43 protein-coding genes are annotated in these 48,836 nt (G+C 71.7%); 26 read left to right on the top strand and 17 right to left on the bottom strand.

Annotated features, from left to right (window positions below; translation table 11 throughout):
- Positions 1–180: 180 nt before the first annotated feature.
- Both FKN01_RS32690 and FKN01_RS27960 read right to left on the bottom strand, forming a co-directional pair.
- Entirely contained in the window at positions 181–357 is a 177-nt protein-coding gene (locus tag FKN01_RS32690) for a hypothetical protein (RefSeq protein ID WP_185993018.1), read from the bottom strand.
- A 345-nt stretch (positions 358–702) separates the two neighbouring features.
- On the bottom strand, positions 703–2,187 hold the full coding sequence (locus FKN01_RS27960; protein ID WP_143625371.1) for an SDR family NAD(P)-dependent oxidoreductase: 1,485 nt from the start codon (positions 2,185–2,187) through the stop codon (positions 703–705).
- Positions 2,188–2,391: 204 nt separating this feature from the next.
- Between FKN01_RS27960 and FKN01_RS27955 the strand changes: the two genes are divergently transcribed.
- From FKN01_RS27955 to FKN01_RS27935, 5 genes are all read left to right on the top strand, one after another.
- A complete protein-coding gene (locus FKN01_RS27955; RefSeq protein ID WP_143625369.1) occupies positions 2,392–3,294 on the top strand; it encodes an RNA polymerase sigma factor SigF in 903 nt (300 codons plus the stop codon).
- 197 nt (positions 3,295–3,491) lie between these two features.
- Positions 3,492–4,751: a PP2C family protein-serine/threonine phosphatase gene (locus tag FKN01_RS27950; protein WP_143625379.1), complete on the top strand. Its 1,260-nt coding sequence runs from the start codon at positions 3,492–3,494 to the stop codon at positions 4,749–4,751.
- Positions 4,741–6,366 (top strand): CHASE3 domain-containing protein, encoded by a 1,626-nt coding sequence (locus FKN01_RS27945; protein ID WP_143625367.1) that lies wholly within the window; start codon positions 4,741–4,743, stop codon positions 6,364–6,366. The genes FKN01_RS27950 and FKN01_RS27945 overlap by 11 nt, the downstream gene beginning before the upstream one ends.
- Positions 6,363–6,806 (top strand): response regulator, encoded by a 444-nt coding sequence (locus FKN01_RS27940; protein WP_018099957.1) that lies wholly within the window; start codon positions 6,363–6,365, stop codon positions 6,804–6,806. The genes FKN01_RS27945 and FKN01_RS27940 overlap by 4 nt, the downstream gene beginning before the upstream one ends.
- A 98-nt stretch (positions 6,807–6,904) precedes the next feature.
- Positions 6,905–7,360, top strand: coding sequence for an ATP-binding protein (locus tag FKN01_RS27935; protein ID WP_143625365.1), 456 nt, complete (start codon positions 6,905–6,907; stop codon positions 7,358–7,360).
- A 44-nt stretch (positions 7,361–7,404) separates the two neighbouring features.
- Here the strand turns inward: FKN01_RS27935 and FKN01_RS27930 are convergent, their stop codons facing one another.
- Positions 7,405–8,580: a PP2C family protein-serine/threonine phosphatase gene (locus FKN01_RS27930; protein ID WP_185993017.1), complete on the bottom strand. Its 1,176-nt coding sequence runs from the start codon at positions 8,578–8,580 to the stop codon at positions 7,405–7,407.
- Between the two features lie 80 nt (positions 8,581–8,660).
- On the opposite strand from FKN01_RS27930, the gene FKN01_RS27925 reads away from it, so the two are divergent.
- Together FKN01_RS27925 and FKN01_RS27920 are read left to right on the top strand one after the other, a co-directional pair.
- Complete coding sequence (locus FKN01_RS27925) at positions 8,661–9,173, top strand: MarR family winged helix-turn-helix transcriptional regulator (protein ID WP_143625363.1); 513 nt, start codon at positions 8,661–8,663, stop codon at positions 9,171–9,173.
- 251 nt (positions 9,174–9,424) lie between these two features.
- The gene (locus FKN01_RS27920) at positions 9,425–9,757 is read left to right on the top strand and encodes an STAS domain-containing protein (protein ID WP_143625361.1); all 333 of its coding nucleotides are present in this window, start codon (positions 9,425–9,427) and stop codon (positions 9,755–9,757) included.
- A gap of 72 nt (positions 9,758–9,829) precedes the next feature.
- Here FKN01_RS27920 and FKN01_RS27915 read toward each other — a convergent pair whose 3' ends face one another.
- The gene (locus tag FKN01_RS27915) at positions 9,830–12,178 is read right to left on the bottom strand and encodes a GH92 family glycosyl hydrolase (protein ID WP_143625359.1); all 2,349 of its coding nucleotides are present in this window, start codon (positions 12,176–12,178) and stop codon (positions 9,830–9,832) included.
- A 251-nt stretch (positions 12,179–12,429) separates the two neighbouring features.
- Here FKN01_RS27915 and FKN01_RS27910 point away from each other — a divergent pair, with 251 nt between their 5' ends.
- Positions 12,430–13,563 carry a DMT family transporter gene (locus FKN01_RS27910; protein ID WP_143625357.1) on the top strand — a complete coding sequence of 378 codons (1,134 nt, stop codon included), beginning with the start codon at positions 12,430–12,432 and terminating at the stop codon, positions 13,561–13,563.
- Here FKN01_RS27910 and FKN01_RS27905 read toward each other — a convergent pair.
- On the bottom strand, positions 13,533–14,843 hold the full coding sequence (locus tag FKN01_RS27905) for a transglycosylase family protein (RefSeq protein WP_143625356.1): 1,311 nt from the start codon (positions 14,841–14,843) through the stop codon (positions 13,533–13,535). The two genes, FKN01_RS27910 and FKN01_RS27905, sit on opposite strands and share 31 nt — an antisense overlap.
- 947 nt (positions 14,844–15,790) lie before the next feature.
- On the opposite strand from FKN01_RS27905, the gene FKN01_RS27900 reads away from it, so the two are divergent.
- A complete protein-coding gene (locus FKN01_RS27900; protein WP_143625354.1) occupies positions 15,791–18,301 on the top strand; it encodes a glycoside hydrolase family 3 C-terminal domain-containing protein in 2,511 nt (836 codons plus the stop codon).
- Between the two features lie 8 nt (positions 18,302–18,309).
- Complete coding sequence (locus FKN01_RS27895) at positions 18,310–19,401, top strand: LacI family DNA-binding transcriptional regulator (protein WP_143625352.1); 1,092 nt, start codon at positions 18,310–18,312, stop codon at positions 19,399–19,401.
- A gap of 33 nt (positions 19,402–19,434) precedes the next feature.
- On the opposite strand, the gene FKN01_RS27890 is transcribed toward FKN01_RS27895, so the two are convergent.
- Entirely contained in the window at positions 19,435–20,793 is a 1,359-nt protein-coding gene (locus tag FKN01_RS27890) for an ROK family transcriptional regulator (RefSeq protein ID WP_185993015.1), read from the bottom strand.
- A gap of 146 nt (positions 20,794–20,939) precedes the next feature.
- On the opposite strand from FKN01_RS27890, the gene FKN01_RS27885 reads away from it, so the two are divergent.
- Genes FKN01_RS27885 through FKN01_RS27870 form a run of 4 tightly spaced genes read left to right on the top strand, consistent with a single transcriptional unit; the run spans position 20,940 to position 25,551 of the window.
- Positions 20,940–22,250 (top strand): sugar ABC transporter substrate-binding protein, encoded by a 1,311-nt coding sequence (locus FKN01_RS27885; protein WP_143625350.1) that lies wholly within the window; start codon positions 20,940–20,942, stop codon positions 22,248–22,250.
- Between the two features lie 10 nt (positions 22,251–22,260).
- On the top strand, positions 22,261–23,271 hold the full coding sequence (locus tag FKN01_RS27880; protein WP_143625348.1) for a carbohydrate ABC transporter permease: 1,011 nt from the start codon (positions 22,261–22,263) through the stop codon (positions 23,269–23,271).
- Positions 23,264–24,172 carry a carbohydrate ABC transporter permease gene (locus tag FKN01_RS27875; RefSeq protein WP_185993014.1) on the top strand — a complete coding sequence of 303 codons (909 nt, stop codon included), beginning with the start codon at positions 23,264–23,266 and terminating at the stop codon, positions 24,170–24,172. Before FKN01_RS27880 ends, FKN01_RS27875 begins: the two co-directional genes overlap by 8 nt.
- 20 nt (positions 24,173–24,192) lie before the next feature.
- Positions 24,193–25,551 carry a GH1 family beta-glucosidase gene (locus FKN01_RS27870; RefSeq protein ID WP_143625346.1) on the top strand — a complete coding sequence of 453 codons (1,359 nt, stop codon included), beginning with the start codon at positions 24,193–24,195 and terminating at the stop codon, positions 25,549–25,551.
- A 112-nt stretch (positions 25,552–25,663) separates the two neighbouring features.
- Here the strand turns inward: FKN01_RS27870 and FKN01_RS27865 are convergent, their stop codons facing one another.
- Together FKN01_RS27865 and FKN01_RS27860 are read right to left on the bottom strand one after the other, a co-directional pair.
- On the bottom strand, positions 25,664–26,245 hold the full coding sequence (locus tag FKN01_RS27865) for a TetR/AcrR family transcriptional regulator (protein WP_143625344.1): 582 nt from the start codon (positions 26,243–26,245) through the stop codon (positions 25,664–25,666).
- A gap of 238 nt (positions 26,246–26,483) precedes the next feature.
- Positions 26,484–27,872 (bottom strand): cellulase family glycosylhydrolase, encoded by a 1,389-nt coding sequence (locus FKN01_RS27860; RefSeq protein ID WP_185993013.1) that lies wholly within the window; start codon positions 27,870–27,872, stop codon positions 26,484–26,486.
- A 240-nt stretch (positions 27,873–28,112) separates the two neighbouring features.
- On the opposite strand from FKN01_RS27860, the gene FKN01_RS27855 reads away from it, so the two are divergent.
- The 7 genes from FKN01_RS27855 to FKN01_RS27825 all read left to right on the top strand — a co-directional run bounded on the left by FKN01_RS27855 (position 28,113) and on the right by FKN01_RS27825 (position 35,504).
- Positions 28,113–29,135: a LacI family DNA-binding transcriptional regulator gene (locus tag FKN01_RS27855; protein ID WP_143625341.1), complete on the top strand. Its 1,023-nt coding sequence runs from the start codon at positions 28,113–28,115 to the stop codon at positions 29,133–29,135.
- Between the two features lie 191 nt (positions 29,136–29,326).
- Positions 29,327–30,442: a lytic polysaccharide monooxygenase gene (locus tag FKN01_RS27850; protein ID WP_143625339.1), complete on the top strand. Its 1,116-nt coding sequence runs from the start codon at positions 29,327–29,329 to the stop codon at positions 30,440–30,442.
- Positions 30,443–30,613: 171 nt separating this feature from the next.
- Entirely contained in the window at positions 30,614–31,351 is a 738-nt protein-coding gene (locus FKN01_RS27845) for an MgtC/SapB family protein (protein WP_143625337.1), read from the top strand.
- A 42-nt stretch (positions 31,352–31,393) separates the two neighbouring features.
- The gene (locus tag FKN01_RS27840; protein WP_143625335.1) at positions 31,394–33,010 is read left to right on the top strand and encodes a CdaR family transcriptional regulator; all 1,617 of its coding nucleotides are present in this window, start codon (positions 31,394–31,396) and stop codon (positions 33,008–33,010) included.
- Positions 33,011–33,130: 120 nt separating this feature from the next.
- Positions 33,131–34,507 (top strand): diaminopimelate decarboxylase, encoded by a 1,377-nt coding sequence (locus tag FKN01_RS27835; RefSeq protein WP_143625333.1) that lies wholly within the window; start codon positions 33,131–33,133, stop codon positions 34,505–34,507.
- Positions 34,508–34,584: 77 nt separating this feature from the next.
- Positions 34,585–35,061, top strand: a complete 477-nt coding sequence (locus tag FKN01_RS27830) for a MarR family winged helix-turn-helix transcriptional regulator (protein WP_143625331.1) — start codon at positions 34,585–34,587, stop codon at positions 35,059–35,061.
- Between the two features lie 2 nt (positions 35,062–35,063).
- Positions 35,064–35,504, top strand: a complete 441-nt coding sequence (locus FKN01_RS27825; protein WP_143625329.1) for a winged helix DNA-binding protein — start codon at positions 35,064–35,066, stop codon at positions 35,502–35,504.
- 394 nt (positions 35,505–35,898) lie between these two features.
- On the opposite strand, the gene FKN01_RS27815 is transcribed toward FKN01_RS27825, so the two are convergent.
- Genes FKN01_RS27815 through panD form a run of 3 tightly spaced genes read right to left on the bottom strand, consistent with a single transcriptional unit; the run spans position 35,899 to position 37,368 of the window.
- Positions 35,899–36,537, bottom strand: coding sequence for an aspartate/glutamate racemase family protein (locus FKN01_RS27815; RefSeq protein WP_143625325.1), 639 nt, complete (start codon positions 36,535–36,537; stop codon positions 35,899–35,901).
- A gap of 21 nt (positions 36,538–36,558) precedes the next feature.
- Positions 36,559–36,912, bottom strand: coding sequence for a GNAT family N-acetyltransferase (locus tag FKN01_RS27810; RefSeq protein WP_143625323.1), 354 nt, complete (start codon positions 36,910–36,912; stop codon positions 36,559–36,561).
- 30 nt (positions 36,913–36,942) lie between these two features.
- Positions 36,943–37,368, bottom strand: coding sequence for an aspartate 1-decarboxylase (panD, locus tag FKN01_RS27805; protein ID WP_143625321.1), 426 nt, complete (start codon positions 37,366–37,368; stop codon positions 36,943–36,945).
- Between the two features lie 499 nt (positions 37,369–37,867).
- Between panD and FKN01_RS27800 the strand changes: the two genes are divergently transcribed.
- A complete protein-coding gene (locus FKN01_RS27800) occupies positions 37,868–38,053 on the top strand; it encodes a hypothetical protein (protein WP_143625319.1) in 186 nt (61 codons plus the stop codon).
- Between the two features lie 226 nt (positions 38,054–38,279).
- Here FKN01_RS27800 and FKN01_RS27795 read toward each other — a convergent pair whose 3' ends face one another.
- From FKN01_RS27795 to FKN01_RS27775, 4 genes are all read right to left on the bottom strand, one after another.
- Positions 38,280–38,939 (bottom strand): nucleotidyl transferase AbiEii/AbiGii toxin family protein, encoded by a 660-nt coding sequence (locus FKN01_RS27795; RefSeq protein ID WP_143625317.1) that lies wholly within the window; start codon positions 38,937–38,939, stop codon positions 38,280–38,282.
- Positions 38,936–39,298, bottom strand: coding sequence for a hypothetical protein (locus tag FKN01_RS27790; protein WP_143625315.1), 363 nt, complete (start codon positions 39,296–39,298; stop codon positions 38,936–38,938). Before FKN01_RS27790 ends, FKN01_RS27795 begins: the two co-directional genes overlap by 4 nt.
- A gap of 460 nt (positions 39,299–39,758) precedes the next feature.
- Entirely contained in the window at positions 39,759–40,934 is a 1,176-nt protein-coding gene (locus FKN01_RS27785; protein ID WP_143625313.1) for a hypothetical protein, read from the bottom strand.
- 590 nt (positions 40,935–41,524) lie between these two features.
- Positions 41,525–42,985: an endo-1,4-beta-xylanase gene (locus FKN01_RS27775; protein WP_143625311.1), complete on the bottom strand. Its 1,461-nt coding sequence runs from the start codon at positions 42,983–42,985 to the stop codon at positions 41,525–41,527.
- 301 nt (positions 42,986–43,286) lie between these two features.
- Here FKN01_RS27775 and FKN01_RS27770 point away from each other — a divergent pair, with 301 nt between their 5' ends.
- On the top strand, positions 43,287–44,759 hold the full coding sequence (locus FKN01_RS27770) for a non-reducing end alpha-L-arabinofuranosidase family hydrolase (protein WP_143625309.1): 1,473 nt from the start codon (positions 43,287–43,289) through the stop codon (positions 44,757–44,759).
- Positions 44,760–44,809: 50 nt separating this feature from the next.
- Here the strand turns inward: FKN01_RS27770 and FKN01_RS27765 are convergent, their stop codons facing one another.
- Both FKN01_RS27765 and FKN01_RS27760 read right to left on the bottom strand, forming a co-directional pair.
- Positions 44,810–46,468, bottom strand: a complete 1,659-nt coding sequence (locus FKN01_RS27765; RefSeq protein ID WP_143625307.1) for a catalase — start codon at positions 46,466–46,468, stop codon at positions 44,810–44,812.
- A 150-nt stretch (positions 46,469–46,618) separates the two neighbouring features.
- Positions 46,619–46,864, bottom strand: coding sequence for a DUF6480 family protein (locus FKN01_RS27760; protein ID WP_143625305.1), 246 nt, complete (start codon positions 46,862–46,864; stop codon positions 46,619–46,621).
- Positions 46,865–47,063: 199 nt separating this feature from the next.
- On the opposite strand from FKN01_RS27760, the gene FKN01_RS27755 reads away from it, so the two are divergent.
- The 3 genes from FKN01_RS27755 to FKN01_RS27745 are packed head-to-tail and all read left to right on the top strand — an operon-like array spanning position 47,064 to position 48,732.
- Entirely contained in the window at positions 47,064–47,726 is a 663-nt protein-coding gene (locus FKN01_RS27755; RefSeq protein ID WP_260697040.1) for a nucleotidyltransferase family protein, read from the top strand.
- Positions 47,723–47,977 (top strand): hypothetical protein, encoded by a 255-nt coding sequence (locus FKN01_RS27750; RefSeq protein WP_143625303.1) that lies wholly within the window; start codon positions 47,723–47,725, stop codon positions 47,975–47,977. The genes FKN01_RS27755 and FKN01_RS27750 overlap by 4 nt, the downstream gene beginning before the upstream one ends.
- On the top strand, positions 47,974–48,732 hold the full coding sequence (locus tag FKN01_RS27745) for a metallophosphoesterase (protein ID WP_143625301.1): 759 nt from the start codon (positions 47,974–47,976) through the stop codon (positions 48,730–48,732). Before FKN01_RS27750 ends, FKN01_RS27745 begins: the two co-directional genes overlap by 4 nt.
- Positions 48,733–48,836 lie beyond the last annotated feature (104 nt).

The following is a 48,836-nucleotide window of genomic DNA, read 5'->3' as shown; positions in this document are numbered from 1 at the left end:
CCGGGGCTCGGGGGGGGGGGGGGGGGGGGGGGGGGGGGGGGGGGGGGGGGGGGGGGGGGGGGGGGGGGGGCGCCGCGGGGGGGGGGGGGGGGGGGGGGGGGGGGGGGGGGGGGGGGCGGGGGGCCCCCCCGCGCGGCGCCCCCCCCCGGGGGGGGGGGCCCGCGGCGGGTGTCCGAGGGGTCAGTCGATGCCGGGCAGGATGTGCGGCTCGGCGAGGTCGTCCTCGTAGCCGGCCAGACGGATCGGCGCGGACCTGGCCCAGACCTCGATGTTCTGGAGCTTGTCGCCGCCGCGCCCCGGCTTTCCGTGCCGTTCGGCGGGCCGCTCCTCTTGCTTCGTCAATTCCGGTGTCGTCACCGCGCACTCCTTCGTGTCGCGTAGCCCCGGGCGTCGCCGACGCTCCGGTTCTCATTGCCGGTAATCAGCCGCCCATGCGGGGCAGGGGCAGGAACAGTTCGGTCGCGGTGGCGCCGGGTACGGGGGCGGGACGGCGACTTGGTTGACAAGCCTGTCCCAGGACGGTCGAGGAAGGTTCGTGGACTCCTCGATGACGTCCGTTCACATCAGAGTAACCAAATGAGCGCTTCCGCGCTCGATGGATCGTGTGCCATAGGTCACTTTCAGCCACCGTCTACGGAAAAGACCCGGCCAGGGAATCATCCCTGCCGGGTCTCCGCATCCGGGGCGACGACCTTCGCTCCCCTACCAGTTGGCGGGGGCGTAGTCCTTCAGGAAGCAGCCGTACAGCACCTCGCCGGCCTCGCCGCGCACGATGGGGTCGTAGACCCGGGCGGCGCCGTCGACCAGGTCGAGCGGGGCGTGGAAGCCCTCCTCCGCCAGCCTCATCTTGTCCGGGTGCGGTCGCTCGTCGGTGATCCAGCCGGTGTCGACGGCGGTCATCAGGATGCCGTCCTTCTCGAACATCTCCTGGGCGCTGGTGCGGGTCAGCATGTTCAGCGCGGCCTTGGCCATGTTGGTGTGCGGGTGCCCCGCGCCCTTGTAGCCGCGCCCGAACACGCCCTCCATGGCGGAGACGTTGACCACGTAGGAGTGCTTGGCCGCGGTCGCCGCCATGGCCGGGCGGAGCCGGCTGATCAGGATGAACGGCGCGGTGGAGTTGCAGAGCTGGACTTCCAGCAGCTCGATCGGCTCGACCTCGTCGACTGTCTGGATCCAGCTGTTGGTGTCGTGCAGGTCCGGAACGAGACCGCCGGCGTCGATCGCGGTGCCGGCGGCGATCCGGGCCGGCGACGCCGAACCGCTGACCAGGGCCAGGTCCGTGACCTCCTGCGCGCTCAGCAGCTCCTTGCGCGCCGCGGGCAGCGCGGCCACCCGGTCGACGCTGCCGCTGCCGAAGGTGCCGATGACCTCGGCGGCGGGCAGTTCACCGGCGGGCAGCGGGGCGGACTCGGCGGCCAGCAGTTCGCTGTACGCCTGCTGGGAGCGGCGGACCGTCTGCGCCGCGTTGTTGATCAGGATGTCGAGCGGGCCCTCGGCGGCCACCGAGTCGGCGAGGGCGACCACCTGGGCCGGGTCGCGCAGGTCGATGCCGACGATCTTCAGGCGGTGGATCCACTCGTCGCTGTCCTCCATCGCCTTGAAGCGGCGGATCGCGTCGTTGGGGAAGCGCGTGGTGATCGTGGTGTGCGCGCCGTCGCGGAGCAGCCGCAGCGCGATGTACATGCCGATCTTGGCGCGGCCGCCCGTGAGCAGCGCCCGGCGGCCCGTCAGGTCGGTGCGCGCGTCGCGGCGGGCGCGGTTCTCCCGGGCGCAGTCCTGGCAGAGCTGGTGGTAGAACGCGTCGACCTCGACGTACCGCGTCTTGCACACGTAGCAGGACCGGGGGCGCTGCAGGATGCCGGCGATCTCGCTCTTGGCGGACGAGGACGGCAGGACCCCTTGGGTCTCGTCGTCGATGCGCTCGGCCGAGCCGGTGGCGGTGGCCTCGGTCACCGCCTTGTCGTGTGCGGTCTTGGCGGCCCGGCGCTCCTGGCGGCGCCGCTGCTTCACGGTCCGGTAGATCCCGGCGGTGGCCCGGCGTACCACGATGGCGTCCGGGTGGTCGATCTCGATGGTGTCGAGTTCGTTCAGCACGCTCAGGCAGACGGCGAGCCGCTCGGGGTCGATACCGGGACCGAATGCCTCGGTCCCGGCCACGATCTCGGGGCCGTCCTCTGTCACCGTCATCGCCGTTCCTCTGTGCTCGTGCCACCGGCCTCACCGGGGGCGTGGGGCTCGGTCAAGTTTGCCATGATCCGCGAGCTGCTCCGATCGGGTGAGGAGAGGGCGGGCGGAAGACCGGCGAAAAAGTTCGCACCGGTCGCGCATGGCCTCGCAGATCCGGGGCAGGCGGTGTGCGAAGCACTTGGCGACAAGGAGGGGCCACACATCATGGCGACCACGACGGAGCAGACCCGCCACATCCTCGGCGACGCGTGCACACTCCCGGGACAGGACGGCGCGCCGCTCGGCGCGGGGACTGCGGAGCTGCCGTGGATCGAGGACACCGGGAAGGTCGCTCCCAAGGACGCCCGGGCCCTGTCGAAGATGTTCCTGGACCAGCTGCAGACGCTGGAGGAGGGCACGCACGAGTACCAGTACGCGCGCAACACCCTCATCGAGATGAATCTCTCGCTGGTGCGGTACGCCGCTTCGCGGTTCCGCAACCGCGGCGGTGACGACACCGAGGACATCATCCAGGTCGGCACCATCGGCCTGATCAAGGCCATCGACCGCTTCGACCTCTCGCGCGAGGTGGAGTTCGCCACATTCGCCGTCCCCTACATCGTCGGCGAGATCAAGCGCTTCTTCCGGGACACCACCTGGGCGGTGCACGTGCCGCGCCGGCTCCAGGAGCTGCGGGTCGATCTCGCGAAGGCGAAGGAGACGCTGTCGGCGCGGCTGGACCGCGATCCGACGGTCGCCGAGCTGGCCGCCCACCTCGATCTGTCCGAGGAGGAGATCATCGAGGGCCTGGTCGCGGCCAACGGGTACTCGGCGGGCTCGCTCGACACCCCCTCCGCAGAGACGGACTCCGGCAACGAGCAGCGGTCGCTCGCCGATGTGCTCGGTGAGGCGGACCCGGGCATGGAGACCGTCGAGAACCTGCACACCCTGGCGCCCCTGCTGGAGCAGCTGGACGAGCGCGAACGCCGGATCGTGCAGATGCGGTTCGGCGAGGAGATGACCCAGGCCCAGATCGGCGCCGAGCTCGGGGTCTCCCAGATGCACGTGTCCCGGCTGCTCGCCCGTATCGTGAAGCGCCTGCGGGCGGGGATGTCCGTGGAAGCCTGAATTCCCTCCGTGCCGGGGCGGCCTCAGCCGCCCCGGCATCCCGCACCCTCTCGAATCGGCCAGGCACCGGCGGAGTGTGGCCGAAGGCGTGGTGGACGACGCCCGGCGGTCAAGCGGCGGGCGTCGTTCACATATGCTGCGGGACACACCGGCGGGCGGCCCGCTCGGTGGCAAGGAGAGGGTGAAACGTGGCTGAGATGCGCATGAGCGCCCCGGCTCGCCCCCCCGTACCGGCGTCCTTCCCGGTCCAGACGGCACACGAGGCGGACGGCAGAGCCTCGGTCTGGGATGTCGGCGGTCCCATCCTGCTGGTCGAGGACGACGCGGGCGACGCGCTGCTCGTGGAGGAGATGCTCGCCGACAGCGAGCTGGACTCGGGTCTCACCTGGTGCAAGACCCTGGCCGAGGCACTGACTTTCCTGCGGGCGCACCGGGAACCCGTCTGCGTCCTGCTCGATCTGCACCTTCCCGACGTCCACGGCCTGCGGGCCGTCACCCAGATCGTCGAGTCGTCCCCGGACGCCGCGATCGTGGTGCTGACCGGCCTCGCGGAGGCCGACGCCGGGCTCGACGCCGTGGCGACGGGTGCCCAGGACTACCTCGTCAAGGGCCGGCTCGATCCGCAGGCCCTCGCCCGCGCGATCCGCTACGCCCTCCAGCGCAAACAGGTCGAGCGGGCCGCCTCCGCGCTGCGCGCCAACCAGCTGATGGCGCAGGAGAACGCACGCCTGGAACGCGGCCTGCTGCCCGTCCCCCTGCTGCACGACGACAGCTTCCAGGCCGTCGCCCGCTACGAGCCCGGCCGGGCCCACGGGCTGCTCAGCGGTGACTTCTACGACGTGGTCCAGACCGCGGACGGCACCGTGTGGGCGGTCATCGGTGACGTGTCGGGGCACGGCGCGGCGGAGGCGGCGCTCGGGGTGTGCCTGCGGGTCGCCTGGCGCACCGCCGTCCTGTGCGGCACCGACCCGCTGGAACAGCTCGGGCTCCTGGAGTCGATCCTGGTCGCCGAGCGCTCCGACCCCCATGTCTTCGCGACCGTCACCACGCTGGCCTTTTCGCCCGGTGGCGACCGCGTCCGCGTCATGCGGGCCGGTCATCCCGGGTTGCTGCTCCGGCACGGTCTGGAGGTCGACTGGGTGGAGCCCGAGGGCGGTATGGCGCTCGGGCTGCTGCCGGGGCACGGCCAGTGGTCGGTCACCGACGTGGAACTCGTGCCCGGCGCCGCCCTCGTCCTGTTCACCGACGGCCTCTTCGAAGGGCGCACCGGGCCCCACAGCCGGCTGGGCGAGGAGGGTCTGCTGAAAATGGCCCGGGACAGGGCCCCGCTCGCCGCCCGCCCGTTCGTGGACGCGCTCGTCGCGGGCGCCTCGGAGGCGGCGGCCCCGCACGGGGGCCTCGCCGACGACGTCGCCGTCCTGCACCTCGGCTGGAGAAACACTTCGCATGAGCAGTGAGATAACGGACCCCGCCGCACAGTCGGCCGGCAGGTGGGCGCGGCTGTCCGTGCAGAACTGGGTCCATCTGATCCTGGCCGCCTTCGTCCTCGTCGCCTGCGGCTGCATGGTGGCGGGCGGCCTGGTCCTGGCCGGGATCTCGGACCGGACCACCGAGCTGGTCGACCGCATCCAGCCGGCCCGCTCCGCCTCCTTCCAGCTCCAGAACGCGCTGCTGAACCAGGAGACCGGGGTGCGGGGCTACGCGCTCACCGGTGACGCCTCGTTCCTGGAGCCGTTCGCCGACGGGAAGAAGGAGGAGGCGGACCGGCTGGCCCGGGTGCGCTCCGCGATGGGCGACGGCCAGCCGTACAACCGCGACCTGGACCGGATCGCCGCCGCCGCCGCGGAGTGGCGCCGGGTGCACGCCGACCCGCTGATCGCCGGTGTCCGGCGTGACGGCCCCGGGGCGCGCTCGTCCGCCAGGACCGCCGAGAGCAAGGCCGCCTTCGACGAGCTGCGGCAGCTGTACGGCACCCAGCAGGCGCATCTCGACGCCGCCCGGGACCGGGTGCGCGGTGAGCTGGACGACGCCCGGCACACCCGCGACCGGGTCCTCGCCGCCCTGCTGATCGTCTTCGCGCTCTGCGTGGTCGCCCTCAGCGTGCTGCTCCAGCGCACCGTGGGGCGGCCGCTGAGCGCGCTCGCCGAGGCGTCCCGGCGGGTCCGCTCCGGCAGCTTCCGCCGGCAGCGGATCGAGGTGCGCGGGCCCGCCGACGTACGGGCGGTGGCAGCCGCGGTCGAGGACATGCGGGGCAGGCTGGTGGCCGAGCTCGACGCCGCGCAGGAGCGCGAGGACGTGCTGGCGCAGCAGACCGTGGAGCTGCGCCGGTCCAACTCGGAGCTGGAACAGTTCGCGTACGTCGCCTCGCACGACCTCCAGGAGCCGCTGCGGAAGGTGGCCTCGTTCTGCCAGCTGCTGGACAAGCGGTACGGCAACGAGCTGGACGGCCGAGGCAAGCAGTACATCGACTTCGCGGTCGACGGCGCCAAGCGCATGCAGGTGCTCATCAACGATCTGCTGACGTTCTCCCGGGTCGGGCGGGTGCACGACAGCTGGACGCCCGTGGAGCTCGACCGGTCCCTGGACCGGGCGCTGGCCAACCTGGCGATGGTGATCGAGGAGTCGGGGACCACGGTCGTCCGCGAGAAACCGCTCCCCTCGGTCACCGGCGACCCCACGACGCTCGCGATGATCTGGCAGAACCTGATCGGGAACGCCGTGAAGTTCCGCCGCGCCGACGAGCCGTGCGTGATCACGGTCGGGTGCGAGCGGGAGGGTGACGACTGGCACTTCACGGTCGCCGACAACGGGATCGGTATCGCGCCGGAGTTCGCGGAGAAGGTCTTCGTCATCTTCCAGCGCCTGCACGCCCGTGACGAATACGACGGGACCGGCATCGGCCTCGCCCTGTGCCGCAAGATCATCGAGTTCCACGGGGGCAGGATCTGGCTCGATCCCGATTCCCGTCAGGGGGCGCGGGTCCACTTCTCGCTGCCCGCCGACCCAGGGCCGGAACCCACCGAAGCCCACGACACCGCATCCCCTGCGGAGATCTCCGGAGAGACCGAGTGAACACCCCCGTAGAACCGATCGAGGTCCTGCTGGTCGAGGACGACCCGGGCGACGAGCTGATGACCCGTGAGGCGTTCGAGGACAACAAGATCCGCAACACGCTCCATGTGGCCCGCGACGGCGAGGAGGCGCTCGACTTCCTGTACCGCCGGGGCGCCCACGCCGACGCTCCCCGGCCCGATCTGATCCTGCTCGACCTGAACCTGCCGAAGTACGACGGCCGCCAGGTGCTGGAGCAGATCAAGCAGGACCCGGAGCTCGCGCTGATCCCCGTCGTCGTGCTCACGACCTCCTCCGCCGAGGAGGACATCCTGCGGAGCTACAAGCTGCACGCCAACGCCTATGTCACCAAGCCCGTCGACCTGGACCAGTTCATCGCGGCCGTCCGGCAGATCGACGACTTCTTCGTCACCGTGGTGCGGCTTCCCGGCCGCGCGTAATATTCGCTGACGACGCATGGGAGTGGGATCTCCCGACGCGGGTACACGATCACAAGAAAGAGGTCTGCGACCTCCCCGCTGCGCCCTGGCTGGAGCACATGAACGAACAGGCGATCTCCCCGCCGGACGACTCCCCCGGGAGCTGTCCGCCCACGGAGGCATTGCACAGCGCCGAAGTGTTCGACGGCGAGCCCGGGTGCATTTCCCAGGCGCGGGCTCTGGCGGACCACTTTCTCGGCAGGCTGGTCTCCGAGTGGATGGCCGTGCTCGGCCCGCACACCCGCAACGACCTGATGCTCGCCGTGAGCGAGCTGGTCACCAACGCGGAGCGCTACAGCCACGGTCCGTATCTGCTGGAGCTCGAAGGCACGGCGGAGCGGATCAGCATCACCGTGTACGACAGCAGCAGCGCGCTGCCCGTCTTCTACGCCCCCGACCCGAGCCGCCTGGGCGGCCACGGCATGGAGATCGTGGTGGCCCTGTGCGACCGCGTCACGGCCGAGCGGGTGCCGGTCGGCAAGCGCATCCGGGCCGAGTTCACACTGAGCAGCTGAGGCGGCCGGGGAGCACCCGGCGGGCGCCGTCCCGGCCGGGCCGCTCAGCCCTCGGCGCCGGGCCGGCCGAACCAGTCGATGCACATGACCAGGGCGTCGTCCAGCGTGTCCGACGCCCGGTGTTCCGCCAGTTCCCGCAGGACCGCGCCGGGCACGGCGGCCGCCGGCAGCAGCCGGGTGGCGAGGACGGCCCTGGGCAGGCCCCGTTCCGCGAACATCTCGCCGTGCGGTGAGACCGCGTCGTAGACCCCGTCGCTGACCAGCAGCAGCCGGTCGCCGGGGCGGGCCTGGAGGTGCTGGACGGCGTACTGCGACTCCTCGAACATCCCCAGCGGGAGCTGGGCGTCCAGCGCGACCCGGGTGACCGTGCGGCCGCGCAGGCGCCACAGCTGCGGGGAGCCCGCGTCCACCGCCTCGACCGCCCCCGTGAGCAGGTCGAAGTGGAGCAGCAGGGTGGAGACGTGGGCGGCACCGCGATGCTGCTCGTAGATGGCCTGGTCGGCCAGGGCCGCCTGGTCCGCGATGCCGATGCCGGCCCTTCTGGCGTTGCGGAGCGCGTTGACGGCGAGGTTGGTCAGGAGGGAGGCGCGGATGCCCTCTCCCATTCCGTTGGTCACGGCGACGCTCAGCTGGTCGCCCTCCGCCGCCCAGTCGAAGTTGTCGCCGTGGATGGCGTAGGCGGGTTCGAGCTGGGCTCCTATGGCGTATTCGGCGGCCGTGAAGGACCTGGCCGGGAGCAGCTGCCACTGCATCTCCGCGGCGAGGGTGAGGCGGGTGCTGCGCCGGGCCCGCTGGTAGTGGTCGGTGTCCCGTTCGGCGACGACGATCTCGTGGCCGAGGAGGTCGGCCACATGGGCGAGGTCGTCCGTGTTCTGCGGGGTGGCGCGCACGGAGGGCAGCCGTACGGTGAGGATGCCGAGGCGTTCGCCCCGGACGGTGACCGGGAAGTGGTGGTCGGCCGCTTCGTCGGGGCCGGTGCGGCCCTGGTGCGGGCGCTGGCTGCCGAAGGCACGGCCCTGGGGGCTGTTGTTGAGCGAGAGCGGCTGGCCGGGGCCGTCGCCGGCGTCGACCGGGTTGAGCACGGTCATTCCGTAATCCGCCAGGAAAAGCTGCACGGAGAGGGCGCCGTACGACTTCGCGAGAATCCCGCGCACCGTCTCCACCAGGGCGTACGGCGGCGCCGCGCGGAGCGCTCGTTCGAGATCCGTGGGGGCATTCACGCTGCTTCGCCCATTCTTCGCTGGGTGGCGGGAGCGACGCCAGGCTGACAGGAGCACGCTACGGGTGACAGAGTGGGAGAATGCGCCACCGCACCGGACTCCCTCACCGCCCTGAACAGGTGTCCGAGGACGTCTGTGCCGCGTCCGAACTTCTGGAGGTCCTGTGGGGACGTGGCCAGGAGGCCGCCGCCCGGAGCCTGGTCTCTCCCTCCCAGCTTCGCGCGCTCCTCGTCATCGAGCAGCAGGAGGGGAGCAATCTGCGCTCGCTCGGGGAGGTGCTCGGCTCGCGGGCGCCCTCGGTGAGCCGGCTGTGCGACCGGATGGAGGCGATGGGACTGGTACAGCGGGATCCGAGCCCGACGAGCCGCCGGGAGGTCGAGCTCCGGCTGACCCTTCAGGGCCGGGAGCTCCTGGAGGAGTACCGGGCGATCCGCACACGGGAGCTGACCGCCGTGCTGGAGCGGATGCAGCCCTCCGAGGTGGCCGCTCTGGCCGTGGGGCTGACCGCCTTCCGCTCGGCGGCATCGCAGCGGCTCACCGGCGAGCGGAGAACCGCCGCCCGGCTTCGCGACGATGTCGCGGACAGCGCCTAGCTTCATGCACGCCCCTGCTTCCGCGTTCCGGAGGCGCCGTTCGGAGAGGCGCTCACGTTGATCGTTCGATACAGAGTGTTGCCCCACGAAGAATGTTGTCAAATGGCAACTGTTACTTTTATCGTTGAGCATTCCCGCCGCGAGCAGGGACGGAGCAGAATCGAACGGTCCGTCCGATCGCGGCGTTACCCCCCCGCCGTCCAGTGCAACACGAGGTGAACGTGCTTCCACCGCCCAGCGCCGGCCGAGCCATGCAGATAGTCCCACGCCACGAGCGTGGGGCGTTGGTGCTCGTGGTAACCGGTGACCTCGACATCGACAACGTGGCGCCACTGGGCACCGCGCTGGAGAACGCTTCGCGGGAGGGTGCCGGGCCGGTCGTCGTGGACCTCGCGGACGTGAGTTTCGCCGACTCCACGACGGTGAACGTGCTGCTGCAGGGTCAGACGGCTCTCGGTCCCCGGCTGCGGCTCGCCGCGCCCTCGGTCTTCATGGAACGGCTGATCTCCGTTCTGGGACTCGACAGCGCGGTCCCGGTCTTCCCGAGTGTCGCCGAGGCGATCGACCCACCGCTTCCCGCCTAGCGAAGAGGCGAACACAGAGCGCCCTTCTCCCCGCCGTCGGGGAGAAGGGCGCTCGGCCGTGCGGCCGCCCGGTCAGCCGAGGGCGGGCGGGGCGTCCTGCGGCGAGGTGCCCCACGCCGACGGCTCGTCGCCCACCGTGAAGGAGAGCGAGCGGGCCGAGCGGATGTCGTCCGTGGTCAGGTAGGTACGCGACCGCGTCGTGCCGTCGAGCCGGGCGGACTGGATGTAGCGGTGGGTGTCCGAGGTGCCGGGGGCCGTGACGGTCAGCGCGCCGCGCGGGTAGTAGCGCCGGTCGAGCCGGATGTCGACGCGTTCGAACGCCGGTGTGGACAGGCCCCAGGTGTCGGTGCCCGGCTGGACCGGGAAGACGCCGATGGACGAGAGCACCATCCAGGCGGACATCGTGCCGAGGTCGTCGTTGCCGGTCATGCCGGTCGGGCCGTTGGTGAAGAGGGTCAGGGCCGCGTGCACCACGTCCGTCGTCTTCCACGGCTGGCCGGTGGAGAGGTACGTGTAGGGGGCGATGAGGTCGGGCTCGTTCTGCGGGTTGTACTTGTCGGCGTTGTAGTACGCGTACGGGCCGTTCACCCACACCTCGCGGGCGGTCTTCGCCGGGTCGGCGAGGAGCCTGTCGTACGCGAAGAACGAGTCGAGCCGCTGGTTGGCGGCGTCCTTCCCGCCGATCAGGTCGACCATGCCGGGGATGTCCTGCGGAACCATCCACTGGTACTGCCAGGACGTGCCCTCGTGGAAGCCCTCGCTCTCGGCCGGGTCGGCGGGGCCGGTGAAGGCGCCGGCGGTGTCGCGGGCGCGGAAGAAGCCGGTCGAGGGGTCGAAGATCTTCCGGTAGTTCTGGGCGCGGGCCTCGTAGCGTGCCGCGTCGGCCTCGTGGCCGAGGTCGCGGGCCATCTCGGCGAGCATGCCGTCGGCGAGGGCGTACTCCAGGGTCGCGGAGGCGCCGTGGTCGAAGTCGGAGTCACCGGGCTTGGCGTGCGGCCTGCCCTTGATGTACGGGGCGAAGCCGTCCTTCAGGTACTGGGCGTTGGCCTCGCGGCCCACGGGGGCGGAGCCGGCGGGCGGCACCCCGTCCGCGTTCTTCTTCAGGGCGCGGTACGCCTCCTCCTCGTATCCCTTCAGCAGTCCCTGCTGGTAGGCGTTGGTGAGGAAGGGGGTGACCGGGTCACCGGTCATGATGTTGGTCTCGACCGTGCCGTAGCCCCACTTGGGCAGCCAGCCGCTCTCCGCGTCGATGCGCAGCACGGATATCGCCATGTCGCGGGACTCGCGCGGGGCGAGCAGCGCGAGCAACTGCGCCTGGGTGCGGTAGGTGTCCCAGAGCGACCAGTTCTGGTAGTACGTGAAGCCTTCGGCCTTGTGCTTCTTCCGGTCCCAGCCGGTGTAGCGGCCGTCCACGTCACTGCCCACGTTGGGCGCGAGGAAGGACCGGTAGAGGGAGGAGTAGAAGGTCCGGCGCAGTTCGTCGCCGCCGCCCTGGGCCTTCACGCCTTCCAGGCGGTCCTCCCAGGTGCGTTCGGCGGCGCGCAGGACGTGGTCGAAGTCGTGGCCGCCCTCGGCGCGGAGGTTGAGCGCGGCGCCCCTGGCGTCGACGTAGCTGAGGGCCGTGGTGGCCTCGACGGTGCGGTCCTCGGTGGTGTCGAACCGCAGCCAGGCGCCGTTGCGGCCGTCGGTGGCCTCGGACTTCTTCGCCCCGGTCACGGTGTCGCCGTTCCAGGTGCCGGAGGTGGTGAAGGGGCGGTCGAAGCGGGTGATCGTGTAGACCGTGTACGGCTTGGTGTCCTGGCAGAAGCCGCTGCCGGTGATCGCGGTCCGCACGGTGCGGTTGTCCAGGATCTCCACGTCGGAGGAGAGCGTCCGGTGCAGCGACTGGCCCGCGTTGAGCAGGATGTTGGCCTTGTCGGTGGCCGGGAAGGTGTAGCGCTGCACTCCGGTGCGCCGCGTGGCGGTCAGCTCGGCCTCGATGCCGGTCTCGAGCCCGACCCGGTAGTAGCCGGGGCTCGCCTTCTCGTCGTCGTGGCTGAACTCCGCCGCGTACTTCGCGTAGTCGGTCTCGGTGACGTCGCCGGTGGTGGGCAGCGTCGGCAGGTCGCCGCCGAGGCCGCAGCCCACTCCGGAGAGGTGGACGGAGGAGAACCCCCGGATGTGGTTCTCGCCGTAGTCGTAACCGGTGTTGTGGCCGGTGTCCGGCGACAGCTGCACCATGCCGAAGGGCACGGAGGCGCCGGGGTAGGTGTTGCCCTCGTTCTGGGTGCCGATGAACGGATTGACCAGATCGGTCAGCCGGCCGTCGCTCCGGGGGGCGGCCTCGGCCGTGGCCCCGGGGAGGAGGACACCGCCCAGGAGCGCGGCGGCGGCGAGTACGGCCGCCGGGCCGCGCAGTTTCGGCCGTGGGGTCCGATGCATGGGGAGACTCCTTAGGACAACGTTGTCAGAGCGCGATCATTCTTGGATTCCGTCGTGACCGCGTCAAGGGGTCGGACGGGCGCCGCGCGTGTCGGTCCGGTGAAGGCCTCCGCCCGGCAAGATCCTTCTGACGTCCGCCGCGGGGAGGACTACCGTCAGGAGGAGGACACCCGGACCACTGCCGTACTACCAGAGCAGTACGCCGGATCGCCGCCTCAGGGACGACGACGCGGCGGCTGGAAAAGGGGATCGTGGTGTACATGAGTTCCCTTGCGCTGTCCGTGCTCCTGTCACTGGTCTCCGCGGTCGCCTACGCGGCCGGGGCGATCGTGCAGGAGCGTGTGGCCACGGCCTCGGACGGTCGCTCCCTCGCACCGCTGCGCAACCGGGTCTGGTGGGCGGCCGTCGTGCTCAACGGGCTGGGCGCCGTCCTGCACGTCGTGGCGCTGGCGTACGGCCCGCTGAGCCTCGTACAGCCGCTGGGGGCGCTCACGATCGTGTTCGCGCTGCCGATGGCCGCGCTGTTCGTACGCCGCCGGGCCGGGGCCACGGCGTGGCGCGGCGCGGTCATGGCGACGGTGGGTCTGGCCGGGCTGCTCGCGCTGACCGGCGGCGCCGACGCGCACGGGCTGGGAGCTCCGCAGCAGCTGACGCTGGCCGTGGTGACCTTCGGCGCGGTGGCCGTGCTGGTCCTGGTCTCGCGGGGGATGCGCCGGCCGGTGATGCGGAGCGTGGTGCTGGCCGGGGCGGCGGGCGTGGCCTTCGGTATCGCGTCGGTGTACACGAAGACCGTGGCCATGGAGTGGACGGCGGGCGCCGTGAAGTCCGGGCTGCTGCCGCTGCTGGTGATCGCCGCGCTGGCGGGCGCCGGGCTGCTGTTGTCCCAGGCGGCGTACCGGGGCGCGGGTCTGACGGCCCCGCTGGCCACGGTGACCGTGGTGAATCCGGTGGTGGCCGCGGCGGTGGGCATCACGCTGTTCGGCGAGCAGTTCCGGCACGGGGTCACGGGCACGGTACTGGCCCTGGTGTGCGGGGCGGTCGCGGCCGGCGGGCTGATCATGCTGACGACGGAACGGATGGGCGCGGAGCGCCGGGCGCCGGAGACCGCGGACGCGGAGGACGCGGCGGAGCCCGCGGATTTCGCCGTGCCCGCCGGGCCGCCGGCCTCGACGGGCACCCTGCCTCGCGCGGCGGAGCCGGTCCCGGCCGACGGGGCCGCGCCGACGGGGCCGCGGACGCCCCGCCCGGCGCTGCCGGTGCGGATGCCGCTGGAGGGCCTGGCCGGCCGGGTGGAGTTCGGCCCTCCGCCGGGCGCCGGGCGCCGGGCCGCCGGGAAGGCCGCTGACGGGGGCGTTCAGACCTTGACGCCGCCCGCCCTGAGGTAGGCGAGCGGGTCGATGTCGGAGCCGTAGTCGGGGCCGGTGCGGACCTCGAAGTGCAGGTGCGGTCCCGTGACGTTGCCGGTGGCGCCGGAGCGGGCGATCCGCTGGCCGCCACCGACGTGCTGGCCACCGCGCACGAGCAGCGAGGAGAGGTGCGCGTACTGGCTGTACTTGCCGTCGCCGTGCCGGATGACGACCTGGTAGCCGTACGGCCCCGCCCAGCCCGCGGACACGACGGTCCCGGCCGCCATCGCCTTGACCGAGGTGCCGGTGGGGACGGGGAAGTCGACGCCCGTGTGGTAGCCGCTGGACCAGGACCCCGCCTGGTGGTACGGGGTGCCGGTGCCGGCCGCCACGGGGGCGGTGAGGCCGCTGTGCCGCTGCGCGTGCTCGGTCTTCTTCGGCTCGGTCTTCTTCGGCTGGGTCTTACGGGTCTCGGTCTGACGGGTCTCGGTCTTCTTCGGCTGGGTTTTCTTGGGCTGGGTCTTCTTCGGCTGCGGCTCGGTCTGCCGCTCGGGCTGGGGGGCCGTTTTCGTCGCCGCCCTGGGAGCGGGCTTCGAAGCCGTCTTCGGCTGGGCCTTCGTGGCCGCCCCGGGCGTTCCGTTCAGGGTCAGGCGCTGGCCGGGGAAGATGAGGTCCGGGTCGTCGCCGACGACCGCGCGGTTCGCCGCGTAGAGCCGCTGCCAGCCGCCCTGGAGGTGCTGGTCGGCGGCGATCCCGGAGAGCGAGTCGCCGGGTGTCACGGTGTAGGACTCGCGCTTGCCCGGGACCGTGGTCGGCGTGGCGGCGGGCGTGGTCTGCTTGGTCTGCGTACGCCGGGACGACGACGACGCGTTGTCCGGCTTCTTCGGAGTCGTGACGCTCGCCGTGCGCTCGCTCTGCGGGCTGACGTCGGGCGTGGCGCCGCCCCGGGTCAGGCCCGCCTTTCCGGAGCAGACCGGCCAGGCGCCCGGGCCCTGCCCCTCCAGGACCTTCTCCGCGATGGCGATCTGCTGGTCCCTGGTGGCGAGGTCGGCGCGCGCCGCGTAGACCGTGCCGCCGTACGCCGCCCAGGTCGAGCGGGTGAACTGGAGGCCGCCGAAGTAGCCGTTGCCGCTGTTGATGTGCCAGTTGCCGGTGGACTCGCAGGCGGCGACCTTCTCCCAGACGTCCGTCGAAGCGGCGCCCGCCGAAGCGGCCGTGAGGAGCGGGAGGGCGAGGCCGGCGCCTCCTGCCGTGACGGTGAGCGAAGCCCGGTTGATGCGGCTCGGCTGGTATCTGCGGTGCCGTCCGTTCGCGGCCATGACTTGGCTCCCCCACTGGCTGTAGGACATGTCGCAAGCGGTCAACTTATGCGCAAACAGCGGGTGATGACAAGACCACGGTACGTTTCGGCCACCACCGCGCGGCACGGCCGCGACGCGGTCGGCGGAGGGCGAAAGTCAGCGGTTCCCCCGGCCCCCGGGGAACGTTCCGGAGCGCCGACCGCCCCGACGGCCGGCCTCGCCGTCGACCCGGGCCGTGTGCGTGAGCAGGCGGTCCTCGCCGTCGGGGTGCCCGGTCGGGGAGACCTGAGTGGTTGACGGCCGCGTACGTGACCTCGGTCCAGCGCGGTGGGCTCGTCCACGGTGGCGCGGCAGGGCGGCCGGCCGCCCACCTATGGGTGTCCGGGAACCGCCGGTCAGGATGACGCCCAGGGACCCGGGCAGGCCGCCCTTCAGCGGGATCGTCCGGAACGCGCCGCCCGAGCCGCGCCCGTCCCGGCCGGCGGTGAGCGCGATGCCCCCTTCCAGCCGGCGTCGGCCCCCTCGTCCAGGTCCGGCAACGGGTCGCCGGTCCGGGCCGCTCCGACGTGGACCCGTACGACGCCTCCGGCGCGGGTGGCCCCGCGTTGGAGAGGAGAGGTGCATCGCGGGCCCGGGGCGGGCCTCCCCCGGCTTGCCGGTGTTCTCCAGCCGGACCGGCACGGGCGGCGAGGCGGCCGCGTGCGGCGCCGGTCCGGGGCCGCCGCCGCACGCGGCCGGGAGCGCGGCGGGGGCGAGGACACCGGGACGCGTACGGCTCTCATGGCTCCCCCGGAAACAGGGCCGGGGGCGTCGCGGGCCCCGATCCAGGGCCTTAGGCGCGAACGCGCCCGCCCCGGGCTCCCATTGACACGGTCGACGACGACCGGAGAGGCTGGGCGCGACAGCCGGGAGAGCGCTCTCCGGCACCTGCGAGAGGGCGCGCTGCGCGAAGGAGCATGGCCGCCATGACGGACGAAGAGACCGAACCGCTGCTCGACAAGCTGGACGCGGCACAGAAGGTTCGTCTGCTCACCGGTGCCAGCACCTGGCGCACGCACGCCGAACCGGCCGCAGGTCTGCGCGCGCTCACCCTCTCCGACGGCCCGGCCGGTGTCCGGGGCGAGGCCTGGGACGAACGCGAGACCTCACTCGTCCTCCCCTCCCCCACCGCGCTGGCCGCCTCCTGGGACGAACGGCTGCTGACGGACCTCGGCGCGCTGCTCGCCGTCGAGGCCAGGCGCAAGGGGGTCGACGTGCTCCTGGCCCCCACCCTCAACCTGCACCGTTCCCCGCTGGGCGGCCGGCACTTCGAGTGCTTCTCCGAGGACCCCCTGCTCACCGGCCGCACCGGCGCGGCACTCGTCCGGGGCATCCAGTCGGGCGGAGTGGCCGCCACCGCGAAGCACTTCGTCGGCAACGACGCCGAGACGGACCGGCTGACCGTCGACGTCCGCATGGACGAACGCACCCTGCGCGAGGTGTATCTCGCCCCCTTCGAGGCAGCCGTGGCGGCCGGGGTCTGGGCTGTCATGTCCGCGTACAACAAGGTCGACGGCGTCACCATGTCCGCGTCGCCGCTGCTCGCGCACCCCCTCAAGGACGCCTGGGGCTTCGACGGCCTCGTGGTCTCCGACTGGGGAGGCGTGCGCACTCTCCTCGATGCCGCCCGCTCCGGCCAGGACCTGGCCATGCCCGGCCCGGACGGCCCCTGGGCGGCCGGCCTGCTCGCGGCGCTCGAAGAGGGCCTCGTCCCCACCGGCGCCGTGGACGACAAGGTACGCAGACTGCTGCGGCTGGCCCGCCGGGTGGGCGCGCTCGGTCCGGACCGCCCGGCGCCCCGGACCGCGACGGCCCCGGAGGCCGGGCGCGCCCTGCTGCGCCGGGCCGTGTCCGCCGGTGCCGTGCTGCTGCGCAACGAGGGCGGCATGCTGCCGCTCGACGCGTCGGCGCTGAAGTCCGTCGCCGTGGTCGGGCCGCACGCCACGGCGGTACGCATCCAGGGCGGAGGGAGCGCGGAGGTGTTCCCGGAGCACGTGGTGACCCCGCTGGCCGGGATCGAGCGGCAGCTGGACGGGGTGGCGGCGGTGACGTACCGGCCGGGTCTTCCCGAGTCCGGCCGCCCGGAACCGCTCGGCCGGGACCGGAGCCGCGATCCGCGCGACGGGGAACCCGGGGTGCTCGTGCGGCTGCTCGACGCGCGGGGCGCCGAACTCCACGCGGAGCACCGGCTGTCCGGGCGGATCGTGGAACCGTCGGTCCGGCCCGAGGGCGCCGCGGCGGTGGAGATCAGGGCCCTGTTCCGGCCCGCCGAGAGCGGCACGTGGACCTGGGCGGTCGGCGGCTGGGGCGACATCTCGCTCGCCGTGGACGGCCATGAGGTGCTGGCCGGCACCTTCCCGCTGGACAGCGACGACCCGACCCGGGTGCATGTCGCCCCGCCCCTGCACACCGCCCGCGCGGAACTGACGGCGGGCCGCGAGGTGGAGGTCGTCGCGCTCCGCTCGCTCGCCCCGGGGACGGGGGTCGCGACGGTGCTGGCCGCCGCCCCGCCCGCCGGCGACCCGGACGCCGCGCTCGCCGAAGCGGTCGCCGCCGCCCGCGCGGCCGATGTCGCGGTGGTGGTCGTGGGTACGACGGAGCAGAGCGAGTCCGAGGGCCACGACCGGGAGAGCCTGGACCTGCCGGAGGGTCAGGACGCGCTGGTGCGGGCGGTGGTGCGGGCCAACCCGCGCACCGTCGTGGTGGTCAACGCGGGCGCCCCGGTCGCCCTGCCCTGGCACACCCGGGTGCCCGCGCTGCTGCTCGCCTGGTTCCCCGGCCAGGAGGCCGGCGACGGGCTGGCCGACGTGCTGTTCGGGCGTGCCGAGCCGGGTGGCCGGCTGCCGACCACCTGGGCCGCCGCCCAGGACGACGTACCGGTGCTCAGGACCGCGCCCGACGGGGCGGGGCGGCTGCACTACGCGGAGGGCCCGCACATCGGTTACCGGGCCTGGCTGCGGTCGGGGGCGGCTCCGGCGTACTGGTTCGGCCACGGACTCGGGTACACCGGCTGGGCGTACGAGGAGCTGACGGCCCCCGCGGCGGTGGGGGCCGGGGAGCCGTTCGACGTACGGGTGCGGGTGCGCAACACCGGACGGCGGCGCGGGCGGGAGGTGGTGCAGGTCTACCTGGCGCGCGCCTGCTCCGCCGTGGAGCGGCCGGTGCGCAAGCTCGTCGGTTACGCGGCGGTCGAGGCGGAGCCCGGGGAGAGCGCGGTCGCGGTGGTCCGGGTGGACGGGCGGGCGCTGGCCCACTGGTCGCCCGGAAGGCGCGGCTGGGAGACGGAGGCGGGCGCGTTCACGCTGCTCGGGGGCCGTTCGGCGGGCGATCTGCCGCTCACCGCGCGGATCGTGGCGCGGCCGGGTGCGGACTCGGCCGGGAAAGGATCGGGTAACGGTTCGGCGCACGATGGAGAGCGCTCTCCGCTGGTGCTATAAATGCGCTCATGACGGATGATCTGCGCCCGGCCGGAACACCCACCCTTGAGGACGTGGCGAGGGCGGCCGGGGTTTCCCGCGCCACCGTCTCCCGGGTGATCAACGGCGTACGGAATGTCGACCCGGTGATCCAGGAAGCGGTGCGCCGCGCGGTCGCCTCCACCGGCTACGCGCCCAACCGCGCGGCGCGCTCGCTGGTGACCCGGCGCACCGACGCCATCGCGCTGGTGGTGTCCGGCGCGGGCGTCGAGCCGGAGGCGCGGGACGACGCGCCGGCGGACGAGGCGGACGGGGGCGAGGGGGCCTCCTTCACCGGGCAGGTGTTCGCGGACCCGTTCTTCGGGCGGGTGGTGACCGGTGTCGTCGACTACCTGAGGCCGCGCGGGATGCATCCGGTCCTGATGTTCGCCGAGACCTCACGGGCGCGGGACGAGGTGGTGGCGTTCCTGCGCCAGGGCAGCGCGGACGGTGCGCTGATCGTCTCGACGCACGCGGAGGACCCGCTGCCGGGCATGCTGACGGACGCGGGGCTGCCGGCCGTGCTGTACGCGCGCCCGGCCCGCGCGGCCCGGATCAGCTACGTCGACGTCGCCCATCAGGACGGCGCGCGGCTGGCCGCCGAACATCTGCTGGCCCGGGGCTGCCGCCGGATCGCGACCATCACCGGGCCGCTCGACGTGCCCGCGGTGCAGGAGCGGCTGACCGGCTTCCGGGACGCGATGGCGCAGAACGGGCACCCCTACATCGCCATCGCCGAGGGCCGGTTCACGCAGGAGAGCGGCGAGACCGCGATGGAGCGGCTGCTGGCCGAACACCCGGACCTCGACGGGGTGTTCGCGGCGAACGACCTGATGGCCACGGGCGCCTGCCATGTCCTGCGGGAGCGCGGCAAGCGGGTCCCGGAGGACGTCGCGGTGATCGGCTTCGACGACAGCAGCGCGGCCCTGGCCTGCCGTCCGCCGCTGACCACGGTCCGCCAGCCGGTGGAGGCGATGGCCGCCGAGATGGCCCGGCTGCTGATCGAGCGGCTGGGCAAGCCGGAGGGCGCCGCGACGTCCGTGATCTTCGAACCCTCACTGGTGGTGCGGGACTCCGCGTAGGGCGTGCCCGAAATCTCCGCGGCAGAGCCCCGTTCACCCCGCCGCGCCCCGCTCCGTCCGGGGCCCCTGCCTGCCGCGTACGGCGTCCGCCGGGGTCCGGAGCGCCGGTGGCGTGGCGCCGGTGGCGGGTGCCGGTGAGGGCCGGCCGCCGCCGCGGGCCAGGAAGTCGGCCAGCGGCAGGGTCGCCGCGCCGACCGTGACCGCGTCCGGGCCGAGGCGGCCCATCTCGATGGTGGTCCGGGCCGAGGCGTGCTTCAGCGCGTACTCCTGGGCGTAGCGCCGGATGTCGGGCAGCAGGTGCGGGCCGATGAGGAGGCCCGCCCAGCCGCCGAGCAGGATGCGCTCGGGCAGGAAGAGGTTGATCAGGTCGCCCAGCGCGGCGCCCAGGCACTCGGCGGTCTCGTCGAGCAGCGCCACCGCGACCGGGTCGGGTTCGGCCCCGGGGGGCGGGTAGGCGGCGCCGAGGAGCGCGGCGAGCGCGGTCTCGTCGTCGGCGTCGGCGGGCAGCGGGCCGCCCGCCTCGTGCCAGCGTTCGCGCATCGCCTCGGCACCCGCGTACGCCTCCAGGCAGCCGATCGACCCGCAGCGGCAGCGCCGGCCGCGCAGCTGCACGGTGGTGTGGCCCCACTCCAGGGCCTGGCTGCTGCGGTCCTCGTCCAGCAGGTCGCCGTGGTTGACGCAGGCGCCGACGCCGGAACCGATGAGGGCGATCGCGGAGGCGCCCGCGCCCCGCCCGCCGCCGAACCACATCTCGGCCTGGCCGAGGGTCTTGGCGCCGTTGTCGATGAAGAACGGGACTTCGGGCGGCACCCGCACGGCGTCCCGGAGCAGCCGCTCGAAGGGGACGGCGCTCCAGTCGATGGTCTGGCCGTGCACCACGGAGCCCACATCGCCGACGACGCCGTCCGGCGCGTGGCGCTCGATGATGCCGGGGACGCCGATCCCGATGCCGAGCAGCCGGTGCGGGTCGGCGCCGGCGTCCCGCAGCACGTCGGCGACGCCGCTGCGGACATGGCCGACGATGCGGTCCACGTCGTAGCCGTGCTGGGCGAGCAGCCGCTCGGTGCGGGCGAGCTCGGTCAGGGAGAGGTCGAAGAGCTCCACCCTGATCCGGGTCTCCCCGATGTCGACGCCGATGAGGAGGCCACCGCCGGGGGCGACGCGCAGCAGGGTGCGGGGGCGCCCGCCGTCGGAATCCACGACACCGGCCTCCTCCAGCAGGTTCTCCGCGGAGAGCTCCGCGACGACGTTGCTGATGGAACCCGAACTCAGCCCGGTCGCGGGACCGAGCTCCTGGCGGCTCAGCGGGCCGTCGAAATACAACCGTTGCAATACCCGCGACCGGTTGCCGCGTCGCAGGTCACGCACGGTCCGTCTGTTGCGCTCAGCCATGTGGCTCCTTCCCTGGCGGAAACATACCGCGACCCCGGGACTTGACGCGACCTTCTCTCACCTTTTAAATCACGTCATAAATTAAGCCCTGAAGGTCGCTCGGCTCCCCGAACACGGCCTTCCTCCCCGGAAAGGGGCCATCCCGCATGCGCACCACCAGAGCCGCGGCAGCCGTCACCCTCGCGATCTCCATAACCGCCGGTGTCACCGGCTGCGGCGGCGGTACGTCGTCGGGCGGCAGCAACGATTCGCCGAAGACCCTCACGTACTGGGCCTCCAACCAGGGCGCCAGCATCGAGGCCGACAAGAAGATCCTGACTCCCGAGCTGAAGAAGTTCGAGAAGCAGACCGGCATCAAGGTCAAGCTGGAGGTCGTGCCGTGGGCCGACCTGCTCAACCGCATCCTCGCCGCCACCACGTCCGGTCAGGGCCCGGACGTCCTGAACATCGGCAACACCTGGTCGGCCTCGCTCCAGGCGACCGGCGCGCTGCTCCCTTGGAACAAGGAGAACTTCGACGCGATCGGCGGCCGTGACCGGTTCGTCGACTCGGCGGTGGCCTCGGCCGGCGCGGCGGGCCAGGACCCCGCCGCGGTCCCGCTGTACTCACTCGCGTACGCCCTTTACTACAACAAGAAGAGCTTCGCCGAGGCCGGCATCGAGAAGCCCCCGGCCACCTGGGACGAGTTGGTCGCGGACGGCAAGAAGCTCTCCAAGAACGGCAAGTGGGGGCTGGGCGCAGAGGGCTCCAACCTCTCCAACAACATCCACCAGACGTTCGTCCTGGGCCGGCAGCACGGCGCCGACTTCTTCGACGCCGAGGGCAAGCCGACCTTCACCTCGGACGGCGCGGTCGCGGCCGTGAAGCAGTACATCGACTTCATGGCCAAGGACAAGATCATCGCCCCGGGCAACGCGGAGTACGCCCAGAACCAGTCCCTGACGGACTTCGCCAAGGGCAAGACCGCGATGGTGCTGTGGCAGGCCGCCGCCTCCACCTTCGCCTCGCAGGGCATGAAGCCCGAGGACTGGGGCGCGGCCCCGGTCCCCGTCCCCTCCGGAGCCCCCGGCCAGGGCAAGAACGTCAACTCCATGGTCGCCGGCATCAACATGGCGGTGTTCAAGAACACCAAGAACCTCGACGGCGCCAAGAAGTTCGTGAAGTTCATGACGAGCGACGCCGAGCAGAAGCTGCTCAACAAGACCTACGGCTCGATCCCGCCGGTCAAGGCCGCCCAGGCGGACGCGGCGTTCTCGGCGCCCGACCTCGCGGTCCTGCGCGACACGCTGGCCAAGAGCGCGGCCCCGCTGCCGCAGGTCCCCAACGAATCGCAGTTCGAGACCGCCGTCGGCACCGCGGTCAAGGAGCTGTGGGCCGACGCGGCCGCCGGCCGCCCCGTGACCACCGAATCCGTCAAGGCGCGCCTGGAAAAGGCCCAGCAGACGATGCAGCAGTAAGGCACCCCTCATGACCGCCACCGTGACCACCGACAGCCTGACGGATAAGTCGGACAGGGTGACGAGCCGGGGCAGCGGGGGTGCGCGCAGGAGGCTGCCGCGCATCCCCGACCGGATACGCCAGGGCGGACTGCCCTATCTCCTGCTCCTGCCGGCCGTCCTGCTCGAACTCCTCGTCCATGTGATTCCGATGATCATCGGAATCGTGATGAGCTTCCGCCAGTTCACGCAGTTCTACATCAACAACTGGGGCGGGGCGCCCTGGAACGGCTTCGACAACTACAAGATCGCCGTCGACGTCAACGCCCCGATCGGCGAGGCACTGCTCCACTCGTTCTTCGTCACCTGCGTCTTCACGTTCTTCGCCGTCGGCCTGGCGTGGCTGTTCGGGGTCGCGGCGGCGATCATGCTGCAGGAGAACTTCCGCGGCCGGGGCTTCCTGCGGGCGGTCTTCCTCGTCCCGTACGCCCTGCCGGTCTACGCGGCCGTGATCACCTGGGCCTTCATGTTCCAGCGCGACAACGGCCTGGTCAATCACGTGCTCCACGACCAGCTCGGGCTCACCGACCAGCCGTCCTTCTGGCTGATCGGCGACAACAGCATCTACGCGCTGATCATCGTCTCGGTCTGGAAGGGCTGGCCCTTCGCCTTCCTGATCGTGATGGCCGGGCTCCAGAACATCCCGCGCGAGCTGTACGAGGCCGCCTCGATCGACGGCGCCGGCATCTGGCAGCAGATCCGCAAGATCACGCTGCCCTCGCTGCGCCCGGTCAACCAGGTCCTCGTGCTCGTCCTCTTCCTGTGGACGTTCAACGACTTCAACACCCCGTACGTGCTGTTCGGAAAGGCCGCCCCCGAGAACGCGGACCTGATCTCGATCCACATCTACCAGTCCTCGTTCGTCACCTGGAACTTCGGCACCGGCTCCGCGATGTCCGTGCTGCTCCTGCTGTTCCTGCTGGTCGTGACGGCCGTCTACCTGTTCATCACCTCACGCGGAAGGAAGGGTGCCGATGCCTAGCCCTGCCCAGCCGTCCGCACTGCCGGCGAAGGCGGGAGCGCGGCGGCGGAACCGCTCCCCGATGGCCGCCCCGCGGTCCTTCCTCTGGGTCCGCCGGGCCGTCCTGGCCTTCCTGACCCTCTTCGCCCTGCTGCCCGTCTATGTGATGATCAGCAGCTCGCTCAAGCCGCTCCAGGACGTGTCCGGGAAGTTCCACTGGATTCCGTCCGGGCTGACGGTCAAGCCCTACCTCGACATCTGGAAAACCGTCCCGCTGGCCCGCTACTTCGTGAACTCCCTGATCGTGGCGGGCGCGGCGACGGTCCTCTCGGTGATCATCGCGGTGTTCTCGGCGTACGCGGTGAGCCGCTACAGGTTCCGCGGCAAGCGCGCCTTCACCGTGACGGTGCTGTCCACCCAGATGTTCCCGGGCATCCTCTTCCTGCTGCCGCTTTTCCTGATCTTCGTCAACATCGGCAACAGCACGGGCGTCGCCCTGTACGGCTCGCGCGGCGGTCTGATCCTCACGTACCTGACGTTCTCGCTGCCGTTCTCCATCTGGATGCTCATCGGCTACTTCGACTCGATCCCCCGGGATCTGGACGAGGCCGCGCTCGTCGATGGCTGCGGGCCCGTCCGCGCCCTGTTCAAGGTCGTGGTCCCGGCCGCCGTGCCCGGCATCGTGGCCGTCGCCGTGTACGCGTTCATGACGGCCTGGGGCGAGGTCCTCTTCGCCTCCGTCATGACCAACGACACCACCCGCACACTGGCCGTCGGCCTCCAGGGCTACGCCACCCAGAACGACGTGTACTGGAACCAGGTCATGGCCGCCTCGCTCGTCGTCAGCGTGCCGATCGTCGCCGGCTTCCTGCTCCTGCAGCGCTACCTGGTGGCCGGCCTGACCGCGGGAGCCGTCAAGTGACCGCTTCGGAAAGGAAGTCCGTGAACGACCTCAGCGCCCTGCCGGCCGGCTTCACCTGGGGCGTCGCCACCGCCGCGTACCAGATCGAGGGAGCCGTGGCCGAGGACGGCCGCGCCCCCTCCATCTGGGACACGTTCTCGCACACCCCGGGCAAGGTGGCCCGCGGCGACACCGGCGACGTGGCCTGCGACCACTACCACCGGGTCCCGGAGGACATCGGCCTGATCAAGGAGGTGGGGGCGAACGCCTACCGCTTCTCGCTCGCCTGGCCGCGCATCGTGCCCGGCGGCGACGGACCGGTCAACGCGGCCGGCCTCGACTTCTACGACCGGCTGGTGGACGGGCTCCTCGACGCCGGGATCACCCCGTTCGCCACGCTCTACCACTGGGACCTGCCGCAGGCCCTCCAGGACCGGGGCGGCTGGACCGTACGGGAGACCGCGGAGCACTTCGCCGCGTACGCCTCGGTCGTCGTGGAACGCCTCGGGGACCGGGTCAAGGACTGGGCGACCCTCAACGAGCCCCTGTGCTCGGCGTGGATCGGCCACCTGGAGGGCACGATGGCACCGGGTCTCACCGACCTGACCGCCGCCGTCCGGGCCTCCTACCACCTGCACCTGGGCCATGGCCTCGCGGTCCGGGCGATCCGGGGCATCTCCCCCGACGCCCGGGTCGGCATCGTCAACAACCTCAGCCCCGTGGAGGCGGCCACCGACCGCGAGGCGGACCGGGCGGCGGCGGTGCGCGGCGACGGCCACACCAACCGCTGGTGGCTCGACCCGATCCTCGGCCGCGGCTACCCGCAGGACATGGTCGACCTGTACGGAGTCGAACTCCCCGTCCAGGAAGGCGACATGGACCTGATATCCGCGCCGCTGGACTGGCTGGGCGTCAACTACTACTTCCGCCAGGTCGTCACCGCCGACCCGTCCGGCCCGGTCCCGCACGCCAAGCAGGTCTACCTGCCCGGTTCCCGCCACACCCACATGGACTGGGAGGTGCACGCCGAGGGCCTGGAGCAGCTGCTCCTGCGCCTGACCGAGGAGTACGGCGTCGAGCGCGTCTACGTCACGGAGAACGGTTCGGCCTACCAGGACGTCGTACTCCCCGACGGCTCGGTGCACGACTTCGAGCGCACGCAGTACCTGGAGGAACACCTCGCGGCCTGCGCCCGGGCCGTCCGCAAGGGCGCCCCGCTGGCCGGCTACTTCGCCTGGTCGCTGCTCGACAACTTCGAGTGGGCGTACGGCTACGACAAGCGGTTCGGCCTGGTCCACGTCGACTACGCGACCCAGCGCCGCACGGTCAAGACCAGCGGCCGGCGGTACGCGGAACTGATCCGCGAGGCGAGCACCGCCCGGACCCGCGACACCGCCTGACGTACCATCAGGCGCCCCGGCAGCCCCCGGCCGCGACGGATCACCGCCGCCGCCGGGGGTTTCGGGCTGCCGGACACCGCGACCGGGGGACTCGTGACCACGGCAGGGACCGCTACGCCCCGCCCGTCGCCGCCGCCCAGTTCGACAACAGGAAGTGCAGGCCCTCCACCGCCCGCTCCCACGAGGTCTGAACGGGCCGCGCCGCCTCGAAGCCGCCCTCGGCCTCCAGGTCCGTGAAGCCGTGGAAGGTGCTGCGCAGCAGCCGTACCGCGTCGGTGAGGTCCGGGTCGGCCAGGCCGTACGCGCGCAGCATCGCGGAGATGGTGCGGATGGTGCGGTGGTACGCGGGCGCCTCGGCGACGACCGCCGGGTCGACGCGGTAGCGCGTGGCGGCGTACCGGCCGGGGCACTCCAGGGCGAAGGCGCGGTAGGCGTCGGCGAACGCGACCAGCGCGTCCTTGCCGGCCCGGCCGGCCACCGCCGCCTCGATGCGGTCGATGAACTCCTCGGCGGCCAGGAGCGCGACGCGGGTCCGCAGGTCGCCCAGGTTCTTGACGTGGGAGTAGAGGCTGGCGTCCTTGACGCCGAAGCCCCGGGCCAGTGCGGAGATGGTGACCTTGTCAAAGCCCGCCGCGTCCGCCAGATCGGCCGCCGCCGCCACGACCCGGTCGGTCGTGAGCCCCGCGCGCACCATGTCCACCCCTGCCGACGTGTTTCCTAGACCCCTTAGCTTTACGCCTCGCCGAATATACACAGAGGCCCGCGCCGACGGCGGGGGCGGGACGAAGTGATGGCCGGGCGCCACTGCGGGAGAGCGCTCTCCTTGCGGGTGAGTCGGCCTCTCGCCGCTGTTGCTGGAGGGCGGGGACCGGCCCGGTGGACACACGGATGCGGGGGCCCCGACCGTGCCGGGGCCCCCGCACCTCAGCGGATCAGCTGGTGGGGAAGTTGTCCGGGGTGCTGATCCGGGACTTGAGCAGCGCGCCCGACTCGGTCAGCACGCCGCTGCTGCTGTAGTCGCCGCCGTCGCAGGTGCCCGGCTTGAAGGCGGCACTGCTCTCATTGGCGTCCGAGTAGGTCCAGTTCGCGTAGCTGATCTTCAGCTGGTCCAGCAGGTCCAGCCAGGCGGTGGTGCTCGAACGGTCCAGCGTGCCGCCACCGGTGGCGCTGACCGTGCCGAACTCCGTCACGAAGAGCGGAAGTTTCGAGGCGGCCCGGCTCACCGTCGCCCGGTAGTTGTCCTTGTGGCTGGCGGCGTAGAAGTGGAACGCGTACATGATGTTGGTGGCGTTGACGGGGCTGTTGACGACCTCGCTCTCGTTGGAGCCGTCCGACACGCCGAGCGACGACCAGCCGCGCGTGCCGACGATGACGACCGCGTCCGGGTCGGCGGCCCGGATGACCGGGATGACCTGCTCGGCGTAGCTCTTGATGCCGGCCCAGCTCACACCGTTGGGCTCGTTGGCGATCTCGTAGATGACGTTCTTCTTCGAGGCGTTACGGGCGGCGACGGACGCGAAGAAGGTCTTGGCCCGCTGCAGGTTGTAGTTCGGGTCGCCCGGCGTGAGGGTGTGGAAGTCGATCAGGGCGTACATGCCACGGGCCTCGGCCATGTCCACCAGGCTGTTGACCTTGCTGGTGAAGCCCGCCGGGTCGGTCTCGTAACCGTCCTCCTGCACATACATGGCGGTCCGCAGCAGGTCCGCCTTCCAGTCGTTCGCCAGCGCGTCCAGCGACGCGTTGTTGTAGCACTGGCTGAACCACTGGAGGCCGTGCGTGCTCATGCCGCGCAGCTGGATGGGGCGGTTGTACTGGTTGCACAGGTTCACACCGCACACACGGAGCTGACCGTTGGTCTCCACCGGGGTGCCGTCCCCCGTGGTGGGCGGCGGGTCGTCGTCGCCCCCGCCGCCGCCGACGCTGCCCGTACAGGCGACGCCGTTGAGCGTGAAGCCCGTGGGCGCCGGGTTGGAGCCCGAGAAGGCGCCGACGAAGCCCAGGTCCGCCGTGCCGCCGGTGGCCAGGGTGCGGTTCCAGTCGACGGGGGCGGCGGTGACCGTGGAGCCGGACTGCGACCAGGTGGCGTTCCAGCCCTGGACCACCTTCTGGCCGGAGCCGGCAAAGGTGAACTTGAGCTGCCAGCCGCTGACGGAGTCACCCAGGTTGGTGACCTTCACCCCGCCCTGGAAGCCGCCCTCCCACTGGCTGGCGACCGTGTACTCCACCTTGCATCCGGTGGCCGCCGCCGCCGGGGGGCCGGCCAGGACCGTCAGGCCCGTGGCCGTCGCACCGGCCGCCAGTAGCGCCAAGAAGCGTTTCACAGCATTTCTCCTCGTTCGAAGGGAACAACTGAGGAACAACTGGATGGGAGCGCTCCCAGAACCCATCGGCCCGAGACCGTACACGCCACGGAGGCCCACGCATAGCCATCCGACGCTGTCATGCACAAATAAATCTGGGAGCGCTCCCAGGCCGCAGGCGCGATCGCGCCGTCAATTGCTCCGAGTCCTTCGGCCGTCCGCCCTCCGGGCCGTAGGATCGGTGGCTCTTGGGGGTGGTCCATGCTGAACAGGGGTTCCGGCACGCCGACGCTGGAAGAGGTGGCGGCGCTCGCCGGGGTGGGCCGGGGGACGGTCTCCCGAGTGATCAACAACGCCGCGGGCGTCCGGGAGTCCACCCGGCGCGCCGTGCAGCGCGCCATCGACGAACTGGGTTACGTGCCCAACCTGGCTGCGCGCTCCCTGGCCGGACAGCGCGCGGGCGCCGTCGCCCTGGTGATGACGAAGACGGACTGGCGGCTGTTCGGGGAGCCGTTCTTCTCGGAGATCGTGCGCGCGGTCGGGGAAGCCCTGGACGAGCGCGGCGTGCAGCTGCTGCTCACCCTCGTCCGCACGGACACCGAACGGCAGCGGCTCCTGGAGTACGTGCGCGGCGGCCGGGTCGACGGGGTGCTGCTGATGTCGGTCAGCGCCGAGGACCGGTTGCCGGACATGCTCGCGGACGCGGGGGTACCCACGGTGCTGCTCGGCCGGCGCTCGGGCGACGAGCGGGTCACCTATGTGGACGCCGACAACGTCGGCGGCGCGCGGGACGCGGTCGGCCATCTCGTGCGCGGCGGGCGCAGGACCATCGCCGCGATCGCCGGTCCGCCCGAGATGTACGTCGCCCAGTGCCGGCTGCGCGGCTACCGGGAGGCCCTGCGCGAGGCGGGCTGCGCCGAGCCGCCATCCCTGGTGGCCCAGGGCGACTTCACCGAGGCCAGCGGGCGGCGCGCGATGGCCCGCCTCATCGAGCGGCACCCGGAGGTCGACGCGGTGTTCGCCGCGTCGGACAGCATGGCGGCCGGGGCGCTGGCCGCGCTGCACGCGGCGGGGCGGCGGGTGCCGGAGGACGTGGCGGTGGTCGGCTTCGACGACTTCGAGCTCGCCGAGCAGACCGACCCGCCGCTGACCACGGTCCGGCAGCCGATGGAGGAGATCGGCCGGGCGCTGGTGCGGCTGCTGCTGGAGGAGATGAGCCGGCCGAAGGTCGCCTGGCACCACGTCATCCTGCGGACGCGGCTGATGGTACGTCAATCAGCCTGACGTGGCATGTAGTTGGCGGGTGGGTGCGGGCGGGTGCGCGAGCCGCGGCCCGTTTCAGCCGATGCCGTCCACAGGGTTGTCAGGGACACGACCGTCCCCTACAGTCCCCTACCAACACACATATGGGAGCGCTCCCATCGACACCCCTCCGCCTCCCCCCACGGCCCCCGCACCCCGCAGAAGGAGACACCATGGCACGACGTAGAACACAACTCGCCTCCCTGGCGGCGGTGCTGGCGACACTGCTCAGCGGTATCGCCTTCACCCTGCTGGGCCAGGGCAGCGCGCAGGCCCACGGTGTCACCATGTCGCCGGGATCGCGCACCTACCTCTGCTGGCTGGACGCCAAGACCAGCACCGGCTCCCTGGACCCGACCAACCCCGCGTGCAAGGCCGCGCTCGCGGAGAGCGGCGCGAGCTCCCTGTACAACTGGTTCGCCGTGCTCGACTCCAACGCCGGCGGCCGGGGCGCGGGCTACGTGCCGGACGGCACGCTGTGCAGCGCCGGCAACCGTTCCCCGTACAACTTCACCGGCTACAACGCGCCGCGCGGCGACTGGCCCCGTACGCACCTCACCTCGGGCGCCAAGATCGAGGTCGACCACAGCAACTGGGCCGCGCACCCGGGCGCCTTCCGGGTGTACATCTCCAAGCCGGGGTACTCGCCCACCACCGAACTGGGCTGGGACGACCTGGAGTTGATCCAGACCGTGACCAACCCGCCCCAGGTGGGCTCGCCGGGCACCGACGGCGGTCACTACTACTGGGACCTGACGCTGCCCTCGGGCCGCTCGGGTGACGCGGTGATGTTCATCCAGTGGGTGCGCTCGGACAGCCAGGAGAACTTCTTCTCCTGCTCCGACATCGTCTTCGACGGCGGAAACGGCGAGGTCACCGGCATCCGCGGCTCGGGCAGCACGCCCGACCCGGACCCGACCGACCCGACCCCGGACCCGACGGACCCGACCCCGGACCCGACGGACCCGACCGACCCGCACACCGGGTGCATGGCCGTCTACAAGGTGACCAACTCCTGGAGCGGCGGCTTCCAGGGCTCCGTCGAGGTCATGAACCACAACACGACGGCGCTCAACGGCTGGGCCGTGCAGTGGAAGCCCGGCACCGGCACCAAGGTCAGCAGCGTGTGGAGCGGGGTGCTGAGCACCGCGTCCGACGGCACGCTGACGGTGAGGAACGCCGACTACAACCGGTCGATCCCGCCGGACGGCAGCGTCGCCTTCGGCTTCACGGCGACCTCGACGGGCAATGACTTCCCCGTCGGCTCGATCGGCTGCGTCACCCCGTAGCCCCTGACGCGGTGGGCGGCGGTTCCCGGACGGCACGGGAACCGCCGCCCTCTTGCCGCGACCTCACGGGCCCCAGCCCCGTGACCGCCCTGCCACTCACCTGTGGCCCCGATTGGCCGGGTACGGTGGTCTCTGTCCGATCATGTTCCGCCGGACGGGCCCGGAGGCCGCGTGACACTCGACATCAACGAACCGTTCGGTCAGAACTGGACGCACGCGGCGCAGTTCGGCATCGCGTTCGTCCTGTCGTGCGCGATCGGCATCGAGCGTGAGATCCGCCAGAAGGCGGCCGGTCTGCGCACCTACACGATCGTCGGCCTCGGGGCCGCGCTCTTCACACTCGTCAGCAAGTTCGGCTTCTCCGACGTCGTGGTGACCGGCCAGGTGGAGCTGGACCCGTCACGCGTCGCGGCCCAGATCGTGTCCGGGCTCGGCTTCATCGGCGGCGGCGTCATCTTCGTCCACCGGGGCTCGGTGCGGGGTCTGACCACGGCGGCCTCCATCTGGCTCACCGCCGCCGTCGGCTGCGCGGCCGGCGCCGGGCTGCCCGTGCTGGCGACGCTGGCCACATGCGCGTACTTCCTGGTGTCCTACGGGGTACGCCCCCTCGCCCACCGGCTTCCCGCCCTGCGCAACGCGTCGATCGGCTACCGCATCACGTACACCGAGGGCGTCGGAGCCCTGCGCGAGCTGGTCAACCACTGTACGGAGACGGGGTTCGCCGTGTCCGAGCTGACCACGCTCTCCGGCTCCGGCAGATACCGGCGGCGTCGCCCGCAGGACGCCGAGGGGACCGTGGAGATCGCGCTGAGCGTGCAGGGGCGGGGCGACCCCGACGCGCTGACGGCACGGCTGGCGGGCACGGCCGGGGTCCTGGCGTGCAGCCGGAGCGACCTCAACGACGAGTGACGCCCGGTCCCGCGCGTGCGGGTGCTCGTATGCTCGGCTGCCATGACGAGCCGTGCCGCCCTCCCGCCGGAGCCCTCCGTCGCGCTGCGCGAGGTCCTCGCCTTCGACGACGGGGGCAGCCTGCGGCTGCTGCTCGCCCCCGCCGGCCGCGACGTCGGGGTGCGTGGTGTGGCCGTGGGCGACGAGGGCCCGGCCCGGTCCCTGGACGGCTGCCTGGTCCTGGTGACCGGTGCGCCCGCCTCGTCCCCCGGAGCCGCCGCCCCGGTCCGGGACGCCGCGCGGCGCGGCGCGACCGGCGTGGTGCTGCGCGCCGTGGAAGGGGTGGCCGCCGCGCCGCAGGTGCTCGCCGCCGCCGAGGAGGCGGGCGTCGCCCTGCTCACCCGCGCGGAGTGGGCCGACTGGACGGACGCCGCCGCGCTGCTGCGTTCCGCGCTGGCCTGCGCCCGGGCGGGCGCCGAGGACGGGGCCGCGGGGCGGACGGCGGCCGGGGGGCCGGAGAGCCTGAGCGCGCTCGCGGCGGCCGTCGCCGAGTACACCGGCGGCTCGATCACCATCGAGGACACGCGGCTGCGGGTCCTGGCCCACTCCGCCACCGGCCCCGACGCCGACGCACTGCGCCGGTCCACCATCCTGGGCGGCCGGGTTCCCAAGTGGCGGGTCGCCGAGCTGCGGCGCAGCGGGATGCTCCGGACGCTGTGGACGTCCCGGGACGTGATCCACCGCGCGGCCGACGCCGACGGACCCGAGCGCCTGATCATCGCGGTCCGCAGCGGCCCGGAGGTCCTCGGCTCGATCTGGGTGGCCGGCGACGGACGCCCACTGCGCCCGGACGCGCCGGACGCGCTGCGGCGGGCCGCCGAGGTCGCCGCTCCCCTGCTGGTGCGGCACCGGCTGCGGGAGAGCGGCGCCGCCCGCCGCAGCCAGCTCGCCCTGCGCGGACTGCTGTACGGGGAGGGGGACGCCCGTACGCACGCCTGGTCGCTCGGCCTCTCCCCCGACGCCGCGTGCGCGGTCGTGGTCGCCGAACCCCTCACCGCCGCGCCCGGCCCCGGCGACCGCGCGCTCGATGTGGCCGCGCTCCAGGCGGCGACGTACCGTCCGTCCGTGCGGGTGCTGCGCGACGGCGACCGGCTGCTGGTGCTGCTGCCCGTGGACGCCGGGGCGGACCGGGGCGCGGCGGCGCTGGCCCGGGAGCTGGCGGGCCAGGCCCAGGACGCCGGGGTGCTGGCGGGGGCCGGGCCGGTGGCCCCCGGGGCGGCCGGGGTGCGGGAGTCGTGCGACGAGGCCCTGCTCGTCGTGCGGGTGCTGCGCGAACGGGCGGCGGCGGGGGGCACCCAGCGGTCGGCGGACGCGGCGGGCGTGGGCCCCTCGCTGGACGTCGCCCGGATTCTGGACGCCGCCCGGCCGGTCTGGGAGGCGGGGCGGGGGCCCGTGCACGCATTGGTCCGGGCGGACCGGGCGGCCGGGGGCGAGTTGGTCCGCTCGCTGGCCGCCTATCTCGACGCGTCGGGGGACGTCGCGCGGGCGGCGGCGCGCCTGGTCGTCCATCCGAACACGCTGCGCTACCGGCTGCGGCGCGCCCGGGAGCGGTTCGGGGTGGATCTGGACGACCCCGACACCAGGCTCCTGGTGACGCTCGCGGTCCGGCTCAGCCGGTAGGTTGCGGTCTGTCCGTACGGCTGTGGGCCCGTTCCCCGCTTGTCCGGACCGACAAACGGGAGCACCGTTCTTGGCCGCCCGGACAGAGACCTGGGGGCAGTCATCGCCGACTCTGGCTCCATGAGCCTTTCATCGCCCTCCCCCACCCCGTCCCCCTCGGCCCCGGCGGGCTCCGCGCGCGTCGCGGCCGTGGTCCGCCACGCCGTGGCCGCCGGTCTGCTCGGCGAGGCGAGCCCGGTCGCCGGTTTCATCGACACGGACGGCGTGCGCGCGTCGGTCGCCGCCCTGCACGAGGCGTTCCCCGGGGCGCCCGCCGTGCTGCACACCTTCGCCGCGAAGGCGTCCTCGCTGGTCCCCGTGTTGCGGCTGCTCGCCGACTGCGGGATGGGCTGCGAGGTCGCGAGCCCGGGTGAGCTGCGGCTCGCGCTGGACGCCGGGTTCGCGCCGTCGAAGATCGTGCTGGACTCCCCCGCCAAGACCCGGGACGAGATCCGGCGGGCCCTGGCCGTGGGCGTGGCGGTCAACGCGGACAATCTGGACGAGGTGGACCGGATCGCTTCGCTGCGCCCGGCGGATGCGGTGTCCGCCATCGGTCTCCGGGTCAACCCGCAGGTCGGCGGCGGTTCGATCGGCGCGATGAGCACGGCCACGGCCACCTCGAAGTTCGGCGTGGCGCTGTTCGACCCCGGCGCGCGCGAACGGGTGGTGAGGGCGTTCGCCGCGCACCCGTGGCTGACCCGGCTGCACGCCCATGTCGGTTCGCAGGGCTGCTCCCTGGAGCTGATCGCGGCGGGGATCGCCGAGACGTACCGGCTGGCCGAGGAGATCAACGAGACGCTGGGCCGCCGGCAGGTCACCGGGCTCGACATCGGCGGCGGCCTCCCGGTCAACTTCGCCGACGACGAGGTACGCCCCTCCTTCGCGGCGTACGCGGCGGCGCTGCGGGCGGCCGTGCCCGGCCTCTTCGACGGGCGGTACGAGCTGGTCACCGAGTTCGGGCGGTCCCTGCTCGCGAAGAACGGCTTCATCGGCGCGCTGGTCGAGTACACGAAGGACGCGGGCGGCCGCCGCATCGCGCTGACCCACGCCGGTGCGCAGACCGCCACCCGTACCGTCTTCATGCCGGACGCCTGGCCCCTGCGGGTCGGCGCCTTCGACGCCGGAGGACGGCCGAAGGACGGGCCCGTGGTGGTCCAGGACATCGCGGGACCGTGCTGCTTCGCCGGGGACGTCGTCGCGCACGCCCGGGAGCTGCCCGAGCTGAGGGCGGGCGACTACGTGGTGCTGTACGACACGGGCGCGTACTACTTCTCCACCCCGTGGTCGTACAACAGCCTCCCGCGCCCGGCGGTGTACGGATTCGGCCTCGGCGGTACGAGTGACGGCCAGGACCCCGTGGTGCGGTTCGCGCCGGTACGCGACGCCCAGACGCTGGACTCGGTCTCCGCCGAGAGCGGCCTCGCACACGCCGACGCGTTGCTCGGCCTGGGGAGCTGACCCGGGGGTCCGCACGCTTTCGAGGGCGCGCCAGAATTTAGTAGCCATGGACATAATATCCATGTACTGTATTTCCCATGAGCAATGCGATCGAGGGCGCGACCCCGGGTTTTCTGATCTGGCGCCTGTCCATGAAGTGGCGGGTGGCCATCGACCGGGCGCTGACACCGCTCGGTCTGACGCACGCGCAGTACTCGCTCGTCGCCTCCCTCCAGGGCATGGAGCACGCGGGGCTGCGGCCGAGTCAGCGCGTACTGGCGGACCACACCGGACTCGAAGCGCTCTACGTCTCGAAACTGGCCCGCGCCCTGGAGGCGGCGGGCCTGGTCGAACGGACCACCGACCCCTCGGACAGCAGGGCCGTCCGGCTCGCGCTGACCGAGCAGGGCCGCGCGACGACCGGCCGCGCGGTCACGGTGGTGCGGGAGCTCGCGGACGGGCTGCTCGCACCCCTGGGCGGTCTCGGCGGCAAGGACACCGAGGCGTTCACCGAGGCACTGACGGCCCTGCTCGACGTGCCGGTTCCCCCAGTCACCGCTTCCCACGAGGAGTAGTCATGACCACCACACCCACTCTCAACGGCCAGGTCATCGGCATGGCCCACTACGCCACCCGCGCCGTCGCCGAACGGCTGCTGACGCAGGGCATCACCTTCCACCAGTCGCTGGCGCTCAACGCCGTCGACGCCAAGGGCGGGACCGTCGAGCGCGTGCGACTGGTCGAGCGCCTGACCGGCGCGGCCAAGCTGGACGTGGCCGTGGCGGAGCGGACCATCACGGAGCTCACGTCCGCCGGGCTCCTGGCGGAGCGCGACGGGGACGGTCCCCTGCTGGCGCTGACCCCCGCCGGTGAGTCGCTGGTACGCACCCACCGGGCGGCCCTCGCGGAAGTCACGGCCAAGCTCTACGGGGACCTGCCGGCCGAGGACCTGGCCGCGGCGGGCCGGGTCCTGACCGAGGTCACCGCCCGGGCCGACGCGATGCTGGCCGCCGGCTGACGGCGTACCGCCGCCGGGGCCCGCCGGTCCGCCGGGTCAGACCGGTGACGGCTCGGGCTCGGGTGGCGGCACCGGGTCGGGGTCCGGCGTGGGCGGCTGCGGGATCGGGTCGGGCGCGGGCCCCGGCGGAGTGGGCGAGGGCGGCGCGGGCGGCGTCGGTGCCGGGGGTGTGGGCGCGGGCGGGGTCGGCGCCGGTGGCGTCGGCTCCGGCAGCGGACCCGGGGTCGGCGCCGGAGGGACGGGGTCGGGGAACGGATGAGTCATCTCGGGCCTCCGAACGATCGGGGGTGGACCTCTTCCACCGTCTCCCGGAGCGGCTGCCCGCGCCCGGTGAGCCCATACGTACGGACGCGGAACACCGCTGCGTACGGCCGGCGCGCGCGGCCCCGCCGGGTCACCGCCCCGCGGCCACCACGGCGGCGGCCAGGCCGGAGCGCGGGCTGGACAGGACCGGGATGCGGGTGGTCGTACGCTCGGCCGCGCCGGCCATGGAGCCCTGGGCGAGCACGATGACGTCCGCGTCGCGCACCGCGTCGGCCGAGGCCGCCACCAGGTCGAGGAAGCCGTCGTGGTCCCCCGCCGTGAAGCGGTCCCAGGCCCCCTCCACCAGCACGGTGCGCACGTCCGCTCCCGGCAGCCCGGCGCCGGCCGCCTCATCGGTGAGCAGGGCGCGGGTCGGCTCCAGGGTGGAGGCGAGGGCGGCGAGGACGGTGACCCGGCCCGCCCGGACGGCTGCCGCCGCCATGGGCCGGTCCACGCGCAGCACCGGGACGCCGACCGCGATCCCGGCGGCTTCCGCGACGGCCCCGATGGTCGAGCAGGTGCAGAGCACCGCGTCCGCCCCTCCCGTCACCAGGTCCGCGACCACCGCCTCCACCTCGTCCGCCACCGCCTCGGGCCCCAGCGCCGCCGCCGTGGTCAGCAGCTCTACCCGCACGGCGTGGCGCAGGATCGTTCCCGGGTGGCCGGCGTCGCGCAGGGCGTCGAAGACCGGGACGTGGACCGGCGAGGTGTGCAGCAGCGCGAGCGTCATGACGGGCCGGCTCGTCCTGGTTCAGTACAGCTCGGGGTGCGTGGCGAGCTGTGCCTTCGCACGCTCCACCAGCGCTTCGGGCGCCTCGGGAGCCTCGTCCACATGGCGCGAGGCCCACTTGGCGGCGTAGGGGCACAGCGGCACGACGGGCACGCCCTCACGCCCCGCCATGGCGTAGAACTCCCTGACCAGGGCGCCGCCGATGCCCCTGCCCTCGTGCCCGGCCCCCACCACCGTGTGGACGGCGACGAGCCCGGCCGGCTCCCCGTCCAGCACGAAGTACGCGATGACGCCGACGGCCTCGCCGTCCTCGTACGCGGACAGCCTGCCGGCCGCGCGGTCGTCACGGATCTCGGGCCCGGTCTGCTCTGCCATGGCGGATTGCCCTTCCTTCGACGAGCCGCCTCAGCGCGCCGCGGGCACCGCGTGCGGACTGCGCTCGGTGTCACTGCCCGGCACGGGCGCGGAGGCGTCGGCACCGAGTGCGACGATGCGGTTGTCCGCGTCGACGTGCACGATACGCGGGACGAACGCCCGCGCCTCGGCATCCTCGACCTGGGCGTAGCTGATGAGGATGACCAGATCACCCGGGTGCACCAGGTGGGCGGCTGCCCCGTTGATCCCGATCACCCCGGAACCGCGCTCGCCCTCGATGACGTAGGTCTCCAGCCTGGCCCCGTTGTCGATGTCCACGATGTGCACGAGCTCACCGGGAAGCAGATCCGCGGCCTCCATCAGCTCGGCGTCGACGGTGACGGAACCCACGTAGTGCAGGTCGGCCTGGGTCACGGTGGCGCGGTGGATCTTGGACTTGAACAGAGTACGCAGCACGTGGGACTCCTCCGAGATGGCTCCCTGCCTGCTCTTTGCAGGTCAAGGGCGGTCTCCACTGTACACCGGCACACCTCGAACGATGCTTGTGAGGAACATCGCTCCGGTCAGTCGGCATGGCTTCCTACCTGGGCTTTCCCTTCGCACCGGCGTCTGTTGGGGAGACCGCCCTGGAACGGGCGGGGGCTCATGCTGACCTACCTCATGAGCCGTCAAGCATGCGGAAGACCCCTCGGCACACACGATTGACGTGCACCCACGCACCAGCGACCTGTCGGGCACCGACCCCGCTCCGGCTCACGGAGCACGGCCCCTTCGGCCGTCAACCGGTCGACGCCCGACCGCTCCACCGACGCCGGCCAGCCCGGGCCGAAGCCAAGAGTTCATCCGCCGGCCAAGGGCCTGATAGCACCGGAGCCCGTACGGGGCTACCACGTGCAAGTGAAGGACTACGCCTGGTTCCAGGAGTCCCTGGCCCACACCGCCGGCGGCGGGCCGCATGACCTTCACCGGCTCCGGCCACGCCACTGCCCGGCACCTGACCGACCGGCAAGGCCGCGAACGCTTCACCGGCCTCGAGCATGCGGCCAGCATGAGCATCCAGGACGCCGCCCACACCCTTTTCGGCAACGAGTACGTCTTCCACCTCAACGGCCCCCGCGTCGAAGCGTACGCACCATCGTGACGATCTCCAACGCCAGAGGCTCGCCATCGGCAGTCAGCGCCTTCGTCGTGCAGGCAAGAGACGGGATACGGAACACGCCCTCTTCGGCCATCGGCCGGTCGGCGTCGGCCGCTCCGCCGTACAGGGCGGCCCCCGACCGTGGACGGCTCCGGGTTGGAACTCTGCCGACTGCAGCGCATCCTCTCGTTGCACCGACGGTGGAGCAGATGGACGCGACGACCGCCCCTCAGGCGTTCTCGTCGTGGATCCGTGCGCCCAGGTCCTCCGCCCACTCCAGCGCCCACGCCTTGAGTTCTACGATCTGCCGGGAGGTGAGCCCGTACGCGAAATAGTCCTCGTCCTCGTACCAGTCCGCGCCGATCAGCCGGTCCCGGAGGTCTTCGAGACTGAACTCGTCGTGGACACGACGGCGGCCCAGGGATTCGAGGCCGGCGGTGGAGTGGTGGCGGGAGGCGGCCTGGACGTCGATGAGGCCGCGGACGGTGCCGCGGTCGGCGAGGGCACGGACCTTGGTGCCGATCACGTCGTCGAGGGAAAGAACGGGGCCGTAGGGGGTCTGAGCGGGCGGAGCCCAGAACGCCTCCTTGAGGACGTCGACCTCGCACTCCTCGCCGGTGTCCGGATCGGTGGCGAGGAACCGGCCGCTGAGCGGATCGGTCTGGACGTGCGTGGTCCGCCATCCGCGCGCGCTGAGGCCTGCTGTGAGTGCGGCGACGATCTCCTGCATCGGAGCGGGGTTCTCGGTGGCGACGTCGAGGTCGCGGCTGAAGCGTTCGACCAGACCATGGGCCTGCACGGCGTATCCGCCGGTGAGGACCAGGGGGTAAGGGGAGCCGAGGTCGAGGATGTCGGCGAGGAGACGCTCGTGCAGCGGAGTGAGCTTCACGCAGCGGCCGTGTCGGCCAGAGCGGTGCGACGCAACTCGGGGAAGGCATCCTCCCAGACTTCGCGGATGTAGGGACTGATCAGGCGCCGCAGCACGGGCCACTGCTCGGTGAGCAGCCGGTGGTGCAGGAGGGTCACCAAATCCTCGCGCAGCCCCTCGGCGAGGACGGTTCGGTAGAGCGTCATGCGGGACTTCGGACGGTCCAGGCTGTAGCTCGTCCGCCCGGACCAGACGATGTGGAGCGGAAGGTCCACATCGCCCTCGACGGGGCCGATCAGCTCCCGCAAGCGCTCGGGCAGGCGGCTGCGGTAGCGGTCCCGCAGGACCTCGGCGCGGGGGGCGGTGATCGTCGTGTCCATGCATCCAGTATCGCTGCTGGGAGGCGACGGCATGGCGGATACGGGGCTCCCCTGTCGTACGTACGGGTCGGACGGCCGACCGCCCATCCCTCGGGCATCTCGCCCATTGGGCGCTCGGCACATCATCGCCTACCCGCACAGGCCCCCAGGTGGCGCGGCAACCGGCTGCCCCGCAGGCCCGGGACCGGCCTCGCTCGCGGGCGCGGGTGATCATGACGCAGTAGGTCACGCGGAGGGCCGCCTCAGCAGAGTCGGCTGCGGCTTCGGTCTCGGTATCTGAAATGACGACGGTGCCGAAGCCGGGGCCCATGGCTCAGCGCATACCGCAGAAGAGCTGCCGAGTAACGCAGCGCACGTCCCGAGCGGGAGCCAGACACCTGTGTCCAGGTCCCCCGTCACAGCAGCCACCTGGACAGCGAGCTGGGATGCTCCCGCTCTCCCGACCGCTTCCCTTGGTGACTCATCCCAGCAGCTCTGCGCTGATCCGGTCCCAACCGGGTCGCGGGCCGTCGATCGTGCGTACGGTTGTGAGCAGGCGGCCGTCGAGGAAGGTGTCGAGCCGGTCGCCCGCTGGACTGATCAATCGCTTTCGCTGCTCGTGGCGGTTCAGCTCTACGGGCTCTTGCAGGATTCCAACGAGTACTTCGTGGCGTGCCTCGCCCAGGACGTCGCCGCGGATCCAGCGTCCACGGACGGGCACGCCTTGAAACGTCCCGAGTTGGTGCGCCTCCCGGTCGAAGGCCCGGCTCATCGCTTCCTCGGCCGCCGGGCCGACCTTGCGGATGGCTTCTCTCGCGGCTGCCTGACCTGTGATTCCAGGAAGCGTCATTTCGTGGTCCTCGTCCGGGAGCGCATCCACATCGTCGAGGATCATGTCGGCTTCGCGCCGGCGGTCGGGACGTGGGACGTGGAACTGCCACGGCTTCTGGTCCGTGGTGACCTTGAGCAATCCGGTCTTGAGACCCTTCGAGGCAGCGGATTGCTCGGGGAGGAAGATGTCGACGTACACGCCCCCTGGGCCCAGCCAGACCCAGCTCATGAAGTAGTCGTGATCGCCATGGGCGACGGACCACTGAGCGAGCTTCTGCAGACGCTCCCTTTGATCCGTCGTACCTTTCCCCGCCGGGAACATCTGCTTGGCGCGGCGCCGTCGCCCGCGTGCTTCTCCGGCAACAGGTCCAGCGGCCAGGTCATACAGAAGGTCCGGCCTCACTCCGGTCTGCGCGTAGACGCCGCCGAGCTTTCCCGGCAGCACGTCGAAGCTGCTGAGGCCGCCAGTCGTGTGGGACCAGTCGAAGAGGACTTCGCTGGCCGCGCTCATCACTCCGAGCCCGGTGCACTCGCTGACGAAGCGCTGGATGTGGAGGGCGCTGGAGTCGAGAGCGGAGCAGTCGACTCTCAGTGGCCCCTTGCCCTGCCCGTCGAGGATGTAACTCAGCAGCAGGCTGATCTCGTGGTCGCGCACACTCTTGTCGACCGTCTTGCGCAGGTCGCAGGCGAGGGCGTTGACGTTGACCATCGCGGCCAGGGAGACGGGGATCGGTCCCTGCGCGATCTCCCTGGCCTCGACGGCCTCCGCGCCGGCCTTCCCCTTCTGGACCGTGAAGCGCCACACCCTGGCGTGCACCGTGCTCATAGGGCAACCCTACGATCTTCTGTTCGCGGTGACCGACGCGGTTCCCGTCTTGGCCGCCGGTCGAGGGCCGGGGTCCGGATCGCCATCCAGGAGGGCCTGGATGCTTCTCTTGGCGCGGGCCTCATCTCGGGCCAGAGGGTCCTCACCGCGTGACCGACCCGGGTCGCGCCATGGGCCCAGCCGGCCACTTTGCCCGGTAGCAACCGTGAGCACCGCTCAGCAAGCACGTCTTGCCACGAACGTTCGGCCTGTCTCATACGCCCGTCCGGCGTGAACCGGCCGAAGAAGTAGACCTCGGTGACGAGGTCCTTGCCGCGTTGCGAGGAGTGCATGGTGTACCCGGCACAGAGCCAGTAACCGCCCGGGAATTCGGGCCGGTCACCGAACGGGCCCTGGGTCGGCTCGGCGAACTCACCGACCTCGGGGCGGGGGCGCGCGTCGCGGCGGGGGTGCGCCTCGCCGGGGGGGGCGCGTCGCGGGAGGGGTGCGCGTCGCGGGTACGCGCTGCGGGGGGCCACCGCCGCTGCGGCGGTGACCCCCGGGCTGTCAGCGGATGCGTCGTCGGGTGAGGAGGCCGACGGCGGCCCGCATCAGGACGACAGCGTCCAGCGCTGGTTGCTGCCGTTCGCGCAGGAGTAGAGCTGGAGCTGCGTGCCGTTGGCGGTGCCGGCTCCCACGGCGTCGAGGCACAGTCCGGACTGGACTCCGACGATGGTCCCGTCGGAGTTGAGGCGCCACTTCTGGTTGTCGCCGCCCCAGCAGCTGTAGATCTGGATCTTGGCGCCGTTGCCGCTGCCGGCGGCGTCCAGGCACTTGTTGCCGTAGACCCGGAGCTCACCGGCGGCGGTCTGTTCCCACTTCTGGTTGGTGGCGTTGTGGCAGTCGTACAGCTGGACCGCGGTGCCGTCCGACGTACTGGAGTTGGGCACGTCCACGCAGCGGCCCGAGCCGACGCCCTTGAGCTGTCCGCTCTGTCCGCCCTCCTCGCCGCCGTCGCCGTCACCCGGGTCGGTGGACGAGCCGCTGTTGAGCGCGTTCAGGACGGAGGTGTAGGCGGCCTTCTTGCTGCCGTCGTTGTTGAACAGCAGCGGTGTGTCGCCGGACCGCCAGGAGTCGCTGTCGCGTACGCCCCAAACGGTGATGCCGAGGCAGCGCGAGACGGCCAGGCAGTCGTTGACGACGTTGGCGTACGTCGAGCCCGAGGCGCCCTGGATGTCGAGCTCGGTGATGGCGACGTCCACGCCGAGGGCGGCGAAGTTCTGCAGCGTGGTGCGGAAGTTGCTGTTGTACGGGCTGCCGCTGTTGAAGTGCGACTGGAAGCCGACGCAGTCGATCGGCACACCGCGCTGCTTGAAGTCCTTGACCATGTTGTACATCGCCTGGGTCTTGGCCCAGGTCCAGTTCTCGACGTTGTAGTCGTTGTAGCAGAGCTTGGCACTCGGGTCGGCGGCGCGCGCGGCCCGGAAGGCGGCCTCGATCCAGTCGTTGCCGGTGCGCTGCAGGTTGGAGTCGCGGCGGGCCCCCGAACTGCCGTCGGCGAACGCCTCGTTCACGACGTCCCACTGGGCGATCTTGCCCTTGTAGTGGCCCATCACACCGTTGATGTGGTCGATCATCGCCTGGCGCAGCGTGCTGCCGCTGAGGCTCTGCATCCAGCCGGGCTGCTGGGAGTGCCAGGCCAGCGTGTGGCCGCGCACCTTCTTGCCGTTCTGCACCGCCCAGTTGTAGACGCGGTCGGCCGAGCTGAAGTTGAACTGGCCCCGCTGCGGCTCGGTCGCGTCGATCTTCATCTCGTTCTCCGCGGTCACCATGTTGAACTCGCGGGAGGCGATGGAGGTGTACGCCGAGTCGCCGAGCTTGCCCGAGGCGATGGCGGTGCCGAAGTAGCGTCCGCTCTGCGCCGCGGCGGCACCGAGCGTGGTCTCGGCGGCGTGCGCCTGCGACGGCGCCACCAGCGCGGCGGACGCGCCCAGGACGCCGACGAGCAGCGCCGGGAGCAGTGCGCGGAGCGGCCGGCTGAGAGCGGATCTCGGAAGGGCGTAGGAGCCCATGGCTGTGCCTCCTCGGTAGGGGGATCGCGGAAGGACCGGAGCGGGGTGGACCGCGTGGCCCGCCCAGGAACGGATGATTGAGGGTTTGACCGTGGATCGTCAATACTTCGTACCAAGAATGTTTCTGAGCTTCGCTCGAAATATTTCGGACCTCGTCAGTCGAGTTCCGTGCGAGAGAATCCGCCCGACACCTTGACTGTGAGCGCTAACATTCCTAGCTTGTGGCACCACACAACGGGCCGTTCTCGAAATATTTCGACGATGTTCCGTGCCCTCGCATCCCGCCCCCAGGAGGTCCCTGATGCGGTTTCGCCTTTCGTTCCCAACCCGTCGGGGACGGCTGCTCGCCGTCCTCGCGCCCTTGTTGCTCGTCGCCGCGTTCCTCGGCGCCGAGCCCGCGGCTGCCGCGACCGTCGACCCCAACGCCTCGTACGTCCTCGTCAACCGCAACAGCGGCAAGGCGCTGGACGTCTACAACCTGGCGACCAACGACGGTGCCCGCATCACCCAGTGGTCCCGGAACGATCAGGCCCAGCAGCAGTGGCAGTTCACCGATTCCGGGGACGGCTACTACCGCGTCAGGTCCCGCCACTCGGGCAAGGTGCTCGACGTCTACAACTGGTCGACCGGGAACGGCGGTTCAATCGTCCAGTGGACCGACCTGAACGCCGCCAACCAGCAGTGGAAGCTGGCCGACAGCGGTGACGGCTACGTCCGGCTGATCTCGCGCCACAGCGGCAAGGCCCTCGAAGTGCAGGGCGCGTCCACCGCCGACGGCGCGAACATCGTCCAGTACGACGACTGGGGCGGCGCCAACCAGCAGTGGAAGCTGGTGAAGGCCGGCGACGAGAACCCCGGCACCGGTACGTGTGAGCTCCCGTCCTCGTACCGCTGGAGCTCGACGGGCGCGCTGGCGCAGCCGAGGCCGGGATGGGCCTCGCTGAAGGACTTCACCGTCGTCCCGTACAACGGCAAGCAGCTCGTCTACGCGACGACGCACGACCTGGGGTCGAGCTGGGGGTCCATGAACTTCAGCCTGTTCACCGACTGGCCGGACATGGCGTCGGCCGGGCAGAACGCGATGTCCTCCGCGACCGTCGCCCCCACGCTCTTCCACTTCGCGCCGAAGAACATCTGGGTGCTCACCTACCAGTGGGGCGCGACCGCCTTCTCGTACCGGACGTCGAACGACCCCACCGACGCGAACGGCTGGTCGGCTCCGCAGACGCTCTTCTCCGGGAGCATCAGCGGCTCGGGAACGGGCCCCATCGACCAGACGCTCATCGGTGACGGGACGAACATGTACCTGTTCTTCGCCGGTGACAACGGCAAGATCTACCGGGCGAGCATGCCGATCGGGAACTTCCCGGGGAGCTTCGGTTCGTCCTCGACCGTCGTCATGAGCGACACGACGAACAACCTCTTCGAGGCCCCGCAGGTGTACAAGCTCCAGGGGCAGAACCGCTACCTCATGATCGTCGAGGCGATCGGTTCCCAGGGCCGCTACTTCCGCTCGTTCACGGCCACCAGCCTGAACGGGGCGTGGACGCCCCAGGCCGCGACCGAGAGCAACCCCTTCGCCGGCAAGGCGAACAGCGGCGCCACCTGGACCAACGACATCAGCCACGGCGAACTGATCCGCACCAGCGCCGACCAGACCATGACCGTGGACCCCTGCAACCTGCGGCTGCTCTACCAGGGCCGCAGCCCCCAGTCCGGCGGTGACTACGGTCTCCTGCCCTACCGCCCCGGTCTGCTGACGCTGAGCCGCTGACGGCACCGGGCCGGCCCTCCCGCGACGGACGCGCGGGAGGGCCGGTCGGGTCAGCGGGTGACGACGTGGCGTTCGTCGGGGACGCAGTGGGTCATCGTCAGGCCGGTGACGTCGCGCGGCGGGTTGTCGCCGAGCCGGGACAGGCGCTGCCGGTCCTCGTCGGTGAGGGTCTGGCCGGGCAGCGGCTCCAGGCCCTTGACGTCGGCGGGGGTGATGCGGAGCCCTTCGCCGATCTTGAGGCCCAGTTCGTTCTCCACGAGCAGGAAGTGCCAGACCATCCGCTCCTGGACCGGCCGGTCGCACTGCGAGAGCAGGTTGACGAGGTTGTGCACGAGGTCGTCGCGCTCCCACTGCTCCATCAGGCGGTAGCGCTGCCCGGCCTGCAGGTAGTCGTTGGTCCGGGGGATGCGCTTGCGGGTGAGCCGGCCGCGCACCTCCGGGCCGACCTCGTCGTCCCCGGAGTAGGGCGCCTCGCGCAGACCGCCGGTGATGGACGGCTCGTAGTTGACGATCGGGTTCCCGCCGCCCCCGTCCACGTGGTACGTCATCTGGCCATCGCGCTGGTTGGTGCGCACGGTGGCGTTCTTGGCCTGGTTGACCGGCAGTTGCAGGTAGTTGGGCCCGACGCGGTAGCGCTGGGTGTCGCTGTACGAGAAGGTGCGGCCCACCAGCATCTTGTCGTCGGAGAAGTCGAGCCCGTCCACCAGCACACCGGTGCCGAAGGAGATCTGGTCGTTCTCCGCGAAGTAGTTCTCCGGCATCCGGTCGAGGACCATCCGGCCGACCGCCCGGGGCGGGAAGTCCTGCTCGGGCCAGGTCTTGGTGTCGTCGAGCGGGTCGAAGTCCAGCTCCGGATGGTCGTGGTCGTCCATCAGCTGGACGAGCAGCTCCCACTCCGGGTGGGCACCGCGCGCCACGGCCTCGTACAGGTCCTTGGTGGCGTGGCCGAGACTGTCGGCCTGGACGTTGGCCGCGTCCTCCTCGGTCATGCTGCGCACGCCCGCCTTGGGCATCCAGTGGTACTTCACGAGGAACGACTCGCCGGCCTCGTTGACCCACTTGTACGTGTTGACGCCGAAGCCCTGCATATGGCGGTAGTCCGCCGGGATGCCGCGCGGGCTGAACAGGTTGACCAGCATGTGCATGGACTCGGGCGTCTGCGACATGAAGTCGAAGATGCGCCGGGGCTGCTGCTCGAACGTGACGGGGTCCGGCTTGAGCGCGTGGATCACGTCGGGGAACTTGATCGCGTCCCGGATGAAGAAGATCCCGAGGTTGTTGCCGACGAGGTCCCAGTTGCCGTCCTCGGTGTAGAACTTCACCGCGAAACCGCGCGGGTCGCGCGCCGCCTCGGAGGAGTCCCGGCCGCCGATGACGGTCGAGAAGCGCACCGCGACGTCCGTGCGCTTGCCGCGCTCCTGGAAGAGCTTGGCGCGGGTGAAGCGGGCGATGGGCTCGTCGCCGAAGGCGCCGTACGCCTCGAAGTATCCGTACGCGGTCACGCCCCGGGCGTGGACGACGCGCTCGGGAATCCGCTCGCGGTCGAAGTGGCTGATCTTCTCCAGGAACTGGTAGTTCTCCAGCGTGGCCGGGCCGCGGGCGCCGACGGTGCGCTGGTTCTGGTTGTCGTGGACGGGATGGCCCTGCCGGTTGGTGAGCGTCTCACGCGCGTCACCGGCCGCGGGGCCCCTGCTCGATACGTCCGTCACGTGCGTCGACTCCTTCGGTACGTGTACGTATGCGCCTCTTCATCAAGCTATGCGAGGTTTACGTACCCGGCAGGGCGGGCCGTCCGTGCGGGCGCGCGGACACGGCCTTCCCGCGCGGGGCGGGTTCGGCCGTTCGGGTCTCCCCCCGGGTCAGAGCAGCAGGATGATCGCGTACACCAGGAAGAACGCCGCGATGAGGAGTGTCACGCCGATGATCAGGGCCATCGGGACCTTGGCCCAGCCCTTCGGCGGGTTGTAGGCGGTGTCCTGGGGCCCCGCCCCCGACATGCTGCTCTCGCCGGGCGGGGTCTCCCCGGGCGGCACTCCGCCGCCGGGTTCCAGTCCTGTGGTCTCACGGGGGTCCGGATCCGGGTCCGGGGTCTGTGAAGGAGTCATGTGATCCACGTTCCCCGATGACCGCCTGGTCCGCCCGCCCACGGCGGAGAGGTGGCGCCGGGACCCCTGCGGTGGAACGGTCACATCGCGCGCCCGTGTCGGAAGCGCCGGACCGGGTACCGGTTTCTCCCTGGGCAGGAACGTCGGACCGGCCCGCCCGACCGGTACGGCGGCCGGGCGTCCGGGAACGGAGCAGCAGGTGACACGGAACGCGAAGGACACCGCCCCCGAGGGCGTCGGGGAAACGGCGCACCACGAGGCCCCGGCGCAGGAGCTGCCGCCGGACCTGAATCAGGCGATCCTGGAGGCGGCCAAGCAGGTCGCCGTGCTCCTCAAGCGCGGCGGGCACGCCTTCGCGCTGGCCGGCAGCGTCGCCGTCTACGCGCACGGCGGGACCGGGAACCTCCAGCACGACGCGGACTTCTGCGTCCTGCCCGACGACACGGACGCGGTCGCCGCCACGCTGCGGGAGGCCGGTCTTCCGGTGTTCGCGCCGCCCGAGGACTGGCTGCTCAAGGCCAAGTGCCTGGGCCAGGACATCGACCTCATCCACGAACTCGGGGGCCGGCCCGTCGGCCCCGAACTGCTCGGCCGGGCCGTTGACCTGTCCGTGGACTCGGTCCACATGCCGGTGCTGGCGCCGACCGATCTGATGCGGTCGCTGCTGGCCGCCTTCTCCGAGCACCACTGCGACTTCGGCGCCGTGCTGCCGATCGCCAGGCAGCTCCGCGAGAAGGTCGACTGGCCGGCGCTGCGCCGGGAGTTCGGGGAGTCGCCGATGCCGAGCGCCTTCCTCTACCTGCTGGAGCGCCTCGGCGTCATCGCCACGGAGGAAGCAGCCACGCAAGGAGGAGCACCATGAACGCCCCGCCGGACGTCGAGTACCGCATCGCCCATCTGAAGGAACGGCTCGCCGCGGAGGAGACGGCCGACCTCGGCATCCGTATCGAGAACCGCGGCTCGTCCGTGACGGTCATCGGAAGCGTGCCCAGCGCGCACTGCCGCGCGGAGCTGATGGACACGGTCAGCGAGGAGCTGGCCGGGCTGACGGTCCGCTTCGACGTGGTCGTGGCCGGGGCGGAGGCCCCGGACCGCCCGGAGGAGGTCATATGATCCGCGTCGCCGCCGTCGGGGACATCCATATGGGCCCGGACAGCCAGGGGGCCCTGCGCCCCGCGTTCGAGACGCTGGGCGACTGCGCGGACCTGCTGCTCCTGGCCGGTGACCTGACCCGCCACGGCACCCCGGAGGAGGCCCGGGTCGTCGCCCGCGAGGTCGCCGGGCTCCCGGTCCCGGTCGTCGCCGTCCTCGGCAATCACGACCACCACGACGAACGCCCCGAAGAGGTCACCGCCGTGCTGCGCGAGGCGGGCGTCCGGGTGCTGGAGGGCGAGGGCACCGTCGTCGAGGCCGGGGGCCGGCGGGTGGGGGTCGCGGGCACCAAGGGCTTCGGCGGCGGGTTCGCCGGGCGCAGCGGCGGCGAGTTCGGCGAGCCGCTGATGAAGGAGTTCATCCGGTACACCCGCCGCTGCGCCGACGGGTTGCGGACCTCGCTGGAGGAGCTGGCCGGACGGGGCTGCGAGGAGCGGATCGCGCTGACGCACTTCGCGCCGGTGCCGGACACCCTCGCCGGCGAGCCGCTGGAGATCTACCCCTTCCTGGGCAGCTATCTGCTGGCGGAGGCGATCGACGCGGCGGGCGCGGACCTGGCCGTCCACGGACACGCGCACGCGGGCACGGAGCACGGGATGACCAGTGGTGGCGTCCCGGTGCGCAATGTCGCCCAGCCCGTGATCCGCAAGGCGTTCCACGTGTACCACCTGCACGGCGACCGGAGCGGCGAGACCGCCTCGGCCGGCAGCCGCTAGGTCTCGCGTCCCCCGCGTACGCGGAGGGGGGGGGGGGGGGGGGGCCGCGCCCCCGCCGCCCCCCCCGCGCGCGCCCCCCGGCCCCCCCGGCGCCGCGCCGGCCC

It is taken from the genome of Streptomyces sp. 130 (genome assembly GCF_007096885.1).
GTDB lineage: Bacteria > Actinomycetota > Actinomycetes > Streptomycetales > Streptomycetaceae > Streptomyces.
The sequence above is the reverse complement of the archived record's forward strand: the minus strand, read 5'-3'. Positions and strand labels throughout refer to the sequence as shown.

What these genes read in the sequence shown, in the direction of transcription:
- FKN01_RS27950 (WP_143625379.1), top strand. Translation starts at nt 3,492, where the DNA reads ATGCGCATGAGCGCCCCGGCTCGCCCCCCCGTACCGGCGTCCTTCCCG.
- FKN01_RS27790 (WP_143625315.1), bottom strand. Translation starts at nt 39,298, where the DNA reads ATGGACACGACGATCACCGCCCCCCGCGCCGAGGTCCTGCGGGACCGC.
- FKN01_RS27955 (WP_143625369.1), top strand. Translation starts at nt 2,392, where the DNA reads ATGGCGACCACGACGGAGCAGACCCGCCACATCCTCGGCGACGCGTGC.
- FKN01_RS27905 (WP_143625356.1), bottom strand. Translation starts at nt 14,843, where the DNA reads ATGGCCGCGAACGGACGGCACCGCAGATACCAGCCGAGCCGCATCAAC.
- FKN01_RS27800 (WP_143625319.1), top strand. Translation starts at nt 37,868, where the DNA reads ATGACCTTCACCGGCTCCGGCCACGCCACTGCCCGGCACCTGACCGAC.
- FKN01_RS27835 (WP_143625333.1), top strand. Translation starts at nt 33,131, where the DNA reads ATGAGCCTTTCATCGCCCTCCCCCACCCCGTCCCCCTCGGCCCCGGCG.
- FKN01_RS27830 (WP_143625331.1), top strand. Translation starts at nt 34,585, where the DNA reads ATGAGCAATGCGATCGAGGGCGCGACCCCGGGTTTTCTGATCTGGCGC.
- FKN01_RS27960 (WP_143625371.1), bottom strand. Translation starts at nt 2,187, where the DNA reads ATGACGGTGACAGAGGACGGCCCCGAGATCGTGGCCGGGACCGAGGCA.
- FKN01_RS27840 (WP_143625335.1), top strand. Translation starts at nt 31,394, where the DNA reads ATGACGAGCCGTGCCGCCCTCCCGCCGGAGCCCTCCGTCGCGCTGCGC.
- FKN01_RS27935 (WP_143625365.1), top strand. Translation starts at nt 6,905, where the DNA reads ATGAACGAACAGGCGATCTCCCCGCCGGACGACTCCCCCGGGAGCTGT.
- FKN01_RS27825 (WP_143625329.1), top strand. Translation starts at nt 35,064, where the DNA reads ATGACCACCACACCCACTCTCAACGGCCAGGTCATCGGCATGGCCCAC.
- FKN01_RS27895 (WP_143625352.1), top strand. Translation starts at nt 18,310, where the DNA reads ATGACGGATGATCTGCGCCCGGCCGGAACACCCACCCTTGAGGACGTG.
- FKN01_RS27785 (WP_143625313.1), bottom strand. Translation starts at nt 40,934, where the DNA reads ATGAGCACGGTGCACGCCAGGGTGTGGCGCTTCACGGTCCAGAAGGGG.
- FKN01_RS27945 (WP_143625367.1), top strand. Translation starts at nt 4,741, where the DNA reads ATGAGCAGTGAGATAACGGACCCCGCCGCACAGTCGGCCGGCAGGTGG.
- FKN01_RS27810 (WP_143625323.1), bottom strand. Translation starts at nt 36,912, where the DNA reads ATGGCAGAGCAGACCGGGCCCGAGATCCGTGACGACCGCGCGGCCGGC.
- FKN01_RS27900 (WP_143625354.1), top strand. Translation starts at nt 15,791, where the DNA reads ATGACGGACGAAGAGACCGAACCGCTGCTCGACAAGCTGGACGCGGCA.
- FKN01_RS27850 (WP_143625339.1), top strand. Translation starts at nt 29,327, where the DNA reads ATGGCACGACGTAGAACACAACTCGCCTCCCTGGCGGCGGTGCTGGCG.
- FKN01_RS27815 (WP_143625325.1), bottom strand. Translation starts at nt 36,537, where the DNA reads ATGACGCTCGCGCTGCTGCACACCTCGCCGGTCCACGTCCCGGTCTTC.
- FKN01_RS27745 (WP_143625301.1), top strand. Translation starts at nt 47,974, where the DNA reads ATGATCCGCGTCGCCGCCGTCGGGGACATCCATATGGGCCCGGACAGC.
- FKN01_RS27915 (WP_143625359.1), bottom strand. Translation starts at nt 12,178, where the DNA reads ATGCATCGGACCCCACGGCCGAAACTGCGCGGCCCGGCGGCCGTACTC.
- FKN01_RS27775 (WP_143625311.1), bottom strand. Translation starts at nt 42,985, where the DNA reads ATGGGCTCCTACGCCCTTCCGAGATCCGCTCTCAGCCGGCCGCTCCGC.
- FKN01_RS27920 (WP_143625361.1), top strand. Translation starts at nt 9,425, where the DNA reads ATGCAGATAGTCCCACGCCACGAGCGTGGGGCGTTGGTGCTCGTGGTA.
- FKN01_RS27770 (WP_143625309.1), top strand. Translation starts at nt 43,287, where the DNA reads ATGCGGTTTCGCCTTTCGTTCCCAACCCGTCGGGGACGGCTGCTCGCC.
- FKN01_RS27855 (WP_143625341.1), top strand. Translation starts at nt 28,113, where the DNA reads ATGCTGAACAGGGGTTCCGGCACGCCGACGCTGGAAGAGGTGGCGGCG.
- FKN01_RS27890 (WP_185993015.1), bottom strand. Translation starts at nt 20,793, where the DNA reads ATGGCTGAGCGCAACAGACGGACCGTGCGTGACCTGCGACGCGGCAAC.
- FKN01_RS27880 (WP_143625348.1), top strand. Translation starts at nt 22,261, where the DNA reads ATGACCGCCACCGTGACCACCGACAGCCTGACGGATAAGTCGGACAGG.
- FKN01_RS27750 (WP_143625303.1), top strand. Translation starts at nt 47,723, where the DNA reads ATGAACGCCCCGCCGGACGTCGAGTACCGCATCGCCCATCTGAAGGAA.
- FKN01_RS27885 (WP_143625350.1), top strand. Translation starts at nt 20,940, where the DNA reads ATGCGCACCACCAGAGCCGCGGCAGCCGTCACCCTCGCGATCTCCATA.
- FKN01_RS27865 (WP_143625344.1), bottom strand. Translation starts at nt 26,245, where the DNA reads ATGGTGCGCGCGGGGCTCACGACCGACCGGGTCGTGGCGGCGGCGGCC.
- FKN01_RS27925 (WP_143625363.1), top strand. Translation starts at nt 8,661, where the DNA reads ATGCGCCACCGCACCGGACTCCCTCACCGCCCTGAACAGGTGTCCGAG.
- FKN01_RS27875 (WP_185993014.1), top strand. Translation starts at nt 23,264, where the DNA reads ATGCCTAGCCCTGCCCAGCCGTCCGCACTGCCGGCGAAGGCGGGAGCG.
- FKN01_RS27760 (WP_143625305.1), bottom strand. Translation starts at nt 46,864, where the DNA reads ATGACTCCTTCACAGACCCCGGACCCGGATCCGGACCCCCGTGAGACC.